The organism is Poseidonocella sedimentorum (genome assembly GCF_900116005.1).
Lineage (GTDB): Bacteria > Pseudomonadota > Alphaproteobacteria > Rhodobacterales > Rhodobacteraceae > Poseidonocella > Poseidonocella sedimentorum.
This window is the reverse complement of the sequence record NZ_FOYI01000002.1, coordinates 444,849-500,573: the sequence shown is the minus strand read 5'-3', so window position 1 is coordinate 500,573 and position 55,725 is coordinate 444,849. Positions and strand designations below refer to the sequence as shown.

At 67.2% G+C, this 55,725-nt stretch carries 53 protein-coding genes and 2 riboswitches (2 of these 55 running past the window's edge); of the genes, 20 read left to right on the top strand and 33 right to left on the bottom strand.

Going from position 1 to position 55,725, the window contains the following annotated elements; all coding sequences use genetic code 11:
- Nucleotides 1–246, top strand: partial view of a zinc-ribbon domain-containing protein gene (locus tag BM353_RS05390; protein ID WP_092077448.1) — the end only. The gene continues 681 nt to the left of window position 1, outside the view; 246 of the gene's 927 nt are visible here — the last part of the coding sequence; its start codon lies beyond the left edge, outside the window; it ends in the stop codon at nt 244–246.
- 21 nt (nt 247–267) lie between these two features.
- On the opposite strand, the gene BM353_RS05385 is transcribed toward BM353_RS05390, so the two are convergent.
- From BM353_RS05385 to argH, 6 genes are all read right to left on the bottom strand, one after another.
- Nucleotides 268–2,889, bottom strand: coding sequence for a TIGR02302 family protein (locus tag BM353_RS05385; protein ID WP_092077445.1), 2,622 nt, complete (start codon nt 2,887–2,889; stop codon nt 268–270).
- Between the two features lie 46 nt (nt 2,890–2,935).
- A complete protein-coding gene (gene lysA, locus BM353_RS05380) occupies nt 2,936–4,201 on the bottom strand; it encodes a diaminopimelate decarboxylase (protein ID WP_092077442.1) in 1,266 nt (421 codons plus the stop codon).
- A 140-nt stretch (nt 4,202–4,341) separates the two neighbouring features.
- Complete coding sequence (locus BM353_RS05375; RefSeq protein ID WP_092077439.1) at nt 4,342–4,890, bottom strand: VPLPA-CTERM sorting domain-containing protein; 549 nt, start codon at nt 4,888–4,890, stop codon at nt 4,342–4,344.
- A gap of 134 nt (nt 4,891–5,024) precedes the next feature.
- The gene (locus BM353_RS05370; protein WP_092077436.1) at nt 5,025–5,339 is read right to left on the bottom strand and encodes a DUF2834 domain-containing protein; all 315 of its coding nucleotides are present in this window, start codon (nt 5,337–5,339) and stop codon (nt 5,025–5,027) included.
- Complete coding sequence (locus BM353_RS16860; RefSeq protein WP_177220455.1) at nt 5,339–5,500, bottom strand: hypothetical protein; 162 nt, start codon at nt 5,498–5,500, stop codon at nt 5,339–5,341. Before BM353_RS16860 ends, BM353_RS05370 begins: the two co-directional genes overlap by 1 nt.
- Nucleotides 5,497–6,888 (bottom strand): argininosuccinate lyase, encoded by a 1,392-nt coding sequence (argH, locus tag BM353_RS05365; protein ID WP_092077433.1) that lies wholly within the window; start codon nt 6,886–6,888, stop codon nt 5,497–5,499. The genes BM353_RS16860 and argH overlap by 4 nt, the downstream gene beginning before the upstream one ends.
- Nucleotides 6,889–6,908: 20 nt before the next feature.
- Here argH and BM353_RS05360 point away from each other — a divergent pair, with 20 nt between their 5' ends.
- From BM353_RS05360 to yddG, 5 genes are all read left to right on the top strand, one after another.
- Entirely contained in the window at nt 6,909–7,460 is a 552-nt protein-coding gene (locus tag BM353_RS05360) for a TlpA disulfide reductase family protein (protein WP_092077431.1), read from the top strand.
- A gap of 188 nt (nt 7,461–7,648) precedes the next feature.
- Complete coding sequence (locus tag BM353_RS05355) at nt 7,649–8,485, top strand: EAL domain-containing protein (protein WP_092077428.1); 837 nt, start codon at nt 7,649–7,651, stop codon at nt 8,483–8,485.
- 241 nt (nt 8,486–8,726) lie between these two features.
- Complete coding sequence (locus BM353_RS05350) at nt 8,727–9,902, top strand: acetyl-CoA C-acetyltransferase (RefSeq protein ID WP_092077425.1); 1,176 nt, start codon at nt 8,727–8,729, stop codon at nt 9,900–9,902.
- A gap of 84 nt (nt 9,903–9,986) precedes the next feature.
- Nucleotides 9,987–10,709 (top strand): acetoacetyl-CoA reductase, encoded by a 723-nt coding sequence (gene phbB / locus BM353_RS05345; protein ID WP_092077422.1) that lies wholly within the window; start codon nt 9,987–9,989, stop codon nt 10,707–10,709.
- A gap of 85 nt (nt 10,710–10,794) precedes the next feature.
- Nucleotides 10,795–11,658 (top strand): aromatic amino acid exporter YddG, encoded by an 864-nt coding sequence (gene yddG / locus BM353_RS05340; RefSeq protein WP_092077419.1) that lies wholly within the window; start codon nt 10,795–10,797, stop codon nt 11,656–11,658.
- Nucleotides 11,659–11,716: 58 nt separating this feature from the next.
- Here the strand turns inward: yddG and BM353_RS05335 are convergent, their stop codons facing one another.
- The 3 genes from BM353_RS05335 to BM353_RS05325 form a co-directional block, all read right to left on the bottom strand.
- Nucleotides 11,717–11,881, bottom strand: a complete 165-nt coding sequence (locus BM353_RS05335) for a YdcH family protein (protein ID WP_092077417.1) — start codon at nt 11,879–11,881, stop codon at nt 11,717–11,719.
- Between the two features lie 103 nt (nt 11,882–11,984).
- Complete coding sequence (locus BM353_RS05330; protein WP_092077414.1) at nt 11,985–12,752, bottom strand: tRNA1(Val) (adenine(37)-N6)-methyltransferase; 768 nt, start codon at nt 12,750–12,752, stop codon at nt 11,985–11,987.
- On the bottom strand, nt 12,749–12,964 hold the full coding sequence (locus BM353_RS05325; protein ID WP_092077411.1) for a putative signal transducing protein: 216 nt from the start codon (nt 12,962–12,964) through the stop codon (nt 12,749–12,751). The genes BM353_RS05330 and BM353_RS05325 overlap by 4 nt, the downstream gene beginning before the upstream one ends.
- A gap of 57 nt (nt 12,965–13,021) precedes the next feature.
- On the opposite strand from BM353_RS05325, the gene BM353_RS05320 reads away from it, so the two are divergent.
- Complete coding sequence (locus BM353_RS05320; protein ID WP_092077408.1) at nt 13,022–14,023, top strand: polyprenyl synthetase family protein; 1,002 nt, start codon at nt 13,022–13,024, stop codon at nt 14,021–14,023.
- A gap of 3 nt (nt 14,024–14,026) precedes the next feature.
- Here BM353_RS05320 and BM353_RS05315 read toward each other — a convergent pair whose 3' ends face one another.
- From BM353_RS05315 to BM353_RS05290, 6 genes are all read right to left on the bottom strand, one after another.
- Nucleotides 14,027–14,902 carry an NAD(P)-dependent oxidoreductase gene (locus BM353_RS05315; RefSeq protein ID WP_092077405.1) on the bottom strand — a complete coding sequence of 292 codons (876 nt, stop codon included), beginning with the start codon at nt 14,900–14,902 and terminating at the stop codon, nt 14,027–14,029.
- A 20-nt stretch (nt 14,903–14,922) separates the two neighbouring features.
- Nucleotides 14,923–15,999: a 4-oxalomesaconate tautomerase gene (locus BM353_RS05310; protein ID WP_092077402.1), complete on the bottom strand. Its 1,077-nt coding sequence runs from the start codon at nt 15,997–15,999 to the stop codon at nt 14,923–14,925.
- Complete coding sequence (locus BM353_RS05305; protein ID WP_092077399.1) at nt 15,992–16,666, bottom strand: 4-carboxy-4-hydroxy-2-oxoadipate aldolase/oxaloacetate decarboxylase; 675 nt, start codon at nt 16,664–16,666, stop codon at nt 15,992–15,994. Before BM353_RS05305 ends, BM353_RS05310 begins: the two co-directional genes overlap by 8 nt.
- Nucleotides 16,666–17,400, bottom strand: coding sequence for a PIG-L deacetylase family protein (locus BM353_RS05300; protein WP_092077395.1), 735 nt, complete (start codon nt 17,398–17,400; stop codon nt 16,666–16,668). The genes BM353_RS05305 and BM353_RS05300 overlap by 1 nt, the downstream gene beginning before the upstream one ends.
- Before the next feature lie 116 nt (nt 17,401–17,516).
- The gene (locus BM353_RS05295) at nt 17,517–20,144 is read right to left on the bottom strand and encodes a hybrid sensor histidine kinase/response regulator (RefSeq protein WP_092077391.1); all 2,628 of its coding nucleotides are present in this window, start codon (nt 20,142–20,144) and stop codon (nt 17,517–17,519) included.
- Nucleotides 20,141–20,665, bottom strand: coding sequence for a putative pterin-binding protein (locus tag BM353_RS05290; protein WP_218155459.1), 525 nt, complete (start codon nt 20,663–20,665; stop codon nt 20,141–20,143). Before BM353_RS05290 ends, BM353_RS05295 begins: the two co-directional genes overlap by 4 nt.
- A gap of 260 nt (nt 20,666–20,925) precedes the next feature.
- Here BM353_RS05290 and BM353_RS05285 point away from each other — a divergent pair, with 260 nt between their 5' ends.
- Entirely contained in the window at nt 20,926–21,528 is a 603-nt protein-coding gene (locus BM353_RS05285; protein WP_092077386.1) for a response regulator transcription factor, read from the top strand.
- A gap of 41 nt (nt 21,529–21,569) precedes the next feature.
- On the opposite strand, the gene irrA is transcribed toward BM353_RS05285, so the two are convergent.
- Nucleotides 21,570–22,013: an iron response transcriptional regulator IrrA gene (gene irrA, locus BM353_RS05280; protein WP_092077384.1), complete on the bottom strand. Its 444-nt coding sequence runs from the start codon at nt 22,011–22,013 to the stop codon at nt 21,570–21,572.
- Nucleotides 22,014–22,215: 202 nt separating this feature from the next.
- Here irrA and fabA point away from each other — a divergent pair, with 202 nt between their 5' ends.
- On the top strand, nt 22,216–22,725 hold the full coding sequence (gene fabA / locus BM353_RS05275) for a bifunctional 3-hydroxydecanoyl-ACP dehydratase/trans-2-decenoyl-ACP isomerase (protein ID WP_092077382.1): 510 nt from the start codon (nt 22,216–22,218) through the stop codon (nt 22,723–22,725).
- Nucleotides 22,726–22,836: 111 nt separating this feature from the next.
- Here fabA and BM353_RS05270 read toward each other — a convergent pair whose 3' ends face one another.
- Nucleotides 22,837–23,547 carry a VPLPA-CTERM sorting domain-containing protein gene (locus BM353_RS05270; RefSeq protein ID WP_245759571.1) on the bottom strand — a complete coding sequence of 237 codons (711 nt, stop codon included), beginning with the start codon at nt 23,545–23,547 and terminating at the stop codon, nt 22,837–22,839.
- Between the two features lie 263 nt (nt 23,548–23,810).
- Between BM353_RS05270 and fabB the strand changes: the two genes are divergently transcribed.
- From fabB to BM353_RS05220, 10 genes are all read left to right on the top strand, one after another.
- On the top strand, nt 23,811–25,037 hold the full coding sequence (gene fabB, locus BM353_RS05265) for a beta-ketoacyl-ACP synthase I (protein ID WP_092077376.1): 1,227 nt from the start codon (nt 23,811–23,813) through the stop codon (nt 25,035–25,037).
- Nucleotides 25,038–25,044: 7 nt separating this feature from the next.
- Nucleotides 25,045–25,836 carry an enoyl-ACP reductase FabI gene (locus tag BM353_RS05260; protein ID WP_092077374.1) on the top strand — a complete coding sequence of 264 codons (792 nt, stop codon included), beginning with the start codon at nt 25,045–25,047 and terminating at the stop codon, nt 25,834–25,836.
- Between the two features lie 225 nt (nt 25,837–26,061).
- A complete protein-coding gene (gene ftsW, locus BM353_RS05255; RefSeq protein ID WP_092077371.1) occupies nt 26,062–27,228 on the top strand; it encodes a putative lipid II flippase FtsW in 1,167 nt (388 codons plus the stop codon).
- Nucleotides 27,229–27,291: 63 nt separating this feature from the next.
- Complete coding sequence (locus BM353_RS05250) at nt 27,292–28,422, top strand: UDP-N-acetylglucosamine--N-acetylmuramyl-(pentapeptide) pyrophosphoryl-undecaprenol N-acetylglucosamine transferase (RefSeq protein ID WP_092077368.1); 1,131 nt, start codon at nt 27,292–27,294, stop codon at nt 28,420–28,422.
- Nucleotides 28,423–28,441: 19 nt separating this feature from the next.
- Nucleotides 28,442–29,848, top strand: a complete 1,407-nt coding sequence (gene murC, locus BM353_RS05245; RefSeq protein ID WP_092077364.1) for a UDP-N-acetylmuramate--L-alanine ligase — start codon at nt 28,442–28,444, stop codon at nt 29,846–29,848.
- A 115-nt stretch (nt 29,849–29,963) separates the two neighbouring features.
- Nucleotides 29,964–31,352: an adenosylhomocysteinase gene (ahcY, locus tag BM353_RS05240; RefSeq protein ID WP_092077361.1), complete on the top strand. Its 1,389-nt coding sequence runs from the start codon at nt 29,964–29,966 to the stop codon at nt 31,350–31,352.
- Between the two features lie 338 nt (nt 31,353–31,690).
- A complete protein-coding gene (locus BM353_RS05235; protein WP_092077358.1) occupies nt 31,691–33,109 on the top strand; it encodes a VPLPA-CTERM sorting domain-containing protein in 1,419 nt (472 codons plus the stop codon).
- Nucleotides 33,110–33,114: 5 nt separating this feature from the next.
- On the top strand, nt 33,115–33,690 hold the full coding sequence (locus BM353_RS05230) for a peptidoglycan-binding domain-containing protein (RefSeq protein WP_092077355.1): 576 nt from the start codon (nt 33,115–33,117) through the stop codon (nt 33,688–33,690).
- Between the two features lie 89 nt (nt 33,691–33,779).
- Nucleotides 33,780–34,748, top strand: a complete 969-nt coding sequence (locus BM353_RS05225) for a diacylglycerol/lipid kinase family protein (protein WP_092077351.1) — start codon at nt 33,780–33,782, stop codon at nt 34,746–34,748.
- On the top strand, nt 34,745–35,554 hold the full coding sequence (locus tag BM353_RS05220) for a metallophosphoesterase family protein (RefSeq protein WP_177220453.1): 810 nt from the start codon (nt 34,745–34,747) through the stop codon (nt 35,552–35,554). Before BM353_RS05225 ends, BM353_RS05220 begins: the two co-directional genes overlap by 4 nt.
- 15 nt (nt 35,555–35,569) lie before the next feature.
- Here BM353_RS05220 and BM353_RS05215 read toward each other — a convergent pair whose 3' ends face one another.
- From BM353_RS05215 to BM353_RS05140, 16 genes are all read right to left on the bottom strand, one after another.
- Nucleotides 35,570–36,211 carry a YjbF family lipoprotein gene (locus BM353_RS05215; protein WP_092077345.1) on the bottom strand — a complete coding sequence of 214 codons (642 nt, stop codon included), beginning with the start codon at nt 36,209–36,211 and terminating at the stop codon, nt 35,570–35,572.
- On the bottom strand, nt 36,208–38,307 hold the full coding sequence (locus tag BM353_RS05210) for a YjbH domain-containing protein (RefSeq protein ID WP_092077342.1): 2,100 nt from the start codon (nt 38,305–38,307) through the stop codon (nt 36,208–36,210). Before BM353_RS05210 ends, BM353_RS05215 begins: the two co-directional genes overlap by 4 nt.
- Before the next feature lie 104 nt (nt 38,308–38,411).
- Nucleotides 38,412–39,281 carry a glucose-1-phosphate thymidylyltransferase RfbA gene (gene rfbA / locus BM353_RS05205; protein ID WP_092077339.1) on the bottom strand — a complete coding sequence of 290 codons (870 nt, stop codon included), beginning with the start codon at nt 39,279–39,281 and terminating at the stop codon, nt 38,412–38,414.
- On the bottom strand, nt 39,278–40,135 hold the full coding sequence (gene rfbD / locus BM353_RS05200) for a dTDP-4-dehydrorhamnose reductase (RefSeq protein ID WP_092077336.1): 858 nt from the start codon (nt 40,133–40,135) through the stop codon (nt 39,278–39,280). Before rfbD ends, rfbA begins: the two co-directional genes overlap by 4 nt.
- Nucleotides 40,132–41,172, bottom strand: coding sequence for a dTDP-glucose 4,6-dehydratase (rfbB, locus tag BM353_RS05195; protein WP_092077333.1), 1,041 nt, complete (start codon nt 41,170–41,172; stop codon nt 40,132–40,134). Before rfbB ends, rfbD begins: the two co-directional genes overlap by 4 nt.
- Nucleotides 41,169–41,735, bottom strand: a complete 567-nt coding sequence (gene rfbC / locus BM353_RS05190) for a dTDP-4-dehydrorhamnose 3,5-epimerase (RefSeq protein ID WP_245759570.1) — start codon at nt 41,733–41,735, stop codon at nt 41,169–41,171. The genes rfbB and rfbC overlap by 4 nt, the downstream gene beginning before the upstream one ends.
- Nucleotides 41,736–41,939: 204 nt before the next feature.
- Nucleotides 41,940–42,743 carry a DUF2793 domain-containing protein gene (locus tag BM353_RS05185; RefSeq protein ID WP_092077327.1) on the bottom strand — a complete coding sequence of 268 codons (804 nt, stop codon included), beginning with the start codon at nt 42,741–42,743 and terminating at the stop codon, nt 41,940–41,942.
- Between the two features lie 113 nt (nt 42,744–42,856).
- Nucleotides 42,857–45,706 (bottom strand): aminomethyl-transferring glycine dehydrogenase, encoded by a 2,850-nt coding sequence (gcvP, locus tag BM353_RS05180; RefSeq protein WP_092077324.1) that lies wholly within the window; start codon nt 45,704–45,706, stop codon nt 42,857–42,859.
- 81 nt (nt 45,707–45,787) lie between these two features.
- Nucleotides 45,788–46,147: a glycine cleavage system protein GcvH gene (gene gcvH, locus BM353_RS05175; RefSeq protein WP_092077321.1), complete on the bottom strand. Its 360-nt coding sequence runs from the start codon at nt 46,145–46,147 to the stop codon at nt 45,788–45,790.
- An 11-nt stretch (nt 46,148–46,158) separates the two neighbouring features.
- The gene (gene gcvT, locus BM353_RS05170; RefSeq protein ID WP_092077579.1) at nt 46,159–47,274 is read right to left on the bottom strand and encodes a glycine cleavage system aminomethyltransferase GcvT; all 1,116 of its coding nucleotides are present in this window, start codon (nt 47,272–47,274) and stop codon (nt 46,159–46,161) included.
- A gap of 77 nt (nt 47,275–47,351) precedes the next feature.
- A riboswitch (glycine riboswitch) is annotated at nt 47,352–47,418 on the bottom strand.
- A gap of 1 nt (nt 47,419) precedes the next feature.
- A riboswitch (glycine riboswitch) is annotated at nt 47,420–47,505 on the bottom strand.
- Nucleotides 47,506–47,605: 100 nt separating this feature from the next.
- A complete protein-coding gene (locus BM353_RS17195; RefSeq protein WP_092077318.1) occupies nt 47,606–49,237 on the bottom strand; it encodes an NTP transferase domain-containing protein in 1,632 nt (543 codons plus the stop codon).
- Nucleotides 49,234–50,226 (bottom strand): XdhC family protein, encoded by a 993-nt coding sequence (locus BM353_RS05160; RefSeq protein WP_092077315.1) that lies wholly within the window; start codon nt 50,224–50,226, stop codon nt 49,234–49,236. The genes BM353_RS17195 and BM353_RS05160 overlap by 4 nt, the downstream gene beginning before the upstream one ends.
- Nucleotides 50,223–51,179 (bottom strand): KpsF/GutQ family sugar-phosphate isomerase, encoded by a 957-nt coding sequence (locus BM353_RS05155; protein ID WP_092077313.1) that lies wholly within the window; start codon nt 51,177–51,179, stop codon nt 50,223–50,225. The genes BM353_RS05160 and BM353_RS05155 overlap by 4 nt, the downstream gene beginning before the upstream one ends.
- An 81-nt stretch (nt 51,180–51,260) precedes the next feature.
- On the bottom strand, nt 51,261–52,736 hold the full coding sequence (locus BM353_RS05150) for a heme biosynthesis protein HemY (RefSeq protein ID WP_092077310.1): 1,476 nt from the start codon (nt 52,734–52,736) through the stop codon (nt 51,261–51,263).
- An 8-nt stretch (nt 52,737–52,744) separates the two neighbouring features.
- Complete coding sequence (locus tag BM353_RS05145; RefSeq protein WP_092077307.1) at nt 52,745–54,145, bottom strand: COG4223 family protein; 1,401 nt, start codon at nt 54,143–54,145, stop codon at nt 52,745–52,747.
- A gap of 51 nt (nt 54,146–54,196) precedes the next feature.
- The gene (locus BM353_RS05140; protein WP_177220452.1) at nt 54,197–54,913 is read right to left on the bottom strand and encodes a uroporphyrinogen-III synthase; all 717 of its coding nucleotides are present in this window, start codon (nt 54,911–54,913) and stop codon (nt 54,197–54,199) included.
- A gap of 144 nt (nt 54,914–55,057) precedes the next feature.
- Here BM353_RS05140 and tsaD point away from each other — a divergent pair, with 144 nt between their 5' ends.
- Nucleotides 55,058–55,725, top strand: the 5' portion of a protein-coding gene (tsaD, locus tag BM353_RS05135) for a tRNA (adenosine(37)-N6)-threonylcarbamoyltransferase complex transferase subunit TsaD (protein ID WP_092077301.1). The gene runs 424 nt beyond the window's last position; the window shows 668 of its 1,092 coding nt (coding positions 1–668); its start codon is at nt 55,058–55,060; its stop codon lies off the right edge, out of view.

Sequence of the window (55,725 nt, the reverse complement as noted above, 5' to 3'; positions counted from 1 at the left end):
AAGGCCCTGCTTGCTTTGGGCGCAATCGTCTTCATCGCCGGTCTGTTCTATCGCTTCGCGCCGCAGATTTCCGCCGACCTGCCCGGCCTTACCCCGGCGCTTGAGCCTTATGTCAGGGCCGTGGACGCGGCCAAGGCCCAGCTTCCAGAGGAGCTCACCAAAGAGCTTCCCCGCCAGATCGATGCGCTCATTGAGCGGGCGGTCTCGGCGGTGCGGGATGTCATGACGCGGCTGGGAGAGCCCTGAGGCCGCACGCCGGGCCTTGGCTCAGAACCGGTCCAGCAACCGGCGCAGGTACTCCAGCTCTTCCTCGCTACGGCCGATCTCACCCGAGCGGCGACGGATTTCATCGAGCAGCTCGCGCGCGCGGCGGTAGACGTCTTCGCCCTGCAGCATGTCTTCCTCGCTGCCGGTGCGGCCGCCCTGCCCGAGACTGCGGCCCAGCGGGTCGCGCGGCTGGTTGCCGGGCTGGCCCATGGCGTCGCCCTGCTGGCCGCCGCCCTGTTGCTGCTCCTGCGCCATGGCCTCGCCCATGCTGCGGATTCCCTCGCGCAGCGCCTCCATCGCCTCCGACTGCTGGTCGATCGCGCCGGCCAGATCGTCCTCGCGCAGCGCTTCTTCGGCCCCGTCCATCGCCCGGCCCGCGCGGTCGAGCGCCTCGCGCGCTGCCTCGCCCGCCTCGCCGCCGAGCCCGGGAAGGGATTGTTGCTGGCGGTCAAGCTCCTCGCGCAACGCGCGCTGCCGGTCGGCGAGCGAACCCGCGTCGGGCGGGCCCGATTGCCCCGGTTGACCCTGACCTTGCTGGCCCTGCCCTTGTCCTTGGCCCTGTCCTTGTCCTTGGCCTTGTCCTTGGCCTTGTCCCTGCTGACCCTGACCCGGCTGCTGCCCGGGTTGTTGGCCCGGCTGCTGGCCCGGTTGCTGGCCTTGGCCAAACTGCTCCTGCAAATCGCGGAACGCCTCATCGGAAAGACCCTGCTGCTCGCGCAAGGTCTCGGCGAGCCCGTCCATCGCCTGTTGGCCCGGGCTCTGGCCGCCCTGCCCCTGCGCCATGCGCATGTTTTCCATCATCTGCCGGAACTGTTCGAGCAGCGCCTGCGCCTCCTCCATCCGGCCCTCTTCCATGAGCTCCTGGATGCGGTCCATCATGTCCTGCAGGTCCTGCTGCGACAGCTCCATCGAGTCCGGGTCCATCTGCTGGGATTGCTGGCTGTCGGGGTTTTGCTGCATCTCCTGCGCGAGCTGGCGCATGAAATCGCGCATCGCGTCGCGCAGCTCGTTCATCAGCTCGGCGATCTCCTCGTCGGAGGCGCCGTTTTCCATCGCTTCGTTCAGCCGGTCCTGCGCCCGGGCGAGCCGTTCCCGGGCGTCATCGAGGTCCCCCTCTTCGAGCAGAATCGCAAGACCCCAGAGCGCCTCGGCGAACTCCTCCTGCTCGGCGTCCGACATCTCGGGCCCCGCGGCTTCGATCCGCCGCAGGATGGTGCGCAGGCGCAGATAATCGCCCTCGTCGCGGAAGATGTCCTCGGGGCGGTGCGAGATCGCGCGCAGAAGAAGCGCCACGTCGGGCGCGTTGCGGCGTGACCAGAGCAGCGACTGGCGCTGTTCGATCACCGCCGCGGCCATCGGGTCGAAGAAGCGGCGGCCCGGGAGGATCAGCGGCTCGGGCGCGCTGCGGGCGGTCTGGCCGGCGGCGTCGGTCGCGGTGAGCGTGAAGGTCACGGGCAGGTTGGCGAAGGGGTGTTTGGAGAGGTTGTCGATCAGCACCTCTTCAAAGCCGGTGCGGTCGCCGGTGATCGGCATCGGCAGGTCCAGCTCGATCGCAGGGCGCGGTTCGGGATCGGGGACACGGCCATAACGTCGGTCGACGGCGGCGAGATCGAGCGCGATCACGGCCCGGCCGCTGACGACACCAAAATCATCCTCGGCGGCGAATCGTTGTCGCATCTCGCCATCGGCCTCGGCCTCGATCGGCGCGATAAGTTCAACCCGCGGGGCGGCGTCCGGGGTCATCACGATATCCCAGCCGCGCCCGCCCGCGCCGTCGATCTCCAGCCGCCCCGAGCGGGCGATGGCGAAGCTGCGGGCCTGGGTTTCGGCGCTGTCGGGCGTGGCGAGCGGCTGGCCCGAGACGGTCTCGATCACGCGCAGCGCGCCGTCCGCGCCGTAGAGCCGCAGCGTGACCTGACTGTCTTCCAGCACCTCGATCGTCTCCCCGCCCTGATCGGCGAGGTAGAGCGCGGGGCGGCCGGTGTAGGCGGGCGGTTCGATCCAGCCCTCCCAGCTTGGCCCCGTGGCCGCGCGGGCCTGTCCGCCGGGGGCGACCTCGGAGAGCCCCACGATGTGGAGGGCCGAGCCGAAGAGCCCGCCGATGAGCAGAAAAAGCAGCGCGACGTAGCGCAGGGCGAACGGGTCGCGGCGGCGCAGGCGGATGTCGGGGCGCACCGGTTTGGCGCCACGGGTCCGCTCCGCCATGCGCGCCTGATGCGCGCGCCAGAGCGCCATGGCCTCCGGATCGTCCGGGCCGATGGCCGCCTCGTCAAGGAGCGCCGCGATGGGCCGGCCGCCGAGCGTCGCGTCGAGCCGGTGGAGCGCGGCGGACCGGGTCGGCCAGCGCAGGCGGCGCAGCCCGAGGACCAGCGCGGCGAGGGCGGCAAGACCAAGCCCCGCGCCAAGCGCCCAGACCGCCGCGAGCGGCAGATGTTGGTAGAGGCCGAGGAGCACGGCGCCGAGCGTCGCGGCGAGAAGGGCGGCCAACGGCCAGAAGGCCAGCGACAGCGCCTCGCAGATCATCCCCAGCCGGGTGAGCGCCAGCGGCCAGCGCAACCGGCGCAGGGGATCGGATCGTGTGGTCTTGCGGCCCGGGGGGCGGGCCGTCGGTTGCTGTGCCATGCATCATCCTGCGCCGTAGTCGCGCCGATCATGCATCGGCATCACGCTACAGCCATTGAGGTATGGTATCGCGGTTTATGATTTCGTCAAAGCTCGGCCGCGGGCGGATAACCGCGAATTGATCGCCATGCACCATGACTTCGGGGATGAGGGGCCGGGTGTTGTATTCACTGGCCATGACCGCGCCATAGGCGCCCGCGCTGCGGAAGGCGACAAGATCGCCCGGCCCCAGCGGCGGCATGGGGCGCGCGCGGGCGAAGGTATCGCCGCTCTCGCAGACGGGGCCGACGATGTCGAAGGGCTGCGGCTCGATGCCCGGGGCGGGTTCGATCACCGGGACGATATCGTGATGCGCCTCGTACATGGCCGGGCGGATGAGATCGTTCATCGCCGCATCGAGGATGAGGAAATCACGCCCCTCACCGGATTTGAGGTAGATCACACGGGTCACGAGGATCCCCGCGTTGCCGGCGATGAGGCGGCCCGGTTCGATCTCCACCTCGCAGCCCAGATGCCCCACCGTGCGCTTGATGAGCGCGCCGTAATCCATCGGTAGGGGGGGCGCTTCGTTGGAGCGTGTGTAGGGGATGCCGAGGCCGCCGCCGAGGTCGAGCCGGGTGATCTCATGGCCGTCGGCGCGCAGGGCCTCGGTCAGATCGGCGACTTTGCGGTAAGCCGCCTCGAACGGGGCGAGATCGGTGAGCTGGGAGCCAATATGGACATCGATCCCGACGACCTTGAGCCCCGGCAGAGCGGCCGCATGGGCATAGACGGCGCGGGCGCGGGCGATGGGAATGCCGAACTTGTTCTCGGACTTGCCGGTCGCGATCTTGGCATGGGTCTTGGCATCGACGTCCGGATTGACGCGAATGGCAACCGGGGCCGCAACGCCCATCCCGGCGGCAATGCGCGAGATCGCCTCAAGCTCGGGCTCGGATTCCACGTTGAACTGGCGGATTCCGCCCTCAAGCGCGGCGCGAATCTCGGCATTGGTCTTGCCAACACCGGAAAACACGATCCGCGACCCGGGCACACCGGCGGCGCGCGCACGGGCATATTCGCCGCCGGAAACCACATCCATCCCGGCGCCCTGAGCCGCGAGCGTCTTGAGAATCGCCTGGTTGGAGGCGGCCTTCATGGCGTAGCAAACCAGATGCGGAAGCCCCTCAAGCGCCTCGTCAAAGAGCTTGAAATGTCGGGTCAGGGTGGCAGTGGAATAGAGGTAGAACGGCGTCTCGACAGCGGCGGCGATCTCGGCCACGGAGACGTCTTCGGCATGCAGCAGGCCGTCGCGATAGAGAAAATGATCCATAGACCGCGCTCTAGTGGGAATCGCCGCCCTGCGCAATTGGCACCGCGCGCGGAACGGTCGCCGTTTTCCGATCAATCGGAAAACGGGCCGGAAAATGATTGATCATTTTCCGGTACCCGCGCGTGGGGATAACGCTGTTTTCAGGAACTCAGCTGAGATCTGCGCTGTTTGCGGCGCAGCAGCCCCAGACCGCCGAGCCCTGCGAGCACGAGCGGGAAGCTCGCCGGGAGGGGGACTGCGGACAGCGGCTCGGTTACGAAACGGCCCTGAAAAAAGATACCAGGTGAAAGACTGTCGTCGGTGTAGGTGATCGTCACACTGCTATCGGTGAATGACACAGTCGCGTCACTGAAGCCTTGAACGATCTCGAAATCTGTCAGCGGCTGCCCCCCTACAAAGTCCAGACCGAGCAATGTCCAGACCACCGGAGTCGGGGGAGTTGAACAGTTCAGTCCGCAATAGGCCCCCTTCGAGCGGAGCGTGAAAAGATCGCCATCCGGTCCCGCATTGAGATCATAGGACAGAGAGCTGATGTCACCGTCCTCACCGGGTCCCACGGTCCGAGTATAGGTACCCCAGCTAAATTCCGCGAACAGGTGAATGGTCACGGAATCGCCCTCGAGTGTCGCCGCCGTCGCGGGCAGGGCCATTGCTTGAAGCAGGGCCAGGATCGTCAATAACTTGCGCATCTCTCAAGTCCTCCAATGAGATGTTGAAAATGAAACCAGGTAAAAACTGTGCCTTCCTATCCGGTCGCGACGGTCTTTGTCCACGATCTTGACCCTGGGGAACGGGGTGTGGAGCCGCCATTGACGCGCCCGGCTCAGACAGGGCGAGCCCGAAAGTAGAGGTAGAGCGGCAAGCCGCAGCTCACGCCGATGAGGAAGGTCGCGGGGATGGCGAGGAGGGCGGCCCAATTGCGGCGGACGGAGACTTCCGCGAGGATCCAGAGCGTCAGCGTCACCGCCGCGATCGTCAGATCCCACACCAGCCCGCTGGTGGCGGCATTCACGTGCCAGGCGTCGAGCATCCCCGCGAGATCGACACCGTTCTGACGAAACCAAGTGACGAACCAGACCATCGGATGGATCGCGCCCCATGCGGCGAGCGCGAGCCAGAGCCAGCGCAGGCGCGACATCAGAGGTTGACCTCGATGCCCACGGAGTTGCGCGAGAACACCCCCGATTTCGAGTTCACCCCGACCGTTGTTTGCGCGCTGACCTCGGGGCGGACCGGCGCGCCGTCGGCGCCACAGCCGGCGATCAGGGCCGCAATCCCGAGCGCGAAAACCAGTTTCATCCCAGCTTGTCCTTCCAGATGGCCACCTGCGCGCGGACCTGTTCCGGCGCGGTGCCCCCGTATGATGTACGGCTTGCGACGGAATTTTCCACGCCGAGCACGTCGAATACCGCCTCGGTGATCCCGTCGTGTTCTTCCTGCATCGCGGCCAGCGGCAGGTCGGCGAGATCGCAGCCCATCGCCTCGGCCTTCGCCACCAGTGACCCGGTCACGTGATGCGCCTCGCGGAAGGGCAGGCCGAGCGCGCGCACGAGCCAGTCGGCAAGGTCCGTCGCGGTCGAGAACCCCGCCCCGGCCGCCACCGCGAGCGCCTCGCGGTTCGCGCTCATGTCGCGGACCATGCCCTCCATTGCGGCGAGCGCAAGCATCCAGTTGTCGGCCGCGTCGAAGACCTGTTCCTTGTCCTCCTGCATGTCCTTGGAATAGGCGAGCGGCAGGCCCTTCATCACCATCATCAGCGCCGTCTGCGCGCCGTAGATCCGGCCGATCTTGGCGCGGATGAGCTCGGCCGCGTCGGGGTTCTTCTTTTGCGGCATGATCGACGAGCCGGTGGAGAATCGATCCGAGAGCACCACGAAGCGGAACTGGGCCGAGGACCAAATCACCAGCTCTTCGGAAAGCCGCGACAGGTGCATGGCGCAGATCGAGGCGACCGAGAGAAACTCCAGCGCGAAATCCCGGTCCGAAACCGCGTCGAGCGAGTTGGCGGCGGGCCGGTCGAAGCCGAGCGCCTGCGCCGTCATCTCCCGGTCGATGGGGAAGGACGTCCCGGCAAGAGCCGCGGCCCCGAGGGGGCATTCGTTCATCCGCACCCGCGCATCGCGCACCCGCGCCCGATCCCGCGCGAACATCTCGACATATGCCATCATGTGATGCCCCCATGTGACCGGCTGCGCCGTCTGCAGATGGGTGAAGCCGGGCATGACCCAGTCGGCCCCCGCCTCGGCCTGGGCCACCAGAGCGCGCATGAGTGCGGTGAGCCCCTGCTCGGCCGCATCGAGCTGATCGCGGACCCAGAGGCGGAAATCGGTCGCGACCTGATCGTTGCGCGAGCGCGCGGTGTGCAGCCGCCCCGCCGCCTCGCCGACGATCTCCTTCAGCCGGGCCTCCACGTTCATGTGGATGTCTTCCAGCGCGGTGGAAAATTCGAAACTCCCGCCCTCGATCTCTGACAAGACCGTGAGCAACCCTTCCCGGATGGCCTCGGCGTCGTTATCACTCAGGATGCCCGTGGCAGCCAGCATGGCGGCATGGGCGCGCGAGCCTTCGATGTCCTGCGCGGCGAGGCGGCGGTCATACCCGATCGAGGCGTTGATCGCCTCCATGATCGCGTCCGGCCCCGCGGAAAACCGCCCGCCCCACATCCGGTTTGCACTATCGTTGCTCATGTCCTGCCCTCGGAGGGAAAATGAAAGTCCTTGCTGCCGCCGCCCTTTATACGGCCATGGCCCTCGGTGCAAACGCCGCTGCGCCGACCGACCTTGCGGAGTATCGCACGGGGGACATGAAAAAGCTCGCGGTTCACGCCGAGCCCAAGCCCGTGGATGCGGATATCACCTTCGAGACCCGTGACGGCGCGCCCATCACGCTTGGCGACAGCGCCGGCAAGTACCGGCTGGTGAATTTCTGGGCGACGTGGTGCGCGCCCTGCCGCAAGGAGATGCCGGCGCTCTCGGCGCTTCAGGCGCAGCTCGGCGGCGATCGGTTCGAGGTCGTGACCATCGCGACCGGGCGCAACCTTGTGGACGGGATCGACCGGTTCTTTGCGGAGATCGGCGTCGAGAACCTGCCCAAGCACCGTGATCCGAAACAGGCGCTCGCCCGGACCATGGCCGTTCTGGGCCTGCCCGTGACCGTCCTGCTTGACCCTGAGGGCCGCGAAATTGCCCGCCTGACCGGCGATGCCGACTGGGCCTCCGAGGAAGCTCTGGCGCTGATCGGGGCGCTGATATCCGAGTGAGCCCCGGGCGCGGGCGTGCGTTAACCTCCTGTTAAGCCTGGTTTGGGTTTTTCGGCCGCTAAGGGCTGGAATTCCCACTCTTTTTGCGCGATTCACACTCGCGCATGGGGCGAGGCGCGGATGTTTGTTCACGGTTTGTTAGTTTCCAGCGTCCTAGGGTCAGGCGGCACGTAAAAAGGACGGCTATAATGGGTTTTGTTGGTGTAGAAGATATCCCGACCACGGCGGCAAACGACTCGCCGCTCGACCACGCCATCGCCCTGCGGGACCGAGATACCTACGAGATGGTGCGCCGCGCGATCGAGGCGGGGGACGTGGCGCTCAACTACCAGCCCGTCGTCCGGGCCGACCGCCCCGAGGAAATCGCCTTTCACGAAGGGCTGATCCGCGTTCTCGACGAGACCGGCCGCACCATTCCCGCCAAGAGCTTCATCGACAGCATCGAACGGACCGAGACCGGCCGGCGGATGGACTGCATCGCGCTGCAACACGGGCTCGCCGCGCTGCGCGACGACCCGGGCTTGCGGATATCAATCAACATGTCGGCCCGCTCCATCGGATATGCCGCGTGGCACCGGATCCTCGGCCATGCGCTCGACCAGACGCCAACGCTCGGCGAGCGGCTGATCCTCGAGATCACCGAAAGCTCGGCCATGCTCATGCCCGAACTGGTGGTCAGCTTCATGGATGAGCTGCAATCGCGCGGCGTCGCCTTCGCGCTCGACGATTTCGGCTCGGGCTACACCGCCTTCCGGTATTTCAAGGATTTCTTCTTCGACGCGGTCAAGATCGACGGGCATTTCATCCGCAACATCCACGAGGACAGCGACAACCAGGTTCTGACCAAGGCACTCGTCGGCCTCGCGCGGCATTTCGAGATGATGATCGTGGCCGAAAACGTCGAGTCGCCCGAAGAGGCGGCCTATCTCCTGTCGATCGGAATCGACTGCCTTCAGGGCTATCTCTACGGCGCGCCGTCGGCCACCGCGCTTGCGCCGCTGCTGCCCGAAAGCCGCTCGGCCTGATGCGCTGACGCGCGCGCGCCACCGACTGCGCGCCCGGTAAAATCCGCCCCCCCAAAGCGCGGAAACTCCCCTCTTTCCCAACGAAATGACCTTGCGGCAACCAAGCCCCGCAATCGTACTGCGAAACATTGTTGCGGAGGCGCCGTGGATTGTGCGAGGGTCGGGCAGGGTGGCCCGGACTTGCAGAGCAAGGCGCGTATTTTGCGGCGCGGCCGCCGGAGGGAATCAAGAGGACATCCACATGACCAATGTCGTGATCGCATCTGCCGCCCGTACCGCTGTCGGCAGCTTCACCGGGGCTTTTGCGGGCACCCCCGCCCATGATCTGGGCTCCGCCGTTCTCGAAGCGGTTGTTGAGCGCGCGGGCATTGACAAGTCCGAGGTCTCCGAGACGATCCTCGGCCAGGTCCTGACCGCGGCGCAGGGCCAGAACCCCGCGCGCCAGGCCCATATCAACGCGGGCCTTCCCAAGGAAGCGGCCGCCTGGAGCATCAATCAGGTCTGTGGCTCGGGCCTGCGCGCCGTGGCGCTCGCCGCCCAGCACATCCAGCTCGGCGATGCCGATATCGTCTGCGCCGGCGGGCAGGAGAACATGTCGCTCAGCCCCCACGCCGCACACCTGCGCGCGGGCCACAAGATGGGCGACGTGAGCTACATCGACACGATGATTCGCGACGGGCTGTGGGATGCGTTCAACGGCTATCACATGGGCCAGACGGCCGAGAACGTCGCCGAGCAATGGCAGATCGGCCGCGACACGCAGGACGAGTTTGCGCTGGCCTCCCAGAACAAGGCCGAAGCCGCCCAGAAGGCCGGCAAGTTCGCCGACGAGATCACGCCCTTCACCGTCAAGACCCGCAAGGGCGAGACGGTTGTCGATCAGGATGAATACATCCGCCACGGCGCGACCATCGAGAACATGCAGAAGCTCCGCCCCGCCTTCGCACGCGAAGGCTCGGTCACGGCGGGCAACGCCTCCGGCCTCAACGATGGCGCGGCGGCGACGCTGCTCATGAGCGCGGACAACGCCGAGAAGCGCGGCATCACTCCGCTCGCGCGGATCGTCTCCTACGCCACGGCCGGACTTGACCCGGCGGTCATGGGCGTCGGCCCGGTCTATGCCTCGCGCAAGGCGCTGGAAAAAGCCGGCTGGACGGTGGACGATCTCGACCTCGTGGAGGCCAACGAAGCCTTCGCGGCTCAAGCCTGCGCGGTCAACAAGGAGATGGGCTGGGATCCGGCGATCGTGAACGTGAACGGCGGCGCCATCGCCATCGGTCACCCCATCGGCGCCTCGGGCTGCCGGGTACTCAACACGCTGCTCTTCGAAATGCAACGCCGGGACGCCAAGCGCGGCATCGCCACGCTCTGCATCGGCGGCGGCATGGGCGTTGCAATGTGCATCGAGCGCCCCTGACCGCACGACCTCTGGCGGGCGGCCACTCGGAGGAGCGCGGCCGCCCGAACAGACAAGACCCGAACGAAAAAGTGGGAGGACAGGATGGGAAGAATTGCATTGGTCACCGGCGGGAGCCGGGGCATTGGCGAGGCGATCTCCAAGGCGCTTCAGGCCGAGGGCTACACGGTCGCGGCGACCTATGCCGGCAATGATGAGAAGGCCGCGGCCTTCACCGAGGCCACCGGCATCAAGACCTACAAGTGGAACGTGGCCGATTATGCCGCCAGCAAGGACGGTATTGCCAAGGTCGAAGCCGATCTCGGGCCGATCGAGGTGGTGGTCGCCAATGCCGGCATCACGCGCGACGCGCCCTTCCACAAGATGACGCCCGAGCAATGGAGCGAGGTGGTCGACACCAACCTCACCGGCGTGTTCAACACCGTGCACCCGGTCTGGCCGGGGATGCGCGAGCGCGGTTTCGGGCGGGTCATCGTCATCAGTTCGATCAACGGCCAGAAGGGCCAGTTCGGGCAGGTCAACTACGCGGCGACCAAGGCGGGCGATCTCGGCATCGTCAAGAGCCTCGCGCAGGAGGGCGCGGCCAAGGGTATCACCGCCAACGCCATTTGCCCCGGCTATATCGCGACCGAAATGGTCATGGCCGTGCCCGAAGCGGTGCGCGAGAAGATCATCGGCATGATCCCCACCGGGCGGCTCGGCGAGCCGGAGGAAATCGCGCGCTGCGTGACCTTCCTCGCCTCCGACGATGCGAGCTTCATCAACGGCTCCACGATCTCGGCCAACGGCGCGCAATTCTTCGCCTGACACACGCTTGACCGGGGGGCGGCTTGCGCCGGCCCCCGCCCGCCGCTAGGGCTTCGCTTGGACACTGGCGAGAGGCGGACAAGGCATGACAGGACGGGCGACGCTCATCGGCTTCGGGGCGGTTCTGCTCTGGGCGCTTCTGGCACTTTTCACAGTGGGCTCTGCCCCCGTCCCCCCGCTCCAACTCAACGCGATGTGCTTTGCCATCGGCGGGACGCTCGGGCTCCTCTGGTCGGCGCGGTCAGGTGGACTCGGGGCGCTGCGCGCGGTCGGCTGGCGCGTCTATGTCTTTGGGATCGCCGGGCTTTTCGGGTATCACGCGCTCTACTTCACCGCCCTGCGCCTCGCCCCGCCGGCCGAAGCCGGGCTCATCGCCTATCTCTGGCCGCTCCTGATCGTGCTGTTCTCGGGGCTACTCCCCGGCGAACGGCTGCGCCCGGGCCACTTGGTTGGCGCGCTCGCCGGATTCTCCGGCGCAGCTCTGATCGTCGGTGGCGGCGCGGCGTTTGATGCCGCCGCCCTGCCCGGCTACCTCATCGCCTTTGCCTGCGCGCTCACCTGGGCGGGTTATTCGGTCGGCTCGCGGCGCCTTGGGGCGGTGCCGACCGACGCAGTTGCGATATTTTGCCTCGGGAGCGCGCTGCTCTCGGCCCTGCTGCATCCGCTCTTTGAAGAGACGGTCTGGCCAGACGGCGCGCTTGGCTGGGCGGCGGTGGCGGGCCTCGGCCTCGGCCCGGTGGGGCTGGCGTTTTTCCTGTGGGATTTCGGCGTGAAACGCGGCGACATCCAGCTCCTCGGCGTTGCGTCCTACGCCGCGCCGTTGCTCTCGACGGCCGTGCTGGTTCTGTCGGGGATTGCCGCGCCGAGCTGGACGCTCGGACTGGCGGCGCTGCTCATAACGGCGGGCGCGGGTATCGCCGCGCGCGCCAGTTTTGCCAAGGCGGATTGACCGATCTACCGGCCTCTGCCTTGGGATCGGATCAGAGATGTGCCTAGCCTGCGAGTGATCAGGCGCTCAGTCTCTGGATCTCCTCCTTGAGAAGGAGTTTCTGTTTCTTGAGTTCGGAAATCCTCAGATCATCCATGCCGGGTGATCGTTGGGCCATCTCAACCTGTTCAGAGAGGAATGCGTGTTTCTTCTTCAGTTCAGTCACATGCGAACTCAAGCTCATATCGTACCTCCACTGTTAGCGATACATGCAGTCCAGCATATTTTTACAAAACTGTCACGCTGCGCCTGCACAACGGGGCGAAGCCGCTGAAATCTGCCGAAAATCAGCGCGGCCAAGGGAGCGCTGCGCAATCGCGCAGCAGCGCAGAAACCTCCGGGCGGTAGCTTTCGCCGTCGCGCTGGTGCGACTCACCCTGATGCAGGATGAGCGGTGCGTGCAATCGCGTGGGGGCGCGGCCCCCCGTTTGGCCCTGCACGAGGATGAGCCGCGCATCGCGCCCGGCGCGCGGGGCGATGGGCAAAATACGCAAGCTGCCGATCCTCGACGCCATGGCGCCGAGCAACACCTCCAGCCGGTCGGCGCGGAAAATCAGCGTGACCGTCCCGCGCGGCGCGCAGCGTTTGGCCGCCTGCGTGACCCAGAGCGCAAGCGCGGTCGCTTCGTGCCGCCCGGCCCGGCGCCCCGGCTCCTCCGCCGGGGTGGCCGCGCCCTGCTCGAAATAGGGCGGATTGGCAAAGACATGATCGAAGCGGCGGGCCTTGAGGCCGGGCGGCGGCGCGGCCACGTCGCCGAGGTGAATCTCCGCGGGCAGGTCGTTCTCGGCCCCGTTCCGGCGGGCGAGCGCGGCATAGTCCGGCTGGATCTCCAACCCGTGAAGCTCAAGCCCCGGCGTCCGCGCCCCGAGGCAATAGAGCGCCGCGCCGACGCCGCACCCCAGATCGAGCACCGACTGACCGGGCTTCGCCGGAACGGCGGCGGCGAGCAGCACGGGATCGATACCCGCACGATAACCCACACGCGGCTGATGCAAAGTGATCCGCCCGCCGAGGAAAGCATCCCGCGTGGTCGCCGCGCCCTCGGCTTCGGTCATGCCCGCGTCTCGATCCCGTTGTCCTGAAGCGCGCGAGACGCGAGGAAATGATCGGCATCGCGCACCATCAAGCGGCGGGGAAACAGCCCGATCCCGCCCTCCAGCACGCTCATATTTACGTCCATTTCAAAGCAGTCTATACCCTCGCCTTGAAGGAGCGCTTTGGCGAAGGCCATCTCAGCGGGGTTGGTTGTGCGCAGCAGCTCTTTCATACCGGGGACTTAAACGGCAATGACGCGGTCTTGTCGAGCGGCAGGGACAAAGCAGCTATGGGACTCGATCACATCGTGACCAAACCGCACGAAGCACTGGCGGACCTTTTGGCCGAGGATCTCGGCGCGGTGAACGCGCTGATCCGCACGCGCATGGCCTCGCGGCACGCGCCGCGCATCCCGGAGGTCACGGCGCATCTGGTCGAGGCTGGCGGCAAGCGGCTGCGGCCGATGCTGACGCTGGCGGCGGCGCGGCTCTGCGGGTATGCGGGCGGGTATCACATCCATCTCGCCGCCACGGTCGAATTCATCCACACCGCGACGCTGCTGCACGATGACGTGGTGGATGAGAGCGAACAGCGGCGCGGGCGGCCGACGGCCAACCTTTTGTGGGACAATTCGTCGAGCGTTCTGGTCGGCGATTACCTCTTTGCCCGCTCCTTCCAGCTCATGGTCGAGACCGGGAGCCTGCGCGTTCTCGACATTCTCGCCAATGCCTCCGCCACGATCGCCGAGGGCGAGGTCCTCCAGCTATCCGCCGCGCGCAACCTCGCGACGGACGAGGGGGTTTACCTGCAGGTGATCAAGGGCAAGACGGCGGCGCTTTTCTCCGCGGCGACCGAGGTCGGCGGGGTGATCGCCGGCGCGCCGGAGGACCAGGTCAAGGCGCTCTTCGACTATGGCGACGCGCTCGGAATTGCCTTCCAGATCGTCGATGACCTGCTCGATTACGGCGGCCAGAGCGGCACGATCGGCAAGAACGTGGGCGATGATTTCCGCGAGCGGAAGCTGACCCTGCCGGTGATCAAGGCGGTGGCGGCGGCGGACGATGAGGAACGCGCCTTCTGGTCGCGGGTCATCGAAGCGGGCGATCAGCGCGCGGGCGATCTGGAACAGGCGCTGGCGCTCATGGCCAAACACGGTGCGCTGGAGGCCACGCGCGACGATGCGCTGGCCCATGCGGCGCGGTCCAAGGCCGCGCTCGCGGCGCTGCCCGATCACCCGGTCCGCAAGCTGCTCTCCGATCTGGCCGATTTCGTCGTCGCGCGGGTGAGCTGAGCCTTAGCCCCGCAAGACGGCAAGCAGGCCCTCCGCGATCTCGCGCACCGTCGCCTCCGCGCCCGGCGCTGGCAGGCCGGTTTCGGCGATCTGGCGCTGCCAGTCCACCGTCGCGCTGGCCATCCGGTCGGGCAGGCCGAGGTCGCGTAGCGTCTTGGCCACCTCCTCCATCTCGGCGGCGCGGCGCGCGCCATGGACCAGCGAGCGTTCGAAATTATAGGCCGCCTGCGCGCTCCACTCCTTGCCCGGGTGGCTGCGGTTGAGCGAGGCGAAGACCTCCGTCTCGACCCCGGCGGCCACGGCCGCGAGCGCGCATTCGGCCGTCAGCGCCTCGATCCCCTTGACCATGACCGAGCGGATCATCTTGATCGACGAGGCCCGGCCCACCGGCCCCTCTACGAGCTTCGGCGCCATGGGCAGGCTTTCCAATAGCGGCACGGCCACACCCGCGTGGGGCCCAGAGACCAGCAGCGGCACCATGTTGAGCTTGGGGTGGACCGGCGCCATGACGGCCACATCGACATAGCGCCCGCCCGCGGCCTCGACGATCCCGGCGGCGGCCTGTTTCGACGCGGGCGCGCAGGAATTGAGATCGCACCAGAGCGCATCGGGGGCCAAGTGCGGCGCGGCGGCCTCGGCCACGGCGACGGCCTGATCGGCGGTCACGGTGGAGAAGATGAGCTCGGCGCCCGCGAGCGCCTCCGCGAGACTCGGCCGGGCGGCGATGCCCAGCCGGGCGCAGCGGTCCTCGATCTCCGGCGCTGTGGCCGGATCGTCGAGCTTGATGTCATAGGTGGCGATGTCGCCCGCCCGGTCTGGGCCGAACCCTTGGGTCAGCGCTGAGCCCGCCTCCCCCAGTCCGATGAACGCGATGCGCATGATTAGAGCCTCCTCCTGCCTCAATCGTTGTGGTCGTCGGACGCGGCGGGAAACACCAGCCCGTCCATGAGCTTGCGCGCCGTGCGCAGCACTTCGGCCCGCGCCACGACTCCATCCTCCAGATGCCCCACGACGGTCATCTCGCCGGTCGGGTGCTCGATGCTGAGCGCCTGCGTCGCGCCGCCGGGCAGCGCGGCGAGTTCATGGCCGACCGCGCCTTCGGTCAGGCAAGCCGTCGCGACCGAGACGGCGCCAAGCACGCCGATGGTCTTATGGCAGCGGTGGGGGATGAAGGTCCGGGTCGAGATCGCGCCGCCCGCGCGGGGGGCGCTGAGCATGGTCATCTTGGGCACGGATTTCTGGGCCACGTCGCCGAGGTTCATCATCGGGCCAGCCTTGAGCCGGATCGCTTCGAGCCGCGCCTTGAGGCCCTGATCGGCCTCCAGCTCGGCGGGGATTTCCGCGCCGCTGATCCCGAGATCCGCCGCCCGCAGGATCACGCAAGGCATGCCGTTGTCGATCAGCGTCGCCTCCACCCCGTCGATCACATCGACCACATTGCCGCTCGGCAAAAGCGCGCCGCAGGAGGCGCCCGCCGTGTCGCGAAACTCGATCGGCACCGGCGCGCTCGCGCCCGGCACCCCGTCGATCCGCGCGGCCCCCGCATAAGAGACCGCGCCGCCCGGCGTCTGGACCCGGGCGGTGGCAATCTGGCCGGTGTTCTCCATGAAGATCGTGACCGGGGTCTCACCCTCCCGCGCCGGAACGAGCCCGCGCTCGATGGCAAACGGGCCGACCCCGGCGAGGATGTTGCCGCAATTCTGGGCATCCGAGACCACGGGGCGATCCACGAAGACCTGCAGGAAGAGGTAGTCGACATCGACGCCCGCCCGCGCCGAGGGCCGCACGACGGCGACCTTTGACGTCAGCGGATCGGCGCCGCCCATCCCGTCGATCTGACGCGGATCGGGCGAGCCCATCACCCCGAGCAGAGCGCGATCCCGCGCCACAGGGTCGGCGGGGAGATCGGAGGCGAGGAAGTAGCCGCCCTTCGATGTCCCGCCGCGCATCCACATGGCGCGGATACCGTCACTCATACGTGAGGCCCTTCTCGGCCAGCCGCTCGCGGAAACCATACATGTCGAGCCCGAGCTCGCCCGAGGCCAAGCGCTTCCGCTTGTCTTCCTCGTTGGCCATCCGCGCCCGCGCCTTTTCCAGCACATCCGCCGCCTCGGCCCGTTTCACCACGCAGACCCCGTCATCATCGGCCACGATCACGTCGCCCGCCTCGACCGCAGCCCCGGCGCAGACGATGGGGATGTTGACCGAGCCGACCGTCTCCTTGACTGTGCCTTGGGCGAAGATCGCCTTGGACCAGACGGGAAAGCCCATCTCGGTCAGGTCGCGGATGTCGCGGCAGCCCGCTTCGATCACCATGCCCTTCGCGCCGCGCGCCATGGCGGAGGTGGCGAGCAGATCGCCGAAATAGCCGTCGTCGCAGGGGCTCGTGGGCGCCATGACGAGGATATCGCCCTCGGCGACCTGTTCGATGGCCACGTGGATCATCCAGTTGTCACCCGGCGGCGCGCTGATCGTCACCGCCGATCCCGCGACGGAGACCCCGCCGTAGATCGGCCGCATGTAGCCCGCCATGAGCCCCTTGCGCCCCTGCGCCTCATGCACCGTCGCGACACCGCATTCCGCGAGCCCGGCGATGACATCGGCATCCGCGCGCGCGAGTTTGGTCCTGACCACGCCGCCCATCAGAGCTGATCCACGGTGCGGGGAAAGACGGACTGGAACCCTTCGGCATAGCGGCAATCGCGCCCGCCCGACTGGCCGCCGGAATTGCGGCGGAAATGGTTCCCGCGGTTTTGAGCCACGTTGGTGTAGTAGTCCCAGAGGTGTTCCTGGCCCTGCATGCACTCGATGGCCGCGCGCTTCTTGTCCCAGACGGGGGTGATGTCGAGAAAAGTGTCGGGCTTCCACTGCATCTGCTCGGTCTGATGCGGCTCGAAGAGGTAAAGCTGCGGCGCGCCGAGGACCTTCTCGCCCGGGTTATGGCCCCAGGCCTGGGCGATCATCCGGCAGTCGAGGGCGAAGCGCATCGTGTTCATATGGTCGGTGTTGTAGGGGTCCCACTGGGAATGGGTCAGCATAAACTGAGGCTGTACCTTGCGGATCACATCGACCATGCGATCCTGCGTCTCGCGACCCAGATCGAGCGGGTAGTCGCCCACGTCGAAGAACTGGATGTCGGAGACCCCGAGCGCGGCGGCGGCGTTCTCGGCCTCATCCCGGCGGGCCGCCTTGACGGCAGCGAGCGACATGCCCTCCTGCTTCCAGAGCTTGGCGCTCTCGCCCCGCTCGCCATAGCTGAGACAGACGACCGTCACGTCGATGCCCCGCTCCTGATGCAATGCAATCGCCCCGCCGCAGCGCCAGACGAAATCCGCCGAATGCGCTGAAATCACGAGAGCCGTTGTATTGGCTGACATCGTCACCCTCCTTGTCGCGCCCGGGTCTGTGTCTCATGGGTGGGGTGCCGGGGGCAAATCGAATTGCCGTGTCGGGCCATAGGTTCAGGCTATAGGCGCGGCGTGACCCGCGTCCATCATGAGGCGCTGATGCGGACAGGGACGGCGGGCGCTTCCTGCGTCAGCCCGGCGCGGGTGTCCTTCCAGACCGCCCAGATTTCGAGCCATTGGTCACAAGCCGCGTCCAGCCCGCCATCGAGGACCAGTTGGCGATGCTCGATAAGAAGCTCGCGCAACCGGCGCGCGCCGAATATCGCCGTGGAGCCGGCGATCCGGTGGACTTCGCTGGCGTAATCCTGCGCCGTGGTCCCCTCCGCCGAGCCTTGCACCGCCTCCAGCGCGTCTTCGGTTTCGCGCAGGAACTGAGACTGCATCCGGGTGAAATTGGCCTCGCCCAGCGCGCGGCGCAGATCTTCGAGCACCTCAAGATCGAGCAGCGCGCGCGGATCCTCCCGCGGCCAGTCGCGCTCCCCCGCGCCGCCCTGCGGGATGCGCCCCAGAAGGGCGGAGAGCGCCCCGAGATCGATGGGTTTGGTCACGGTCTCGCTCACACCCGCCTCGCGGAACCGGTCGAAATCTTCGGGCATCGCATGGGCAGTGAGCGCGATGATCGGCTGGTGCGCGTTTGGCCCGCCGCCCTGACGGATGTGGCGCGTCGCCTCCACCCCGTCGATCACCGGCATGCTGATGTCCATCAGGATGAGGTCAAACCGCCGCGCCTTGGTCCAGGCGATGCCCTCGTGGCCGTTCTTGGCCTCGGTGACCCGATGGCCCAGCCGCTTGAGCATCTCGCGCACCACAAAACGGTTGATCTCGTTGTCCTCCACCACCAGCACATCGAGCGGGGTCGGCGCCGCATCGAGCCGGGTGTCGGCGCCCTCGCTCCCCTCGACCTCTTCGTTCGTGACCTGCGCCAGCGCCGGCAGCCGGAACCAGAAGACCGACCCTTCGCCCGGCTCGCTCTCGACCCCGAGCGAGCCGTTCATCGCCTCGACCAGCCGCCGGGCGATGCCGAGCCCGAGCCCGGTGCCTTCGTTGATCCGATTATAGGCAGGATCGAGCGTCACGAAATCGTCGAAAATGCGCGAGATGTTCTCGCTGTCGATCCCTGCGCCGGTGTCGGTCACCGTGACGGTGATTTCCGCGCGGTGCGGGTCGAAATCCGTGCCCAGCGCGATCTCGCCATTGCGGGTGAACTTGATGGCGTTGCTCAGCAGGTTCTGGAGCACCTGGCGGAAGCGCATCTCGTCGCCGACGACGCTGAGCGTGCCCGCATCGGGGAGGTCCTGCCGGATGGTGTTGCCGCGGGCGCGGGCGGTCTCTTCCTGCTCCTCGACCACATCAGCGATCAGGGGGACCGGGTCGAACAGCGCGCTTTCGATTTCGGGCCGTTCACTGTCGATCTTGAGCACATCGAGCACGTCGTTGACATGGTGCAGCAGGCTGCCGCCCGAGCGGGTCATGATCCGGACGTAGTCTTCCTGCAGCGGGTCGAGCGCGGTGCGTTGCAACAGATCGAGCGTCCCCAGAAGCCCGTTGAGCGGGGTGCGCATCTCGTGGCTCATGACGGCGAGGAGGTTCGCCTTGGTCTGCTCCCCGGCGACGGCGCGGTCGCGGGCCTGCATCAGCTCTCGCTCGGCGGCAACGCGTGCCGAAATATCGCGCACATAGGTGATGAGGATCTGGCCGTCTGCCGTTTGCGACGAGGTGAGCGAGACCTCGACCGGGAAATGGCTGCCGTCGCGGCGCATCCCCTCGATGCGGATGCGGCCATTGTCGGTCAGATCTTCGCCCCCCTCGCGGAGGAAGCGTTTGATCCCGGCGGCGTATTCCTCGCGCAGGTGGGGCGGGACCAGCAGCGAAAGCAGGTTTGCGCCCGTGGCCTCGTCGCGCGAATAGCCGAAGGTTTCCTCGGCGCTGTCGTTGAATTCAAGGATCCGGCCGTCGGGGCCCACCACGATGATCGGATCGAGGGAGGTCTTGACGATCGCGGTGATCCGCGCGCTCGCCTGGGTGATTTCGCGCGCCTGGATTTGCGCGACGCGGGAGAGCGCCGTGAGCGCGAGAAGCCCCGCCATAAGCAGCGCCACGAGCGCACCGGTCAGCAGCGCGATCTGCGACAGGTTGCCCGCCATCCGGGCGCGGCCGTTGTCATAGGAGCGCGCATAAAGCGTCATGCTGCGCACCGTCAGCTCGCGCACGCTGGGCCGGATCGCGCGCGCCTCGACCAGCATCTCGGGGAGCGCGGCCCGCAGCGCCGCGTCGGGCCCGTCGATCAGAGGCATGGTCCGCGCGATGAAGCGCTCGATGTTCGCGATGTCGCGGGCGCTGCGGGGATCTTCGTGCAACAGCTCGAAGGTCCGGCCGCTCGCGATGATGGCGATGCGGTTGTAGAAGACGTCGAAGGCGCGGCGCAGGGCGCGCAGGTCAGGCGTCTCGTCACTGATCCCGGTGAGCAGCGCGGTCTGGTAGTTGAGAAACTCCACCTCCGCCTGGGCCATGGACCACTGTCGCGCGCCGGAGTTGGCGGCGGTGAGGTTGTCGATCTGGTTGCGGGCGTGGGTGCTCAGCAGGGTGATCCCGATCACAAGGAGCAGCACGGTCCCGAGCAGCAGCACACCACCGGACCGGGTGGCCGTGAGCGCCTTGAGCCGTCCAGGAACCTCAAGGCCGTTCAGGATCTCGCGAAGGCGGCTGCGCCTCAATCGGGAACAATCTCCATTTTTTCCAGCTGCCAGATACTGCGGGCATAGGCCACAGCGCTCTGATAGGTGGGGTTGTCGTCATAGGGGTATATGACCCAAAGGGGGCCCTTGTCGCGTATATTCATCGCTTCCCCTTCGCGTTCATACGCAACAAGAGCCCCCCCCTCGATCGCATCCGTGAGTGGTATTTCGACCGAGTATGCGTTGATCGCCGTGGCTACGATCTTTCCGTCCTGCACCCCGACGGCCTCCATGATGGCCGCAAGCGGTGTGCCGGTGAATTCCTGCACGCCCTCTGTCCAGAGCGTGCTTGTCTTCACCGTTTCCTGTCCCAGTGACCGGAGCATGGCGGCATCGAACCGGGCGACCCCCTCGCCGTTGGTTCGCGCGATCTGGCCGGAGATGGTGAGGATCACCTCACCTTGCGGCTGATCGAGTGTCGCGTCGTGCTGCTCGGCTCCCGCCGCGAGGCCCGACACCAGAAAGACGCAAATGGAAAGAAACTGCGCTACTCTGGTCATCAAATCGGGCTCCGGTATCGGCGGACTAAAACAAAGAACATGAAAAATTGTTGCATGGTTGGGCGCGGCCGGTCACCGGCGCAATCGGATAGGCACCTAACCTTTCGGATAGGTCCGGCGTGCTATTTGGGCGCGCGCGCGACCTCGGGGCGCGTAAAATTTACCAAACCGGCGGGATTGTGCCCTTTTTTTCTGCGCCCACTTCGCAATCGTCGCGGCAACGGCTACCAACGTGCAACACCACTGTCCAAGGGCTGCCCATGCGACTTCTGATCGCCGACGATCACAACCTTGTCCGAGACGCTATCGCCGCGCTTTTGCTCGCCGAAGGGGCCAAGGAGGTTTTCGCCGCCAAGAACCTCGAGGAGGCGATGCATCTGGTGCGGACGGATGGGCCCTTTGATCTGGTTCTGCTGGACTACAACATGCCCGGGATGAGCGGGCTGGCCGGCTTGCGCCAGATGATCGATCACAACGAGGGCCAGCCGGTGGCGCTGATTTCCGGCACGGCGGCGCCCGCGGTCGCCAAGGATGCGGTCGAGGCCGGGGCGGCGGGGTTCGTCCCCAAGACGCTGCCCTCCAAGTCCATCTATGGCGCGGCACAGATCATGATCGGCGGGGATGTCTTCGTGCCGTTCGAGTTCATGAACCGCGAGGAGGAGGCGCACACCGTCAACCTCAGCAAGCGCGAGCACGAGGTCCTGCGCGGCATCTGCGCGGGGCAGTCGAACAAGGAAATCGCCCGGGAGCTGCTCATTCAGGAGGTGACCGTCAAGCTGCACGTGCGCACGCTGAGCCGCAAACTCGCCGCCCGCAACCGGACCCACGCCGCCGCCATCGCGCGCTCGCTCAACCTCGCCTGAGGGGAAACTTTCGAAAACCGCTCTTCGGAAAAACCGCGGGCCTACTTGCGGCGCAGGCGGATCACCACTTCGACAGAGGCGATCTCGGCCCCCTCGGGGATATCGGGCAGCCGCGCGATCTTGAGCTGGTCGGCGGGCGCATCGCTCAGCCGGCCATTGTCTTCCCAAAAGAAATGCGGGTGATCGTGGGTGTTGGTGTCGAAGTAGCTCTTGGTCCCGTCGACCATGACTTCCTGCACCAGCCCGGCTTCGCAGAAGGCGCGCAGCGTGTTGTAGACCGTGGCGAGCGAGACCGGCTGATCCTTGTCCTGGGCCGCGGCAAAGAGGCTCTCGGCCGTCACGTGCCGGTGCTTGCCGTCCCCGACGAGAAGCTCGGCCAGCACCACGCGCTGCCGCGTCGGGCGCAGGCCCGCCTGCGTCAGCCAATCGGCTCCGCGCCGGGCGGCCTCCGACCGGGCACAGTCTTGTTTGGCGTCCTGTGACATTCCAATGCCTCACTCTGCTACAATGCATCTTATACTGCGCCCCTGCGGCGAAATTCAATTGCAATTGTCGCGGTTTGACGCCGCCGCCATCCCGAGGGGGCGGTCGGCTGCGGCTGTTGCCTTGCGCGCCGCTGCGATGCTAGAGGGCTCACAACGCGCGGTTGCGCTATAAAAGATGCACGATTTGGGAAGGGCAGGACAGATGACGGAGTATCCGACGAGTTTCGACAAGGAAGGCTTGCTGAAATGCGCGCGCGGCGAGCTCTTCGGCCCGGGCAACGCCCAGCTTCCGGCCCCGCCAATGCTGATGATGGATCGGATCACCGAGATCTCCGGCGATGGCGGCAGCCACGGCAAGGGCCATGTCCGCGCCGAGTTCGACATCACGCCGGACCTGTGGTTCTTCGAGTGCCATTTCCCCGGCAATCCGATCATGCCCGGCTGTCTCGGGCTCGACGGGCTGTGGCAGCTCACCGGGTTCAATCTCGGCTGGCGCGGCTGGAAGGGGCGCGGCTATGCGCTCGGCGTGGGCGAGGTGAAGCTCACCGGGATGGTCCGTCCGGACCGCAAGCTGCTTACCTATCACGTCGATTTCACCAAGGCGGTCCAGACCCGGCGGCTGACCATGGGCGTGGCCGATGGCACGGTCGAGGCCGATGGCGAGGTGATCTATCAGGTTAAGGACATGAAGGTCGCGCTCAGCGAGACCTGAGGAACTGGCGCGTCTCGGCGCCCGATCAGCACAGGACGAACAAAAGAACGGGGCGCATCACTGCGCCCCGCTGCAATCTCAGTCATGGCAATTGGGCCACGCCCCCGGCGATCAGCTCTTGCGCCGGCGCCGCGCGAACGCGCCCAGCCCCCCGATGCCCGCGAGCAGAAGCGGCATCGCCGCAGGCAGCGGGATCGGCGCGGGATCGTCGACGATCGCCTGAATCTCGACCGATCCGACCAACACACCGCCGTCAAAGGCCGACAGGCGGACACCGAACTGACCCGAGCCGGTCGGCCCGCCAATCCATTGCGGCTGAACCGAGTTCTGGGCCACGTTGTGGAGCGCGAGGTCGCCGGGCGACAGGATATTGTATTCGTTTCCGTCTTCCTCGCCATTGGTCGTGGCGTTGGTGCCCAGGTAGTAGCCCGAGAAGAAATTCGAGAACGGATCATAGGCGATCGAGTAGTTTTCGTTGACCGTCGCGTCGGTGTCGAACTCGATCAGGTAGGTGAACATGTTGAGGTTGCCGCCAACGCCATCGACATTGGTGTTGACGGACCAGTCAAAGGACCACATCGCCCGGCCTGCGGGTGCGGTCGAGGTCGACGAGTCGAAAAGATAGTTTCCGGCGACATCCTGAACGATCCCGACGCCGATCGCATCGCTTGCCGGAAACCGCTGCTTGGCGCGGATACCGAGCTCGAGGCTGCCGGTGGTTTCGACGGTGAAGCCCCGGTTGACGTTGCCGCTGCCCCAGATGATGTCTGGCGTAATCGTCGAGGCCTCGGCGGCGGCGGCAAAGGTCATCGCAAAAGCCATTGCCCCAATAGCAGAGTTCAAAACTCTCATAACACTCTCCCCTTGTTTTCAATTTGCTTAACAAACAGGCAAATTTACCAATTGTCCAGATTTTCTTAACCAATTCGTCGCGCGCCCCGCGATCGCCCGGGGCCCGAACTCCGGCGCGGCGAGAGCCCGCGGGGCCCGTTGCGGCGCGGCGGCTCCGCCCGCGCAGGCTTCGCGCCTTGAACCCGCCCCCTCATCCAGCCTACATAGCTCCTGACCAAAGTTAGGGAGGCAACATGCGTCGCGTTGTAGTGACAGGGCTGGGGATCGTGTCGTCGATCGGCAACGATGCCCAGGAGGTTCTCGCCTCGCTCAAGGCCGGGCGATCCGGCATCCGGTTCAACGAGGCCATGGCCGAACACGGGTTTCGCAGCCAGGTGGCCGGCGATCTCAAGATCGATGTGGCCGAGCATGTGGACAAGCGTACGCTGCGCTTCATGGGCCCGGGCGCGGCCTATGCCCATATCGCCATGACCCAGGCGATCGCCGATGCGGGGCTCGAAGAGAGCGACGTGGTCAACCCGCGCACCGGCGTGGTGGCCGGCTCCGGCGGGCCCTCGACCTCGGCCATGTTCGCCGCGCACCAGACCGTGCTGAAAACCGGCGCGACCAAGCGGATCGGGCCCTTCGCCGTGCCGAAATGCATGAGCTCGACGATCTCGGCCAACCTCTCGACGGCCTTCAAGATCAAGGGCGTGAACTATTCCATCACCTCCGCCTGCTCCACCTCGCTGCATTGCATCGGCAACGCGGCCGAGCAGATCATGCTGGGCAAGCAGGACGTGATGTTCGCCGGTGGCGGTGAGGAACTGGACTGGACGCTCTCGTGCCTCTTCGACGCGATGGGCGCGATGTCCTCGAAATTCAACGACACGCCCGAGCGCGCCTCCCGCGCCTTTGACGCGGATCGAGACGGGTTCGTGATCGGCGGCGGCGGGGCGATGCTCGTGCTCGAAGAGCTGGAGCACGCCAAGGCGCGCGGCGCGAAGATCTATGCCGAGGTGACGGGCTACGGCGCGACATCGGACGGGCACGACATGGTCGCCCCGTCGGGCGAAGGCGGCGAGCGGGCGATGCGTGTCGCGCTTGAGACTCTGGGCGAGCGCAAGGTCGGCTACATCAACGCGCACGGGACCTCGACCCCGGTGGGCGATGTGGGCGAGGTCGAGGCGGTACGGCGCGTCTTCGGCGAGGGCAGCACCCCGCCGATCAGCTCGACCAAATCCATGACCGGCCACAGCCAGGGCGCGACCGGCGCGCAGGAGGCGGTCTATTGCCTGCTGATGCTGGAACACGATTTCATCGCGCCCTCGATCAATGTCGAGACGCTCGATCCGGCGCTGAACCCGGCGGAAATCGCCACCGAGCTGGTGGAGAACGCAGGGCTTGAGACGGTCATGACCAATTCCTTCGGCTTCGGCGGCACGAATGGCTCGATGCTGTTGAGCAAATATCACGGGTGAGGGTGCCATGAGCTTGTCACTGAACGGCAAACGCGGGCTGATCATGGGCGTTGCCAACGAGCGCTCGATCGCATGGGGCATCGCCCAGGCCTGTCACCAGGCGGGGGCCGAACTGGCCTTCACCTACCAGGGCGAGGCCTTTGGCAAGCGGCTGGAGCCGCTGGCGGCGCGCGTGGGCTCGGATTTCATGGTCGACGTGGATGTCACCGACGACGCGGCGATGGACCGCGCCTTTGACCAGCTCGCCGAGCGCTGGCCGACGATTGATTTCGTGGTCCATGCCATCGCCTATTCCGACAAGTCGGAACTCTCGGGCCGGATCATCGACACCAGCCGCGACAACTTCAAGACATCGCTCGATATCTCGGCCTACAGCTTCATCGACGTGGCGCGCCGGGCGCAGCCGCTGATGACGGACAATGGTGGGACGCTTCTCACGCTGACCTATCAGGGGTCCAATCGGGTCACGCCGTTTTACAACGTGATGGGTGTGGCCAAGGCGGCGCTGGAGTCGGCCACGCGCTATCTTGCCAATGACCTCGGGCCCGAAGGGATCCGCGTCAACGCGATCTCGCCCGGGCCGATGAAGACGCTCGCCGGCGCGGCCATTGGCGGCGCGCGCAAGACCTACAAGCACACCGACCAGAACGCCCCCCTGCGCAGCAATGCGACGCTGGAGGCGGTCGGCGGGACAGCGGTCTATCTCATCTCGGAGGCCGGGGCCTGTACCACGGGCGAGATCATCCGGGTGGATGGCGGGTTCCACGTGCTGGGGATGCCGCAGGTCGATCACCTCTGAGGCAGGTTGGGGGCTCCGCCCCCGGCCGCTGGCGCGTCCTCCCCCGGAGTATTTTGCAAGAGAAGAAGGGGCGCGAGGAGCGCCTGAGCGTCGGGCGCGGGCACGGCGCTGGTTTTTTCTGGTCTTGTGGGGCGAAATTGGGCTAGGATTCCGGCAATACCCCCGATGAGAGGGGACGCGGGCACTGACCCGCATCATGAGGCAGAGCAAAACAGGCGGATTTCCATGACGGAAATGGTCTACGGGACGGCCCCGGCGCGGGTCGTTGATCCGATTCTTCCCAAGTGGTGGCGGACGGTTGACCGGTGGTCGCTGTCCTGCATCCTGATCCTCTTTGGGATCGGCATCCTATTGGGGCTTGCGGCGAGTCCGCCCTTGGCATCGCGCAATGGGTTCGCGCCGTTTCACTATGTCGAGCGGCAGGCGATTTTCGGCGGGATGGCGCTTCTGGTCATGCTGGTGACGTCGATGATGTCTCCCGATCTGGTGCGGCGGCTTGGGGTTATCGGGTTTCTCGGGGCGTTCATCGCGCTGATGTTCTTGCCCGTTTTGGGGACCGATTTCGGCAAGGGAGCCGTACGCTGGTACAGTCTCGGGTTTGCCTCGGTGCAGCCCTCGGAGTTTCTCAAGCCCGGGTTCGTCATTGTCGCTGCCTGGCTCATGGGGGCCAGTCAGGAGATCAACGGGCCGCCGGGGATCAAGATCAGCCTTGCGCTTGCTCTTGTCATCGTGGGCTTCCTGACCATGCAGCCCGATTTCGGGCAGGCCTGTCTCATCCTCTTTGGCTGGGGCGTGATGTATTTCGTGGCCGGTGCGCCGATGATCCTGTTGGTCGGGATGGCGGGGCTCGTGATCCTTGGCGGCATGGTCGCCTATGGCGGGAGCGAGCATTTCGCGCGGCGGATCGACGGGTTTCTCAACCCCGAGGTCGATCCCACGACCCAGCTCGGCTATGCCACCAACGCGATCCAGCAGGGCGGGTTTTTCGGCGTGGGCGTGGGCGAGGGCGAGGTCAAGTGGTCCTTGCCCGATGCGCATACGGATTTCATCATCGCCGTGGCGGCGGAGGAATACGGGCTGGTGCTCGTGCTGGCGATCATCGCGCTTTACGCGGCGGTGGTGGTGCGGTCGTTCCTGCGCCTGATGCGCGAGCGCAACCCGTTCATCCGGCTGGCGGGCACCGGGCTCGCGGCGATGTTCGGGGTTCAGGCGATGATCAACATGGGCGTCGCGGTCCGGCTGCTGCCGGCCAAGGGGATGACCCTGCCCTTCGTGAGCTATGGCGGCTCGTCGCTGATCGCGGGCGGCATCGCGATCGGGATGCTCCTGGCCTTCACGCGGACACGTCCGCAGGGTGAGATCGGCGATATCTTGCGCGGGCGCTACAGGTAAATTGCGGCGCCGCCCAACCCGGGATAGGGAGCGGGCCGACGCCGGACATCAGGAGACAGAGGCATGGTCGCACCGCTTATGGTGATCGCTGCGGGTGGCACGGGCGGGCATATGTTCCCGGCCCAGGCGCTGGCCGAGGCGATGCTGCGCCGTGGCTGGCGGGTGGTGCTGAGCACCGATGAGCGGGGCGCGCGCTATACCGGCGGGTTTCCCCATTCGGTCACGATCGAGGTCGTCCCGAGCGCGACCTTCGCGCGCGGCGGGCTGGCGGCCAAGGCCCGCGTGCCGTTTCGCATCCTCGGCGGCGTCGCCTCGGCGCTACGTCAGTTTCGGCGGGACCGGCCCGCGGTTGTCGTGGGCTTCGGCGGCTATCCGGCGATCCCGGCGATGGCGGCGGCCTGGCTTTTGAAACTGCCGCGGATGATCCATGAGCAGAACGGCGTGCTGGGCCGGGTGAACGAGCTTTTCGCCTCTCGCGTTGATGCGGTCGCCTGCGGGACGTGGCCCACGGCGCTGCCCGAGGGGATCGAGGGGATTCACGTGGGCAACCCGGTGCGCGGGGCGGTGATGGAGCGCGAGGGCGCGCCCTATATTCCGCCCGGCGACTATCCGATGTCCCTTCTGGTGATCGGCGGCAGTCAGGGGGCGAAGATCCTCAGCGATGTGGTCCCCGATGCGGTGGCCCGGTTGCCCGAGGCGCTGCGCCGCAACATCCGCGTGAGCCATCAGGCCCGCGAAGAGGACGGCGCACGCGCCGCCGAGACCTATGCCGGGGCCGGGATCGATGCCGATGTCCAGCCCTTCTTCACCGATTTGCCGAGCCGGATGAGCGAGGCGCAGCTTGTGATCTCCCGCTCCGGGGCTTCCTCGGTTGCCGATATTTCGGTGATCGGCCGGCCATCGATCCTCGTGCCGCTCGCCGCCGCGATCCGCGATGAGCAGACCGCCAACGCCCGCGGGCTGGTCGAGGCCGAGGCCGCCGTGCTGATCCCCGAGAGCCAGTTCACCCCCGAGGCATTGGCCCGGACCATCGCCAGCATCCTCGGCAATCCGGCCGCCGCCGTCCAGATGGCCCATGGCGCGCTCAGCGTGAGCAGCCGCGACGCGACGGAAAAGCTGGTGGCCCTTGTCGAAACGCTCGCGGGGCAGGAAAGAAGCGCGCCCGGCGCGGCGGGCAAAACCGTGGTAAGGTAACAATCGAGGCAGGTACGAGATGAGCCCAGCAACCAAACTCCCCTCCGACGTCGGGCCGATCCATTTCGTCGGGATCGGCGGCATCGGCATGTCGGGCATCGCCGAGGTGCTGATCAATCACGGCTACACGGTTCAGGGCTCGGATCTCAAACGCTCCAAGATCACCGACAGGCTCGGCGAGCTTGGCGCCAGGATTTTCGTGGGCCAGCAATCCGAGAACCTGCGCGATGCCTCTGTCGTCGTCATTTCCTCGGCGATCAAGCCGGGCAACCCCGAGCTTGATGCCGCCCGCGCCCGCGGGCTGCCCGTCGTGCGCCGCGCGGAGATGTTGGCCGAGCTGATGCGCCTGAAATCCAACGTCGCCGTCGCCGGCACCCATGGCAAGACCACCACGACGACGATGGTCGCCACACTGCTCGATGCGGGCGGGATCGACCCCACGGTGATCAACGGCGGCATCATCCATGCCTATGGCTCCAACGCGCGGATGGGCCAGGGCGAGTGGATGGTCGTCGAGGCCGATGAAAGCGACGGGACGTTCAACCGCCTGCCCGCGACCATCGCCATCGTGACCAATATCGACCCCGAGCACATGGAGCATTGGGGCTCGATCGAGAACCTGCGCCAAGGCTTTCTCGATTTCGTCTCCAACATCCCGTTCTACGGCCTCGCCGTCTGCTGCACCGATCACCCCGAGGTGCAATCGCTGGTGGGCAAGATCAGCGACCGGCGCGTGATCACCTACGGCTTCAATGCCCAGGCGGATGTGCGGGCGGTGAACCTGCACTACAAAGGCGGCGTGGCGCATTTCGACGTGGCGCTGCAGGGCGAGGACACGGCCATCGAGGGCTGTAGCCTGCCGATGCCGGGGGATCACAACGTCTCCAACGCGCTTTCGGCCATTGCCGTGGCCCGGCACCTTGGGATGCGCAAGGACGAGATCCGCAGCGCGCTGGCCGCCTTCGGGGGCGTCAACCGGCGCTTCACCCGCGTGGGCGAGGTGAATGGCGTGACCATCATCGACGACTACGGCCACCACCCCGTGGAAATCGCCGCCGTCCTGAAAGCCGCGCGTCAAGCCTGCGAGGGGCGCGTGATCGCCGTGCATCAGCCGCATCGGTTTTCCCGCCTCTCGACACTCTTCGAGGATTTCTGCGCCTGTTTCAACGAGGCCGACGTGGTTGGCATCGCCGAGGTCTTTGCCGCGGGAGAGGACCCGATCCCCGGCGCCAGCCACCGCGATCTGGTGGCCGGGCTCGTCCAGCATGGCCACCGCCACGCCCGCACCGTCGAGAGCGAGGACGAGCTTGAACGGTTGGTGCGCGAACAGGCGCGGCCCGGTGACATGGTCGTCTGCCTCGGCGCGGGCACCATCAGCACATGGGCCAACAACCTGCCGGCGCGGCTCATGCCCAAGGCCTCCTGAACGGCGCAGCGCCCCCGTCAATGAAGCCTCAACCCTGCGCGGCGACAACCGTTGCGGGCGCGGTCGCGGGATGATACCCGTCGCGCCAACCCAACTGGATTTCGGAGTTTGTAACATGTCCGGTGACTATATTGTGAAGGATATCGCCCTCGCCGCCTATGGCCGCAAGGAGCTCGATATCGCCGAAACCGAAATGCCCGGGCTGATGGCGCTGCGCGAGGAATATGGCGAGGCCAAGCCGCTCGCCGGCGCGCGCATCACCGGATCGCTCCACATGACGATCCAGACCGCCGTGCTGATCGAGACCCTCGTGGCGCTCGGGGCCGATGTCCGCTGGGCCTCGTGCAACATCTTCTCGACCCAGGACCACGCGGCGGCGGCCATCGCCGAAAGCGGCGTTCCGGTCTTCGCGATCAAGGGCCAGACGCTCGAAGAGCACTGGGATTACCTCGACAAATCCTTCCTCTTCGAGGACGGCCCCAACCTCATCCTCGACGATGGCGGCGATGCGACGCTCTACGTGCTTCTCGGCGCGCGGGCCGAGGCGGGCGAGGACATCATCCCCGTACCGGAATCCGAGGAAGAAGCCGTCATCAAGGCCCAGATCGCCAAGCGCATGGCGGCGTCCCCGGGCTGGTTCACCAAGACCCGCGACCAGATCAAGGGCGTCTCCGAAGAGACAACCACCGGCGTCAACCGCCTCTACCAACTGGTCCGCGACGGCCAGCTTCCCTTCCCCGCGATCAACGTCAACGACAGCGTGACCAAGTCGAAATTCGACAACAAATACGGCTGCAAGGAAAGCCTCGTCGATGGCATCCGCCGCGCGACCGACACGATGATGGCCGGCAAGGTCGCCGTGGTCTGCGGCTATGGCGACGTGGGCAAGGGTTCGGCCGCGAGCTTGCGCGGCGCGGGCGCGCGCGTGAAGGTCACCGAGGTCGATCCGATCTGCGCCCTGCAGGCGGCGATGGACGGGTTCGAGGTCGTGCTGCTGGAAGACGTGGTCGACACCGCCGACATCTTCATCACCACCACCGGCAACAAGGACGTGATCCGGCTGGAGCACATGCGCGCGATGAAGGACATGGCCATCGTCGGCAACATCGGCCATTTCGACAACGAAATTCAGGTCGCGGCGCTCAAGAACCACAAGTGGACCAACATCAAGGAACAGGTGGACATGATCGAATTGCCCTCGGGCAACCGCATCATCCTGCTCTCCGAGGGGCGCCTGCTGAACCTCGGCAACGCCACCGGCCACCCCAGCTTCGTGATGTCGGCCTCCTTCACCAACCAGGTGCTGGCGCAGATCGAGCTCTGGACCAAGGGCGATGAGTACGACAACAAGGTCTACATCCTGCCCAAGCATCTCGATGAGAAGGTCGCCCGGCTCCACCTTGGCCGCATCGGCGCCCGTCTCACCACGCTCGACAAGGATCAGGCCGCCTATATCGGCGTGACGCCCGAAGGCCCGTTCAAGCCCGAGCACTACCGCTACTGAGCCTATTCCCGGATTCCGGGGGGCCTCAGAGTTCCCCGGAATCCCGAACTTCGATCCCCCCGCGACCGTCGAATCGCCCTCTGTGAGCGATATCGGCGCCTGCGCTTGCGGAAAGTTTGACCACGTCGGTTGAGTTTTGCCGGAGGCTGCCTGCCGCAAACACCGAAATCCTTGAAGCGCTTCGAGCCTGCTGGCATTTGGATTTCAGTAGGGCGCGCCTGCGTGTGATCCAGTCGTGTACAGTCTCATTCCACGCGATTGCGCGCCGGTTACCACTTTTGACCGAAGTTGATTTTTTAGATACCAATTGAACGAGATGGCAAAGTCAGGACGGCGCAATGCATTTTTCCGACACACAAACTTCCCGATCCGTCCTGCTTCGTACCGCCGTGATCGCCCTCGGCCTGACAGCTTCGGCTGCCGGCGCCTCGACCTTTCAGGTCACCGGATCATTTGACGTCACGCAGGACGTCGCGGTCGGCTGGTCCCCCAGCTACTACCACGACAACCAGGGCGTTTTTGATCCGATCCATGAGGGTTACGCCCTCTTCGATGAATACCTCCGAATTCTGGAGGACGAAGCCAGTGTCTGGGACAGCTCCGTGATCCCGACCAGCCCGACCACGGCGGATTCGGTTGTGACCAGCAGCGCCTCCGTCACCGGCACATGGACCTTCGACGCAAGCTTCATCGAGTCGATCGACGTTCTCGAAACCAACCCGAGCACCGACGACGCCCAGTTCCTCGGCGAGAGTGCAGACGTCGCGATCTTCAAAGTCAGCGTCGGCGGCGCGGTCGTCGACACCGGCCTGATGACCAGCTCCAAGGTCTTTGCGCTCAACAACGCCGTGGTTGGCGAGGGTGGTGAGGCGCTCGATATCCTCGCGATCAACGCCAACTCTGAAGATGAACCGGGCATCGAGTCCTCCGGTGTCACGCTCTTCATGGGCTTCGAGGACGACTGGTTCGAGAAATATGACGCGGGCGATTTTGACAGCCATGAAAGCTTCTTCTCGGGCCTGCGCGTCACCATGATGGAATACGAAGAATCGAGCCACTACACAGAAGACGGCACACTCCCGACCGGCGTTTCCTACGCGGCGGGACATCTGAAGTATGAAACCAGCGTCTCCAGCGAGATCGTCGCGGGCGATCTCAGCTTCACCAACTTCGGCGCCGCCGATGGCAGCAGCGAAGAGAGCCCGCTCCTGCCCAGCGCGGCTGGAGACGGCGATGACGCGCCGGTATTTTCCTTCGACGTGGCTGGTGCCGGGGCCGGGGACATCGTCTTCATCGATCCCGAAATCGCCGTGGGTTACCTCTATGCGTTGGAAGGCGATGGCGTAATCACCACGTTCATCGCCCCGTCCGAAGGCGCCGTGGCCGTCCCCGCCGGTTTCGCGGGGTACAAGGTCACAGTTGTGGGCGGCGCGCGGGATGGCGAGGTGTTCAACGTCCTGCCCTCCGATCCGGGCGACCTTGCGGCCAATGCGCTGACCTTCGCGGAAGCGGACGGCGTGCGCGCGCTCAAGCTCGAAGGGATCTGGACTGCCAACGCCATCGACCCGAGCGATTTCGTGACGTTCGTCGCCGGATTCGGCTTCGCCGGCGCGGGAACCAACACGGCCATCACCCAGACCGCACTGGTCGAAACCGTCGGCGCACCGTCCACGGTGCCGCTTCCCGCGGGGATGGGTCTCCTGCTCACGGGCCTTGGCGGGCTCGCAGTCGCGCGCATACGCCGCCGCGCTTCCTGATCACGATGTCCAGCCCGCGCGGCCCCGCGACGCTCATCGCCGCGGCGCTCCTCCTCGCCCAGGCGCAGCAAAGCCCGGCGCAAAGCTACGCCGTCGAAGGCCCGGGCCGGACCAGCTGCGCCGCCTTCAGGGCGATGGACACGGCCGCGCCCGAACTGCGCGAAACCGCCGCCTGGCTCACCGGCTATCTCACCGCACATCACCGGCTGATGCCGGAAATCTTTGATCTCAGCCCTTGGCAAACGCCCGGCATCACGCTGGGGTTGATCCGGCAATTCTGTAGCGCGCAGCCAGATGCGAGCGTCGAACGTGCGGCGCAAGAGCTTGTGCGCTATCTTGCGCCCGGCGCGCTCACCGAGCCGTCGGAATTCGTGGCCATGCGCAATGGTGATCAGATCACCGTGCTTTACGAGGCGGTTCTCGCCCAGGTCCGGGATGCGCTGGCCGATGCTGGCATCCCCCCCGGCACCGAAGACGCCGAGCTCGCCAATGCCCTGACCGCGTTCCAAACGGCGCGCGGATTGCCTGTCACCGGACTTCCAGATCAGCGCACACTTGCCACACTGCTCGGATCGGATTGACGCCAGCGGCTCAAATTCAGTCTATCTCTGACCCATGGGAACGGACCGGCCTCACCCGCGTTTGTCCTGCGTCAGCAGGAGAGACCAACATGGCAAACGCCCAAGACACCACCGGCCCGCGCTGCCTCGTGGTGCTCAACCGCGCCTCGGGCACCGGAACGGATGACACCGAGAGCGCGCGGATCAAGGAGCGGCTTGCCACACACGGCTGGCGCGCCGAGCTGGTCGAGCTCTCGCCGGACAGCGACATCGGCGCGCAGGTCATCGCCGCCGTCGAGCGCGCTGAGCCTGAGTGCGTCATTGCCGCCGGCGGCGACGGGACCATCTGCGCCGTGGCCGCGGCGCTGGCCGGGCGTGGCACCGATCTCGGCGTATTGCCCCGCGGTACGTTCAACTATTTCGCGCGCCGCATCGGCGTCCCGTTGGAGCTCGACGAGGCCATCGACGCGATCTGCACCGGCGAGAGCGCGCCGGTCAGCCTCGGCTCGGTCAACGGCGAGATCTTCATCAACAACGCCAGCATCGGCCTCTACCCGCTCATCCTGCGCATCCGCGAGACGGTCTATGACCGCTGGGGCCGCTCCCGGCTGGCCGCCTATTGGTCGGTGCTGGTGGCGATGGTGACGGTCTATCGTCCGCTCCAGATGCGCATCACCGTCGATGGCACGGAACGCAGCGCCCGCGCGCCGATGATCTTCGCGGCGATGAGCGCCTACCAGCTTGAGCAATTCGGATTCAAAGGCGCCGAAGCGATCCGCGATGGCAAGTTCGCCCTCCTGCTCGCGCCCGATTGCGGGCGGTTCCTGCTGATCTGGAAGGCGCTGCGCATCGCCTTTGGCGGCGTACGACAGGGGCGCGACTACACGCTCCTGACCGGCGAGAGGGTGGTGGTCGAAACGCGCCGCGCCGCGCGCCTCGTGGCGCTCGACGGCGAGCGTTGCCGGATGAAGGCGCCCTTCGAGTTCGAGATCCTGCGCGATGCGCTCCGAGTGCGCATCCCCGCCGAGCGGGCCGCAGGCGCCCAAAGCGACACCCGCCCAGAGGCCGCGACGGCGTGATCCGTCTCGTTCAGATCAGCGATCTGCATTTCGGGCGCGAGGACCCCGAGCTCCTCGGGCCGCTGACGGAGGCGATCGAGGCCGCCGCGCCGGATCTCGTGGTCATGGCCGGGGATTTCGTCCAGCGCGCCCGCGCCAGCCAGTTTCGCGCCGCGCGCGCCTTCATGCGCGGGCTCGGGCGGCCGTGGATCGGCGTGCCCGGCAACCACGACATTCCGCTCTTCAATCTGCCCCTGCGCCTCCTCGCGCCCTACGGGCCCTACCGCCGCTGGATCGCGCATGAGCTCGCCCCGCAGCAGGAACTTGGCGATGTGCTGCTCCTCGGGCTCAACACCGCCGACCCCTTCGCCCATCAGCGCGGCCGCGTCCGGCGCGCGGACCGGGAGCGGATCGCCGAGGCGATCGCGCGCGCGGGCGGGCGGCTGCCCATCATCGTCGCGCATCATCCGTTTCACCATGCGCCCGAGGTCGAAAAGAAACTGATGGTCGGCGCGCCCAAGGCGCTGGAGACCTGGGCCGCGGCGGGGCCGCATATGATCCTCTCGGGCCATCTGCACCAGTGGCTCTTCGAGCCCTTCATCCGCCGCAAGGGCGCGGACATGACGCTGCAACTCCATTGCGGGACCGGCCTCTCAACCCGCCGGCGCGGGACGCCAAACGATTTCGCCATCCTCGATTGCTCGGGCCGGGCCGTCTCGGCCACGCGGATGGTGGGCGAGCGCGGGCGCTTCCGCCCGGCGGGCACGGTGCGCTACGAGGTCAGCGCGGATGGCTGGCAACGCTGCGGCGCGGCCCCGGAGAGATAGCGCGGCGGGCGGCGGTCAGTGCCGCAGGTGCTGGATGTCGACCGAGCCGAGATTGGGGCTGATCCACTGGCGCGAGCGGAGCAGATGGCCGTCGGGTCCGACGCTGAAGCTGTTGGTGAAGCGCGCTTCCGGCCCCGCGCAGCGCTCGGTCACGACCCCGTCTTCGACGCGCGCGTAGGTGCAATCGAAGACAAAACGCTCGCTCCCCCCGGCGCCACCGAGAAGCAGAACCTCGCGCCGCGCCGTGAACTCTGGCCCCGCGGTCACTGCTCCTGTGGCCCCGCGCAACGCGGCCAGCGCCGCCGTCACATCGGTCGACATCAGATCGTCCCCAAGCCCGCGCGTCGCCACCAGCAGACCGCCATTGAAACTCATGCTCCGCCGGTCGGAGGTGCCGAAGGTGTGCACCGGCCCGTTGGTTTCGATTTCCACCAGATACCCCGCCAGCCCGGTGCTCTCGCTCGTTACGAGGATCACCGGCGCTTCGGTCGCCGCAAGTACCGCTTCGGGAGGGGGCAGCTGTTGCGCCTCGCGCATCAGCGTGAGCTGCGTGCGAAGCTGCTGGACGACCGTGACCATGGGCGAGCGATAGTTCGGATCGCTCGAACAGCCCGCGAGCAAGACCAGCGCGAGCGCCGCGGTGAAGAGCCGTGTCATCGCCAGAACCTCCCCCAGCTTTCGCTGATCTCCTGCGTGTGGTAGTCGCGCACCTTGTCGTGCAGCCGGTTGCGCAGATTGAGGCGCGCGCCGCCGTCGCGGGTCAACGAGCGGATGTCGATGGTGTTGTCCTGCCGCGATGCTGTCCCGAGGGTCCAGTTCGTCGGGATGGTGATGCGGATGCCCTTGTCGAAGGATCCCTCGCCGAAATCCTCCGGCTCCGCGTCGGTCAGCGTGGCATAGGCCCCCACGCGCCAGCCGTTGGCGAATTCCCGGTCGAGCGAAACGGTCGCGCCATAGTCACCGGCGAGGTAGCGGCCCACGTCGAGCTGCCCGAGGTAGCCGTTGCCGAAATCGTAGTAGGCCGAAGCGTGGCCGGTCACGGTGTCATAGTCTCGCAGCCCGAACCTCTGGTCGAAATCGCGCTGGCGGGCCCAGGCCAGCTCGACGCCGAAGCCCAGCCGGCTGTCCACCGGTTTCCACAGCAGCTCGCTCGCCACCCCGGCGAACATCGGCTCCAGATACCCGGCCTCGAACTTGGCATAGAGATGCTCGGCGGGGCGGGTGAATTGGGTCAGCGTCAGGTAGGAGAGCGCCGGATTGCCCTCCTTGGAGTAGAGCGCGGCATCGGTGCGCACCCGGGGCAATCCGCTTTCGTCGCGCCGCGAGATATCGTCAAGATTGCCCGCCAGTTTGGCATTGATCGCCCCGGACGCCACCAGCCCCGGCGCAAGGCGGTAGGCCGCCGAGAAGCGCAGACCCCGGTCCGAGCGGAGCGGCGATTCGGGATCGAAAACGCTGAGCTGGAGATAGGGCGCGATTGACCAGGAGAGGCGCGGCGCGATCTCTTGGTCGGCGTTGGCTCCGGCGAGGTCGGCTTCGGCGATCTCGGCCCGGGCGCGGATCGCCTCTGCGGGGGCGAATTCGAGCGCCTCGATATCGCTGCGCCGGACGGTCACCGCCGAGAGCGCCATCCCATCCACGATGGGGACGATGCGGAACTCTTCGACCGACGCGGGCAAGGTGCGGCTCATCGCCCGGGCGGCGCGGCCGATGGCCTGGGCCTCGGCGCTGTAACGCCCGTTGGCGAGGCGAAGGGTTGCGCGCGTGTCTGCGAGTTCGAGCCCCACAAGGCGCATGCCCTCCCCGTCGAGGAGCTGCGCGAGCGCGTCGCGGCTGCGCGCGGCGGTGGCGCCATCGCTCACCCAGCCGAGATCGCCCGCGCTCTGGCGGGGCGCAACCGGGAGCGGCGCGGGCTCAAGCCCCGAGGGGACCGGATGCACATGCGGGTTGAGATGGATGCTCAGCTGCGCGCCGATCTCGGCGCCGTGCAGCGAGTAGAGCGAGAGCTGCGCCCCGTTGCGGAAACGGTAGTCGAGCCCGAAATTCCAGGGGGTCTCGTGCTCGATGATCCCGTCGGCAAGTTCGGCCTCGAAAGGATCGGGGGAGTAGTCCAGCACCGCGCTCCAGCGCGCGTCCGGCGGGGCATAGCGCAGCCCGCCGAAGCCGCTGACCGGGCCGCGGAACCAGCGATCGACATTGGGAATGCCGCCTTCGCCGCGCAGCGCCGTGGGCCGGGAGCCGATCCGGCCAAGCGCCCCGTCGCCCCCGAGCCGCCCCCAGCCGATGCCGCCGCTCAGCGTGAGGCCCGGCGCAACGGTCTTGCTCGCCACGAGGTATTCGCTCTCCAGAAGGCCCGTCCCGAGGAAATCCGTGAGCCCGACGGCGAGGGCCGGGCGGCGCGCCGTTTCCTCGAGGATCTGGAACTTGAGATCGAAGCTGCGGTCGTAATAGGCGTCTTCCTCTCGGCCCTCGGGAAAGAGCCCTTCGAAACGGCTGTAGCGGAATGTCCCGCTCAGGCGCGGGGCAAATTGGTAGTTGATCGCGGTATGGCGGATCGACCCGAAGGCGCTCAGCGTGGCCGAGAGCGTGCCATCGGGCATCACCGCGGCATCGGGCGTCTCGACGAGGCCGGGCACACCGTAAAAGGAGAGCCGCGGCGCGCCCTCAAGGCTCTGCCGCGCATGGGCCCAGACCGGCGCGAACGCGGCACCGGCGCACAGCGCACCCGCGCAAATCCAAGCCAACCGCCGCATGATGTCCCCCAGAATGTTCCTGTCCCGTCACAGGTTTAGGCAAGCGCACCGGTCCTGTCCATCGCATTGCCGCGACGGCCCCGGTTTCGGCCCGGACCCGCGCGTTATTTCAAAAGCGACGTGAGGTAGCGGCCATAGGCATTCTTGCGGTAGCGCTCGGCCTGTTGCTCAAGCTCCTCGCGGCTGGTCCAGCCGTTTTCGTAGGCGATCTCGTCGAGGCAACCGGTCTGGAGCCCCTGCCGGTTTTCCAGTGTCCGCACGAAATTCCCCGCATCCAGCAGGCTCGCATGGGTTCCGGTGTCGAGCCAGGCAAAGCCGCGGCCCATGGTCTGGACGTTCAGCTTGCCGGCCGCGAGGTACATCTCAAGGAGCGTCGTGATCTCCAGCTCGCCGCGCGACGAGGGCTTGACCTCGCGCGCGAGTCTGGGCGCATCGCCATCGAGGAAATAGAGCCCGGTGACCGCATAGTTCGAGGGCGGCACCTCGGGCTTTTCGATGATCTGGCGGACCTGCCCGGCCTCGTCGAAGGCGACCACGCCGTAGCGCTCGGGATCGGAGACGTGATAGCCGAAGACCGTCCCGCCCGGTTGCCGATCGGCCTCGGCCAGCAGGTCAGGCAGCCCGTGGCCGAAGAAGATGTTGTCCCCCAGCACCATGGCGGAGGGCGCCCCGTCGAGGAACTCCTCGGCGAGGATGAACGCCTGCGCCAGCCCGTCAGGCGAGGGCTGGACGATGTAGGTCAGGCTCAGGCCCCATTGGCTGCCGTCGCCCAGCGTGCGCTGGAATTGGGCTTGGTCTTCGGGCGTGGTGATCATGGCGATGTCGCGGATGCCGGCGAGCATCAGCACCGAGATCGGGTAATAGATCATCGGCTTGTCGTAGATCGGCAGGAGCTGCTTGGAGATGCCGACCGTGATCGGATAAAGCCGCGTGCCGGAGCCGCCGGCCAGAATGATGCCCTTGCGCTTTGTCATGAGGAGCCCTCGTTGAGTTGGGTGAGCACGCGCGCGAGGCCTTTGCGCCAGTCGGGGCGCGGGATGCCGAAGGCGGCGGTGGTGGCGGAGCAGTCCATCCGGGAGTTACCCGGACGGGCGGCGGGCGTCGGGTAGGACGAGCTGGGGATGTCTTCGGCGGCGCAGGAGAGGCCCGACTGCGCGAAGATCTCCCGCGCGAAATCGGCCCAGGAGACATCCGGCGCGCCGGCGAAATGATAGGTCCCGCTCTTGCCCGGGTCGGCGGCGAGCGCGGCGGCGATGGTGAGGCAGGCTTCGGCGATATCGCCCGCTTCCGTCGGCCCGCCGATCTGATCGGCGACGATGGTCAGCTTGTCGCGCTCGGCCCCAAGCCGGAGCATCGTCTTGACGAAATTGCCGCCATGCGCGGAGAAGACCCAGGATGTCCGCAGGATGGCGAAGACCCCGCCCACCGCGCGGATGCGCTCTTCGCCCGCGAGCTTGGTCCGCCCATAAGCGCCGAGCGGGCCGGTGGGGTCTGTCGGGGTCCAGGGCGCGTCGCCCGAGCCGTCAAAGACGTAATCGGTGGAGATATGCACGAAAGGCAGCCCGCGCGCGGCGCAGGCTTCGGCCATCGCGCCGGGGGCCGCGCCGTTGATCGCCAGCGCCAGCGCCTCTTCGCTCTCGGCCTTGTCCACGGCGGTGTAGGCCGCGGCGTTGATCACCGCCTCCGCATCGCTCGTCGCAATCGCGGCGGCACAAGCGGCGGGATCGGTGAGATCCACGTCCTGGCGGGCGAGGAACCGCGCCTCGGGTGCGCGCGCGCGCAATTCCCGGGCCACCTGCCCCGTCGCGCCGAAGACCAGAAGCCTCATGCGCCGAGCCTCTTGCCGACGCCATCGCGGTTTAGCAAGGGGCGCCACCAGTCCTCGTTGTCGAGATACCATTGCACCGTCCGGGCGAGCCCCTCCTCGACCGTGACCGAGGGCCGCCAGCCGAGCTCCGTCCGGATGCGCTCGGGGTCGATGGCGTAGCGCGCATCATGGCCGGGGCGATCCCTCACGAAAGTGATCTGCGCGGCATAGGCCTTGCCGTCCTCGCGCGGGCGTTTTTCGTCGAGGATGTCGCAGAGCGTCTGGACAAGCTCCAGATTGCTGCGCTCATTCTCGCCGCCGATGTTGTAGGATCGCCCCAGAGCGCCCTTCTCCAGCACCAGCAGGAGCGCGTCGGCGTGGTCCTCCACGTAGAGCCAATCGCGCACGTTGGAGCCATCGCCGTAGATCGGCAGCGGCTTGCCCGCGAGCGCGTTGAGGATGACCACGGGGATGAGCTTCTCGGGGAAGTGATAGGGCCCGTAATTGTTGGAGCAATTGGTCAGGACGACGGGCAGGCCATAGGTCTCATGCCAGGCGCGGACGAGGTGATCAGAGGCGGCCTTGGAGGCGGAATAGGGGCTGTTGGGCGCGTAGGGCGTCTCTTCGGTGAACTGCCCCGTCGCGCCCAATGTGCCAAAGACCTCGTCGGTCGAGATGTGGTGGAAGCGGAACGTCTCGGGCCGGCCCGCGCTTTCCCAATAGCTCCGGGCCGCCTCCAACATGTTGAACGTCCCCGTGACGTTGGTCTCGATAAAGGCGGCGGGCCCGTCGATCGAGCGGTCCACGTGGCTCTCGGCGGCAAGGTGCATCACCGCGTCGGGCTTGTGCGCGGCGAAAATCCGGTCGAGCGCGGGGCGATCGCGGATGTCGGCTTTCTCGAAGCTGTAGAGCGAGCTGTCCGCCACAGGCGCGACGTTCTCAAGACAGGCCGCATAGGTCAGGGCGTCGAGGTTGACGACCTCGTGCCCACGCGTGACCGCCAGACGCACGACGGCGGATCCGATGAACCCGGCGCCGCCGGTGACGAGGAGTTTCATGCGGTCTCTCCGAAGGTGAAGGGCGAGGTCCAGTCCGCGAGGGTCGGCGCGGCGGCATCCTTGGCCGAGAGCAATGGCGCGCCCTCAAGGCCCCAGTCGATGCCGATCTCGGGGCAGTCAAAGCGCACCGCCCCGTCACACTCCGGCGCGTAGTAATCGGAGCATTTGTAGATGATTTCGCTCTCCGGCGCGCGGGTGGAAAAGCCGTGCAGGAAGCCGGCGGGGATCAGCAGTTGCTTGCCATTCTCGAAGCTGAGCTCCTCGCCGATCCATTGCCCGTAGGTCGGGGAGCCGCGGCGCACGTCGACGGCCACATCGAAGATCCGGCCCCGTCCGCAGCGGACGAGCTTGGCCTGGGCGTGGGGCGGGGATTGGTAGTGCAGCCCGCGCACCGTGCCGACCGCGCTGGAGAGCGAGTGATTGTCCTGAACGAATTCGGTGGTCACGCCGGCCTCGGCCATCCGCGCCTTGTTCCAGCTTTCACTGAAGAATCCGCGCTCGTCACCGAACCGCGCCGGGATGATGATGAGGACACCGGGCAACGCCGTTTCAATGACTTGCAAAGGAAATCTCCGTCCGCGTGAAATGTCTCTGACCGTGTAGCAACGCCCCGCTTGAATGTCACGCGGCAGGGGCGGAGGAGGTAAATATTGGGGCCGGCGCCGCGGCGGGCTGCCTGCATCTTTCGCGGCGCGGCCCTCAGAGACGGCGCGCAAAAGAAAACACCCGCCGAAGCGGGTGTTGGTCATCGCGGGGTGCGGCCGGGGTCAGACGAGCGCGCCGGTGCCCACGCCGCGCCAATCGCTGCCGTCGGAAAACAGCAGCTGCGCGCCCGCGCCGGTGTCGGGGCAAAACGCGAGCGAGCCGGCGGGAGCGGCGGCGGGCAGGTCGGCCAGCGCGATCGGCAGCAGCCGCGCGATCCCGGCGACGGTCAGGTCCGCGCCGGTTGTCACCGCCCCATCGCTCGCGCCGATCGACAGGCCCTCGTTCCAGGTCGCGCCATCGGCGCTCACCTTGATCGCGAAATCATCGGTGCCCGAGGTGCCCATTTCGGCGCGGCCCGACCAGTTGGTCTGGAACAGCAGGCTCGCCGTGTCGCCGCCCGAGGCCTTGTTGATCTTGAGCTGATGGTCGGTGCCGCTGTGGGTCAGAAGCGTCGCCGATGCCGAGACGGCAAGGCGGTTGGTCTCATCGGCGGCGGTGTTGACGCCGAGCTTGTCGGTGCTCTCGGTCGCAACGCGCGCCCAGGTCGCGCCGTCGAAGCGATAGACCTCGCCGCTCGATTGCACATCCGCACGCCAGCCGGGTTGCGCTGCGTGAAATTCCCAGCCCGAGGGGCCGAAGAGCGCGATGGCGCCATCCTGCCCGTCCCACACGCCGGTCGCCCCCGGCGCCACGATGTAGCGCGCGCCCTGGTCGGGGTTGGCGGGCGGCTCGGCGAGCGGCTCCTCGATCACGCTGAGCTGGACCAACGCGTCAAGCACGCGCAGCGCGTCGTTGTGGGTCACGTGTTTTTGCGCCTGTGCCGGCTGGATATAGGGCAGGCTCAACGCGGGGGTGATCTGGGTCATCTGCAGGATCCTTCAACGGCCATGGCTCTGAACGCGGATGCCCGCGTCTCAATGGCCATTCATCCGTTCGATCCCTTAACAGTCTCGAAAACCACCGTGCGCTGCGCCGCCCCTTACTCCGCCGCGTCGGCGTAATCCTCCATCGGCGGGCAGGTGCAGATGAGATTGCGGTCGCCATAGGCGTTGTCGACCCGGTTGACCGGCGGCCAGTACTTGTCGACCCGGAAGGCGCCCGGTGGGAAGCACCCCTGCTCGCGGGAATACGGCCGATCCCACTCGCGCACGAGATCCTCCATCGTATGCGGCGCGTTCTTGAGCGGGTTGTTCTCGCGGTCGATCTTGCCTTCCTCAATCGCGCGGATCTCCTCGCGGATCGCCAGCATCGCATCGCAGAACCGGTCAAGCTCGGCCTTGGTTTCGCTCTCCGTGGGCTCGACCATCAGCGTCCCGGCCACCGGCCAGCTCATGGTCGGCGCATGAAAACCGCAATCGACCAGACGTTTGGCGATATCTTCCACGGTCACGCCCGCGCTCTTCTCGAAGGGACGCGTGTCGAGGATGCACTCATGCGCAACCCGGCCCTTGCCGCCCTTGTAGAGCACGTCATAAGCCCCTTCGAGCCGCTTGGCGATGTAGTTGGCGTTGAGGATCGCGACCTTGGTCGCCTGCGCCAGACCCTTGCCGCCCATCAGCAGGATGTAGGCCCAGGAGATCGGCAGCAGCGAGGGCGATCCGAAGGGCGCGGCCGAGACCGGCCCCTCTTCGCCGCCGGTGACCGGGTGGCCGGGGAGATGCGGCGCGAGATGCGCCTTGACCCCGATGGGCCCCATTCCGGGCCCGCCCCCGCCATGGGGGATGCAGAAGGTCTTGTGCAGGTTGAGGTGGCTCACATCGCCGCCCAGATCGCCGGGCCGCGAGAGGCCGACCATCGCGTTCATGTTGGCCCCGTCGATATAGACCTGGCCGCCATGCTCATGGGTGATGGCGCAGACATCGCGCACGGTTTCCTCGAAAACCCCGTGGGTCGAGGGGTAGGTGATCATGCAACCGGCGAGATTTTCGCCATGCTTTTCCGCCTTGGCGCGGAAATCGTCGAGGTCGATATCCCCGTTCGCCGCCGATTTCACCGGGACCACTTTCCAGCCCACCATCTGCGCCGATGCCGGGTTTGTCCCATGCGCGCTGGTGGGAATGAGGCAGACGTTGCGGTGCCCCTCGCCCCGCGCGCGGTGATACGCGGCGATGGTCAGGAGCCCGGCGTATTCCCCCTGCGCGCCGGAGTTGGGCTGCATCGACAGATCGTCATAGCCGGTGATGGCGCAGAGCTTGGCCGACAGATCGTCGATCAACTCGCGATAGCCCTCGGCCTGGTCGGCTGGCGCGAAGGGGTGCAGCAGCGAAAACTCCCGCCACGAGACGGGCATCATCTCCACCGCCGCGTTGAGCTTCATGGTGCAGGACCCAAGCGGGATCATCGCCCGATCGAGCGCGAGGTCGCGGTCCGCGAGGCGGCGCATATAGCGCATCATCTCGGTCTCGGCCCGGTTCATGTGAAACACCTCGTGCTGAAGATACGGCGTCTGCCGGTGCAGCGCCTCGGGCACGCGGTATTCCGCGGTGAGATCATCATCGGCCCGCTCGATCCCGAAGGCCCGCCAGACCTTCTCGATCACGCCCGAGCGCGTCGCCTCATCGAGCGTGATCCCGACCTTGCTCTCGCCCACCTTGCGCAGGTTGACCCCCTCCGCGACCGCGGCCTGCATCACGCCCTTCTGGAAGCGCCCGACATCCACCGTGATGGTGTCGAAAAACGCCTCCGGCTCGATGGTGAACCCCGCCTCCTCAAGCCCGCGGGCGAGCCGGACGGTCTTGCGGTGAATGCGCTGCGCGATGGCCTTGAGCCCTTCGGGGCCGTGAAACACCCCGTAAAACGACGCCATGACCGCCAGAAGCGCCTGCGCGGTGCAGACGTTGGATGTCGCCTTCTCGCGCCGGATGTGCTGCTCGCGGGTCTGGAGCGCGAGGCGATAGGCCTTGTTGCCATGGCTGTCGATGGAAATCCCGACCAGCCGCCCGGGCATCGCGCGTTTATAGGCGTCTTTCGTGGCCATGTAAGCCGCGTGCGGCCCGCCATAGCCCATGGGCACGCCAAACCGCTGGGCCGAACCCACGACGATATCCGCCCCCATCGCGCCCGGCTCCTTCAGGAGCGTGAGCGAGAGCGGGTCGGCCGAGATCACCCCGATCGCGTCGGCGCCATGCAACGCGGCGATCTGGTCGGTGAAGTCGCGGACGTGGCCATAGGTGCCAGGATACTGGAAGATCGCGCCGAAAACCGCCGCCGGATCGAGCGCCTCGGGGGCGCCCACGATGACCTCGATCCCCAGAGGCGCGGCGCGCGTCTTCATCACGGCGATGTTCTGCGGGTGGCAATTCTCATCGACGAAGAACGCCCCGGCCTTCGATTTCGCCACCCGCTGCGCCATCGTCATCGCCTCGGCGCAGGCGGTGGATTCATCGAGCAGCGAGGCGTTGGCGATCTCAAGGCCCGTGAGATCGGAAATCATCGTCTGGAAGTTCAGAAGCGCCTCAAGCCGCCCCTGGCTGATCTCCGGCTGATAGGGCGTGTAGGCGGTGTACCAGGCCGGGTTTTCAAGGATGTTGCGCTGGATCGCGGGCGGGGTGACTGTCCCGTGATAGCCTTGCCCGATGAGCGAGGTCAGCACCCGGTTCTTGGAGGACACCACGCGCATATGGTAGAGCAGCTGCCGCTCCGACAGGGGCTTGCCGAAGTCGAGCCCCCCCTCCATCCGGATCGAAGCCGGGATCGTCTCGTCGATCAACCCGTCGAGACTGTCGATGCCCAGCACCTCAAGCATCTCCGCCATCTCCTTGGGCGACGGCCCGATATGGCGGCGGTTGGCGAAATCGTAGGGAAGGTAATCTGTCGGTGTGAAGGGCATGCCCGTCTCCTGCAACGCGCCGTGTAAGGGCTTGATGACTCGGGTGCCGCGCCGGGGCCGGCGCGGCGAAAGGCAAGCGGCTTAGCCGATCATCTTCTTGTAAGCCGCTTCGTCCATGTAATCGTCCAGCTGGCTGGGATCGGCTGGCTTGATCTTGAAGAACCAGCCATCGCCCTGCGGGTCGTCGTTGACCTGCCCCGGATTCTCGACCAGCGCGGAGTTGACCTCCACGATCTCGCCGTCGATCGGCGCGAGGATCTCACTCGCGGCCTTGACGCTTTCGATGACCACCGCCTCGTCATCTTTGGCGATCTCGTCGCCCTCTTCGGGCAGCTCAATAAAGACAATGTCGCCCAGCTGTTCGGCGGCGTGTTCGGTGATGCCGACGACGATCAGATCATCCTCGGGGCGAAGCCATTCATGTTCTTCGGTGTATTTCATCTGATCCCTCATCAGCGTTTGAAATTGGATGGGACGAAAGGCATCGGCGCGATGCGCACCGGATGCCGCCGCCCCCTGACCTCACCATAGAGCAGCGCGTCGCCGCCTGCATAGTCGGCCGAGACATAGCCCATCGCGACAGGCCCGCCGACGCTTGGGCCGAACCCGCCCGAGGTGATGGTGCCAACCGGATCGCCGCCCTCGGATGCGGCGAAAAGCGCCACGCCTTCCCGCATCGGCGCGCGCCCTTCGGGCATGAGGCCAACGCGGCGCAAGGCCGGGCCGTCGGCCAGTTCTTCGAGGATCACACCGGCGCCGGGAAAGCCGCCTTCCCGCGCCCCGCCCGCGCGCCGCGCCTTCTGGATCGCCCAGGTCAGCCCGGCTTCAACAGGCGTGGTTTCCGTCGTAATATCATGGCCATAGAGGCAAAGACCGGCCTCCAGACGGAGCGAATCCCGCGCCCCGAGTCCGATCGGCTCGACCGCCTCGTGATCGAGCAGCGCCCGCGCCAGAGCCTCTGCCGCGCCCACCGGCACGGAAATCTCATAACCGTCTTCGCCGGTGTAACCCGAGCGCGAGACCCAGCAGGCCGCGCCCGCGAGCGTCACGTCCGCCACATCCATGAAGCGCATCCCGGCCACCTCGGCCGCGAGACTGGCAAGCGCCGCCTCCGCCGCCGGTCCCTGCACCGCCAGAAGCGCGCGGTCTGTCACCACCTCGACCGACACCTCCGGCTCCAGCGCCGCCCGCAGATGCGCGATATCGGCGTCCTTGCACGCCGCGTTGACCACGAGGAACAGATGATCGCCCCGGTTGGCGAACATCAGATCGTCGAGAATACCGCCCGTCTCATTGGTGAAAAACCCGTAGCGCTGACGCCCCACGCCAAGCCCGGCCACGTCCATCGGGATGAGCCGCTCCAGAGCGCGCGCCGCATCCGCCCCCCGCAGCAGGACCTGCCCCATGTGGCTCACGTCGAACAGCCCCGCCTTCCCCCGCGTGTGCAGATGCTCCTTGAGCACGCCCAAGGGATATTGCACGGGCATTTCATAGCCGGCGAACGGGACCATCTTGGCCCCCAGTTCAACGTGCAGATCGTGCAGCGGCACGCGTTTCAGATCGGTCATCCCCATCTCCCTGCCTGCGCCGATGTTCTGTGGAACCACGGCATCAATTGCGGTCCGAAACCGGCCCGCCCGATGCCCCCTCTGTCCCTTTGCCTGAGATCGCTATCCCGTCGGCGCCCCGGTCTGCGGGGTCTCTCCAGAGTGTCAAATGGCGTCGGTCCCATGGCCTGAGAGTTTCCGGGGCGGTTGCTCCTTCGGCACCGGCTGAACCGGTTCTCCCGACGTCACGTCTAATTCCCTGTTAGCGAACCGACAGCCACCGGGCAAGAGGCAAGACGCGAGGGGCCGGGCAGCCGCCGCGCGGCTGGCGCGGATTTGGGCACCCCGCCGATCAGCCCGGCTGGTTCGGTTGCGCCGCTTCCCACGCGGCCCAGGCGGCCGGCGTGTCGAGGTCCACGACCGCCCCCTGCCCCGGCGCGGGGACGAGGGTCACAAACTCGCGATTGTCCTCCAGCACACGGCGCGCGCCCTCGTCGGCCCGAAGCCCCTTGAGCGATTCGAAGAACCGCGCGCCGAAGAGGACCGGGTGGCCGGGCACGCCGTCGGCCGAGGTCGCGCGGCAGATCTCGCGCGCTTCGCGCGGATCGAAGGCAGCGATGACGCGATTGAAATGTTCGGCGGTGATCTCCGGCATATCGGCCAGCGCGATGATGATCGCCGCGGTGTCCGGCGCGGTGGCGAGGAGCCCGGCGTGCAGCGATGCCGCCATGCCGCGCGCGGCCTGCGGCGCGTCGGTCAACGCAACGTCGAGCCCCGACAGAGCGGCGCGGCGCGCCTCGGCCGCAGGCGGAAGGATCACGCGCACCGCCGAGGCCTTCGACCCCGCCGCCGCCTTGGCCGCGCGGCGCAGGAGCGGCTCACCGTCGACCGGGCGCAGAAGCTTGTCCTCGCCGCCCATCCGGCGCGAGGCCCCCGCCGCGAGCAACAGGACCTCGATCCGCTGTGCCGCCGGTCGCGGGGCCGGCCGTGGGGCCGCGCGCGGCTGGCTCCGCTGCGGGATTTCCTTGAGCAACCCGCCGACGCCCATCGCCGCGATTTGCGCGCTCCCCACCGGCAGATCCGCCGCCAGCCGTTCCAGAACCCAGTCGGCCCCGTTGAGCGCGGGCGAGCGCGCGCAGCCTGGCAGCCCGACGATCCGCTGTGCCCCGCGCCGCCCCAGCAACAGCAGGTTGCCCGGATCGACCGGCATCCCGAACTGTTCCACCTCGCCGCCCGCCCGTTCCAATGCAGCAGGGATCACATCGCGCCGGTCCGATGTGGCCGAAGCGCCGAGCAGCAGAACAAGCGCCTCATCCGCCTCAGCCAGCGCGGCGGCAACGGCGTCTTCAGTATGCGCCACGCGGGCGACACGCCTGAGCCGGGCCCCGAGATCGCCAAGCCGCGCCGCTGTCACCGCTTCGGCCTTGGCGAAAAGCCCCGGTTTCATGCCCGGTGTTTCGGTCAGGATGAGCGCGGCATCGCGCGGGCGAAACGGGTGGAACCGCAAGGGCGCCGCGCCTGATCCAAGCGCCGCCTCCACCTGCGCCAGCCGTGCTGCGCGCACCGCGTAGGGGATGATCTTGATCGTCGCGACCAGCGCGCCTTGCGAGAGCCGCGCCGCATCGGGCAGGGTGGCGATGGTGATCGCCTCGTCGATGCTGTTGGCGGCGGTCAGCGCCGCGGCGTCCAGCGTGACCAGCCCCGCCGCCGGTGCGGTCAGGTTGACCCGCCCGGTGAACGGCGCCGTCACGTCAAACCCATGGTCCCCAAGCGCGGTGGCGAGCCGGGCCGCGGCGGCGTTTTCGTCAAGATCCTCCGGATCGGGCCGCGCGACGACGACGCTTTCAACCCCTTCTGCCGCAAGGGCGGCGATGGCCTCCGGTGTCAGCCGCGTCCCTTTGCGCAACCGAAGCGCCCCGGCCTGCAACGAATGGGCGAGGATCGCCCCTTCGGCCTCGGCGGTCGCTAGCGGGCCGAACTTCATCCGGTCCGGCGCGTCTCGGGGCGCCGTAGCCGTTCGGTCAGCTCGGCCATGATCGCGATGGCGATCTCGGCCGGTGAAGCCGCGCCGATGTCGAGCCCGACCGGCGCATGGATCCGCGCGATGTCCTCGGCGCCGAACCCGGCGGCCTCCAGATGGGCGACCCGTTTGGCATGGGTCCGCGTGCTGCCGAGACAGCCCAGGTAGAAGACGTCCGAGCGCAGCGCGGTCTCAATGGCCGGGTTGTCGAGCTTGGGATCGTGGGTCAGCGTGACCACCGCGGTGCGCGCGTCGAGCCCGAGCGCGGAGAGCGCCGCATCCGGCCAGTCACCGATCAGCACCTCACCGGGAAAGCGAGCCTCGGAGGCGAAACTGTCGCGCGGATCGATGAGCGAGACGTCATGTCCCGCGAGCCGCGCCATGGTGCAAAGCGGCTGAGCGATATGGACCGCGCCGACGATGGCGAGGCGCAGCGGCGGGTTGTGCACGGCGAGGAAAACATCACCGGAGAGCGCCGACCGGTCGGTGGAAAATCCGCGCGCGGCGCTCTCGTCTTCCGCCCCGACGAGACGGCGCTCCCATGTGGAAAGCCGCGTCCGCAGCGCGACAGGGCGGCGCGCGGCGCGGCGGGCGACCAGCTCTTCGAGCAGCGTCACGGGCAGGCCCTCGCCCATCCCCACCGGCTCGACAAGGATGCGGATGCGCCCGCCACAGGCGAGCCCGACCGCGAAGGCGTCTTCGTCGGCGACGCCGAACTCCAGCACCCGGCAATCGCCGCGCCCGAGCCCGTCGAGCGCTTCGGCCACCACGGCCCCCTCGACGCAGCCGCCCGACACCGAGCCGGTCATTGCGCCGTCCCCGGCGATCATGAGTTGGCTGCCCACCGGGCGCGGCGCGCTGCCCCAGGTCTCGATCACGGTCGCGAGCGCGACCTGGCCGCCGGCGCGGATTTCGGCCAGCGCCGCCTCGGGGATGCCGCCCCGCCCGCTCACGCCACGCCCGCGCGGAGCGCATCGTGGATATGGACAAGCCCGACCAGCCGGCCGTCGTCTTCGGTCACGAACAGCGACGAAATTTTGCGCGCGTTCATTTCGCCAAGCGCTTCGGAAAGCAGCGCGTCCGGCGCGATGGTGCGCGGGTCCGCCGTCGCCACATCGCCGGCGCGCCGCTCCATCAACCCGCTGAGATTGCGCCGCAAATCACCATCGGTGATGATCCCGGCAACCCGTCCCTCGCGCAGCACGGCAACAACGCCAAAGCTCTTGGCCGTCATCTCCAGCAGGGTCTCGCCCATCGGCGTTTCGGGAAGGACGACCGGCAGCTCATCGCCCCGGTGCATCACCGCCGAGACGCGCAGAAGCTGGGCGCCGAGCGTGCCGCCGGGGTGGAAGGCGAGGAAGTTCTCCCGCTCGAACCCGCGTTGTTTCATGAGTGCGACGGCGAGCGCATCGCCCAGAGCCATGGTGCAGGTGGTCGAGGTAGTGGGCGCCATTCCAACCGCGCAGGCTTCCGGCGCATCGGGCAGGGTCAGGACGAAATCGGCCTGCTGCGCCAGCGCGCTGGCGGGCCGTTTGGTCACGGCGACAAGCGGAATGCGGAAGCGGCGCGTGTGGGCGATGATATCGGCCAACTCGCGCGTCTCGCCAGAATTGGAGATCAGGATCACCGCATCTTGCCCGGTGATCATGCCGAGATCGCCATGGCTCGCCTCGCCGGGGTGGACGGCTTGCGCGGGCGTGCCCGTGCTGGCGAAGGTGGCGGCGATCTTGTTGGCCACGTGGCCCGATTTGCCCATACCCGAGACGATCACGCGCCCCGGCACATCCAGCAGCCGCGCCACCGCCGCATCGAAATCAGCCGGCATATCCTCGGAAAACCGGGCCAGCGCCGCCGCTTCGATCCGCAGAACCTCGCGGGCGATCTCTGTTGGTGTGGCGGCATTCATGCTGGCATCCTTTGCATCCGGCGCCAGAGATAGCGCGGCGACGGGGCAAGGTGAAGGGCGCGCGGGCCGCGCCGTCCGCCTCTAGCCGGCTGGTTTCGGCGCGGCGGCCTCCTCCGTCTCGACCCGCTCCGCTTCGGCCTCGACCACATCGGCGTCATCTTCCGGCGCCGCGGGCTTGGCGCTTTGCCCCACGATCAGCGGGAGCATCCCGACACCGGTCGCGGAGCTGACGTCCGGCGACGGCGGGGTGGTCCAGCTCATGGTGTCGAACCCTTCGCAAACCGAACAGACGGGCGCCCATTCCGCATGGGCGGTCTTGCAGTTCTCGCAGACCCACTGCGGCCCGCGCGGCGCGCTCAGCGCCCGGGCAAGCCAACCCTTGACCATCGCGTCATCGGCGCCCTCGCCGCGGGCAATCGCCGCCATGATCGTCAAGACGCGCGCATCCGGCGCGGTCTCGACCAGATCACCAAGCGCGCGGCGCGCTTCGGGAAAATTCTCGGCGGCGATGTTGAGCTCGGCCATGAGCATCCGCGATTCGGGATGATCGGGCTGGGGCTTGATCAAGGCGCGGAACCGCTTGATCCGGGCCTCCGGCGTCTCCCCCGGTTCGATCTCGGCAAAGGCGGCGGCGAGGTCAGGGTGCGGCCGCACGGACCACGCCTTCTTGAGCACGCGCGCGGCATGCCTATGACTGCCCTGTTCGATATAGCCGCGCGCGGCGAGCACGGCGGCGGGCACCAGATCGGGCGAGAGCCGGTTGGCCTCGATCGCCTTCTCGCGCGCCTCGATATCGGCCCCCTCGGCAAGGACGCCCTTGGCCTGCCCCAAGGCGAGCACCGCGTCGCGCCGCTTGTGGACATCGCGCGGGATCTGCCCCTGCCGCGCCTTGGCCTTGAGCGTGTCGCGCGCGCCGGACCAATCCTGTTTGCGGGCCTGAAGCTGCAACAGCGTGTCCTGAATCTCGCCGTGCTTCGGCTTGAGTGCGAAAGCCCGTTCGGCAAGCTTCAGGGCCGTGTCCGTATCCCCCGCTTCGAGCCTCTGGCGCATGATCCCGCGAATGCCGACGAAGCGGGTCTTTTCATCGACGAGCAGTGCCTTGTAGGCCGACTCGGCGGTCTTGCGATCGCCCGCGATCTCGGCGGCCTGGGCGGTGATGAGCCGGCCGAGGTTGGGCTGGTTGAGCATCTTGTCGGCGCGGGCCGCCTTGGCCATCGCTTCCTTGCCATCGCCGCTGGCGAGCGCGACGAGCCCCTCGGTCAGCGCCAGAAGCCCCTTGCGTTCGCGGTTACGGTCGAAATAGCGGGTTATCGCCGTCTCGTCGCCGTTGATGAACTTCAGCACCGCAACCAACAGCCCCGCGAGTTTGAGCAGCACGAAGACCACCAGCAGCAGCAGTACCAGCGCGATGACCGATTGCAGTGGCCCGAGCGTGAATTCCGTGCCGGCGACGGTGACCTGCACGCCGCCCTCGCTTTCCAGCAGGAAGACCGATCCGAGCGTCAGGGCAACGACAAGCGCGAGGAAAACGACGATTTTAACGAGTGACCACAGCATGAGCGCCCCTAGTCCTGAGTGAAATCTGCGGCCAGGGTCTCGGCGGCGGCGATGGCCTCCTGCCGGGCCCGGGCCGCGTTTGTCCAATCGGCCATCGCCGATGACGCGACGTCCGGAAGGGCCGCAAGCTCGGCCAGCGCGTCTTCCAGCGCGCCGGCACTGAGCGACGCGCCCGCCCGCGACAGGATCGCGTCCGGGTCATCGCCCTCGCGCGGGGTGATCGAGCGGGCGCCCAACTGGCGGGCAAAGAAGGCGCCGACGCCGCCGCCCTCCGCCGCGTCGGCCCGCGTGGCGGCGAGCGCCGCGCGCGCCGCATCGGGGAAATCGCGCTGCAGGACCGGCAAGGTCGGAACGCCGTTTTCCGCCGGATCGACCAGCGCCTCGGGCACCTCCGCCCCGGTCAGATCTTCCAGCGTGGCGAGGTCCGAGGCATAGGGGGCGCCGGTGTCAACGGCCGCGCGGATCTTGCCAAGCGCGGCGCGGATCTCAGCCATGCGCTCGGTCTCCTCAGCGCCGGCCTCGACCGTGCGCGCCTCTTCGAGCAATGCTTCGAATTCCGCGCGCTGAGCCGCGACCGTCTCCTGCATCGCATTGATTTCGCGCTCATATGCGGCAATTGCCTCGCGCGAGACATTGTCGGCGATCGGGCGTTTTTCCATCGCGGTCAACCGCTCTTCCACGGCGCCGAGCGTTTGCCCGAGCTCGCTGACCCGCTCCTCCAGAGCGGCGACCCCGGCGCGACTCGCCTCAGCGGCTGAGCCCGCAAGCTCGGCCATCTCATCGCGCAGAGGCCCGGTTCCGGCGGCAACAGCATCGGTAATTTTCGCATCGAGCGCAGCGGCAAGCGCCTCCTGCTCGGCGGCGAGCCCATCGATGCGCGCGGCAAGCGGATCATCGCCACCCGCTCCGGTAAAAAACGGCAACTCCGTCATCGTCGCGGCCCCGAATCCCAACGCGGCCGCCACGGCGCCGCCCAGAACCAGCGGCACAAACCCGCCCCGCTTCGCGGTGGCGGCCGGCGCGGCGTCTGGCGCAGAGCCCGTCTGTTCCGCCGAAACCGCCTCGGGCCGCTCGGTCCGGGTGGCCTCGGCATCCAGCGGATCGCCGCCCACAAGCACCTCGCGCGGCGGCGGCGAGACGGGGTTGCCGTCTGGCGCATCGCTCGCTCCCGCGCCCTCAGGATCGGCGCTCGCGCGCTCGCTCTCCGGGCCGGACACCCCAGATATCTCTTTGTTTTCAGAAGGTTGGTCGCCTGACCCGGCCTCGTCCGGGGATGTTTTCACCCCGTCCAGCGCCTCGAGATCCGCGGCATCTTCCGCGGAAATCTCCGCATCGTCCCGGGGCCAGATCGCGGGGGCGTCTTCCGTGTCCGAACCCGCGTCCGTCTTGTCCTTGCCGTCCGATGCCACACTCTTACTCCCACGATTCCCGCCGGGTGCCACACCGACCTCCGGCGCAGCTTAGCGCGGGCGTTGGGGGCGCTCAACCCGGACTAGAGCGTCGATTTGTCTCTGGACCGCCTCGGACATCGCGCTGCCGTTTTTCGCGGCGGCCACAACGGTTTGCTCGCGAAACGGCGTCGGCAGGACGGCGGCGGTCCCGGCGCTGATGGCGATCGGCCGAACCGGGGCGCGGGCCGACAGATGCGGCAGCAGCAACGCCGCGCTACGCGCGGAAAAAAGCGGCGCGATGACCGGCTGCGTGCCCTCCAACGCGGCCTTTGCCTCGGCGCTGATCGGCACTTCGATCTGGCGATAGACGACCTTCTCGCGCACCGAGATGCCCGCCCCGAGCAGCGGCGTCGCCAGATCGCGGGCAACCTCCGCGCCGCGCAGGTAGAGCAGCCGGAGATCCCGCGCGCGCAGCAGCAAGAGCGCCAGAAGATTGCGCGCATCGCCTTCCGCACAAACCGCCGTCAGCCCCGCCTCCTCCGCCGCCTCCGCGGTGCGCGGTCCGGGGACAAAGGCCGTCCGCCCCGCAAGCCCGGGCAAATCCCGCACCACGTGCACCGCGTTTTCGGACGTGAAGATCAGCGCATCGAAGGGCTCGGCCAGCAGGGCCGAAACCTCCTCGGGCGGCGCCGGCGCCAGCCGCATCAGAGGCGAGACAATCACCCGCGCGCGCTTGAGCGTCAGCGCGAACCGGCGGGCAGCGGCTTCGGGTCTTGTGATCAGCACGATGGGTGGTTGCACCATTGGGGTGACCCGGGATTGTGAAACCTACCGACCAGTGCTACGCCTCTTCGACGGCCTGCGCAACGTTCCCGGCGCGCGCCCCACGCCAGCCCCTGCTCCGATTTACCACCAGTTCGAGCAATCTTGATGACCCGCCCGCTCACCCTTCTCGGCATCGAAAGCAGCTGTGACGACACCGCCGCAGCGGTGGTCCGCGGGGTGCCCGGGTGCGCCGAAATCTGCGCTTCGGTGGTCCGGGGACAGGCGCAACTCCATGCGCCCTTTGGCGGAGTGGTGCCTGAAATCGCCGCTCGGGCCCATGCGGAAAAGCTCGATCTTTGCGTCGCCGAAGCGCTCGCCGGCGCGGGGCTTTCGCTCAACGACATGGACGCGGTGGCCGTCACCGCCGGGCCCGGCTTGATCGGCGGCGTGCTCTCGGGTGTGATGTGCGCCAAGGGGATCGCGGCAGGGGCGGGGTTGCCGCTCGTCGGCGTGAACCATCTCGCGGGCCATGCCCTCACCCCGCGACTGACCGATGGCACGGCGTTCCCCTATCTCGTCCTGCTGGTCTCCGGCGGGCATTGCCAGTTTCTCATCGCGCATGATCACGCGACCTTCACCCGCCTCGGCGGCACGATCGACGACGCGCCGGGGGAGGCCTTCGACAAGGCCGCCCGTATCCTCGCCCTGCCGCAACCGGGCGGGCCCGCGGTGGAGGCCGCCGCACGGCGCGGCGATCCCGCGCGTTTTTCCCTGCCGCGCCCGTTGCTGGACCGGCCCGGCTGCGACATGTCCTTTTCCGGGCTCAAGACCGC

What these genes read in the sequence shown, in the direction of transcription:
- BM353_RS05215 (WP_092077345.1), bottom strand. Translation starts at nt 36,211, where the DNA reads ATGACACGGCTCTTCACCGCGGCGCTCGCGCTGGTCTTGCTCGCGGGC.
- BM353_RS17195 (WP_092077318.1), bottom strand. Translation starts at nt 49,237, where the DNA reads ATGAAGTTCGGCCCGCTAGCGACCGCCGAGGCCGAAGGGGCGATCCTC.
- BM353_RS05335 (WP_092077417.1), bottom strand. Translation starts at nt 11,881, where the DNA reads ATGAGCTTGAGTTCGCATGTGACTGAACTGAAGAAGAAACACGCATTC.
- BM353_RS05185 (WP_092077327.1), bottom strand. Translation starts at nt 42,743, where the DNA reads ATGACCCAGATCACCCCCGCGTTGAGCCTGCCCTATATCCAGCCGGCA.
- BM353_RS16860 (WP_177220455.1), bottom strand. Translation starts at nt 5,500, where the DNA reads ATGAAACTGGTTTTCGCGCTCGGGATTGCGGCCCTGATCGCCGGCTGT.
- BM353_RS05385 (WP_092077445.1), bottom strand. Translation starts at nt 2,889, where the DNA reads ATGGCACAGCAACCGACGGCCCGCCCCCCGGGCCGCAAGACCACACGA.
- murC (WP_092077364.1), top strand. Translation starts at nt 28,442, where the DNA reads ATGAGCCCAGCAACCAAACTCCCCTCCGACGTCGGGCCGATCCATTTC.
- BM353_RS05155 (WP_092077313.1), bottom strand. Translation starts at nt 51,179, where the DNA reads ATGAATGCCGCCACACCAACAGAGATCGCCCGCGAGGTTCTGCGGATC.
- ahcY (WP_092077361.1), top strand. Translation starts at nt 29,964, where the DNA reads ATGTCCGGTGACTATATTGTGAAGGATATCGCCCTCGCCGCCTATGGC.
- BM353_RS05325 (WP_092077411.1), bottom strand. Translation starts at nt 12,964, where the DNA reads ATGAAAGAGCTGCTGCGCACAACCAACCCCGCTGAGATGGCCTTCGCC.
- fabA (WP_092077382.1), top strand. Translation starts at nt 22,216, where the DNA reads ATGACGGAGTATCCGACGAGTTTCGACAAGGAAGGCTTGCTGAAATGC.
- argH (WP_092077433.1), bottom strand. Translation starts at nt 6,888, where the DNA reads ATGAGCAACGATAGTGCAAACCGGATGTGGGGCGGGCGGTTTTCCGCG.
- BM353_RS05270 (WP_245759571.1), bottom strand. Translation starts at nt 23,547, where the DNA reads ATGGCTTTTGCGATGACCTTTGCCGCCGCCGCCGAGGCCTCGACGATT.
- BM353_RS05355 (WP_092077428.1), top strand. Translation starts at nt 7,649, where the DNA reads ATGGGTTTTGTTGGTGTAGAAGATATCCCGACCACGGCGGCAAACGAC.
- gcvH (WP_092077321.1), bottom strand. Translation starts at nt 46,147, where the DNA reads ATGAAATACACCGAAGAACATGAATGGCTTCGCCCCGAGGATGATCTG.
- BM353_RS05225 (WP_092077351.1), top strand. Translation starts at nt 33,780, where the DNA reads ATGGCAAACGCCCAAGACACCACCGGCCCGCGCTGCCTCGTGGTGCTC.
- irrA (WP_092077384.1), bottom strand. Translation starts at nt 22,013, where the DNA reads ATGTCACAGGACGCCAAACAAGACTGTGCCCGGTCGGAGGCCGCCCGG.
- BM353_RS05360 (WP_092077431.1), top strand. Translation starts at nt 6,909, where the DNA reads ATGAAAGTCCTTGCTGCCGCCGCCCTTTATACGGCCATGGCCCTCGGT.
- fabB (WP_092077376.1), top strand. Translation starts at nt 23,811, where the DNA reads ATGCGTCGCGTTGTAGTGACAGGGCTGGGGATCGTGTCGTCGATCGGC.
- lysA (WP_092077442.1), bottom strand. Translation starts at nt 4,201, where the DNA reads ATGGATCATTTTCTCTATCGCGACGGCCTGCTGCATGCCGAAGACGTC.
- BM353_RS05315 (WP_092077405.1), bottom strand. Translation starts at nt 14,902, where the DNA reads ATGCGCATCGCGTTCATCGGACTGGGGGAGGCGGGCTCAGCGCTGACC.
- BM353_RS05210 (WP_092077342.1), bottom strand. Translation starts at nt 38,307, where the DNA reads ATGCGGCGGTTGGCTTGGATTTGCGCGGGTGCGCTGTGCGCCGGTGCC.
- BM353_RS05375 (WP_092077439.1), bottom strand. Translation starts at nt 4,890, where the DNA reads ATGCGCAAGTTATTGACGATCCTGGCCCTGCTTCAAGCAATGGCCCTG.
- BM353_RS05310 (WP_092077402.1), bottom strand. Translation starts at nt 15,999, where the DNA reads ATGAGTGACGGTATCCGCGCCATGTGGATGCGCGGCGGGACATCGAAG.
- BM353_RS05370 (WP_092077436.1), bottom strand. Translation starts at nt 5,339, where the DNA reads ATGTCGCGCCTGCGCTGGCTCTGGCTCGCGCTCGCCGCATGGGGCGCG.
- gcvT (WP_092077579.1), bottom strand. Translation starts at nt 47,274, where the DNA reads ATGACCGATCTGAAACGCGTGCCGCTGCACGATCTGCACGTTGAACTG.
- rfbB (WP_092077333.1), bottom strand. Translation starts at nt 41,172, where the DNA reads ATGAAACTCCTCGTCACCGGCGGCGCCGGGTTCATCGGATCCGCCGTC.
- yddG (WP_092077419.1), top strand. Translation starts at nt 10,795, where the DNA reads ATGACAGGACGGGCGACGCTCATCGGCTTCGGGGCGGTTCTGCTCTGG.
- ftsW (WP_092077371.1), top strand. Translation starts at nt 26,062, where the DNA reads ATGACGGAAATGGTCTACGGGACGGCCCCGGCGCGGGTCGTTGATCCG.
- BM353_RS05230 (WP_092077355.1), top strand. Translation starts at nt 33,115, where the DNA reads ATGTCCAGCCCGCGCGGCCCCGCGACGCTCATCGCCGCGGCGCTCCTC.
- BM353_RS05320 (WP_092077408.1), top strand. Translation starts at nt 13,022, where the DNA reads ATGGGACTCGATCACATCGTGACCAAACCGCACGAAGCACTGGCGGAC.
- rfbD (WP_092077336.1), bottom strand. Translation starts at nt 40,135, where the DNA reads ATGAGGCTTCTGGTCTTCGGCGCGACGGGGCAGGTGGCCCGGGAATTG.
- BM353_RS05250 (WP_092077368.1), top strand. Translation starts at nt 27,292, where the DNA reads ATGGTCGCACCGCTTATGGTGATCGCTGCGGGTGGCACGGGCGGGCAT.
- BM353_RS05330 (WP_092077414.1), bottom strand. Translation starts at nt 12,752, where the DNA reads ATGACCGAAGCCGAGGGCGCGGCGACCACGCGGGATGCTTTCCTCGGC.
- BM353_RS05350 (WP_092077425.1), top strand. Translation starts at nt 8,727, where the DNA reads ATGACCAATGTCGTGATCGCATCTGCCGCCCGTACCGCTGTCGGCAGC.
- BM353_RS05305 (WP_092077399.1), bottom strand. Translation starts at nt 16,666, where the DNA reads ATGGGCGGCGTGGTCAGGACCAAACTCGCGCGCGCGGATGCCGATGTC.
- gcvP (WP_092077324.1), bottom strand. Translation starts at nt 45,706, where the DNA reads ATGCCCTTCACACCGACAGATTACCTTCCCTACGATTTCGCCAACCGC.
- BM353_RS05300 (WP_092077395.1), bottom strand. Translation starts at nt 17,400, where the DNA reads ATGTCAGCCAATACAACGGCTCTCGTGATTTCAGCGCATTCGGCGGAT.
- rfbA (WP_092077339.1), bottom strand. Translation starts at nt 39,281, where the DNA reads ATGACAAAGCGCAAGGGCATCATTCTGGCCGGCGGCTCCGGCACGCGG.
- phbB (WP_092077422.1), top strand. Translation starts at nt 9,987, where the DNA reads ATGGGAAGAATTGCATTGGTCACCGGCGGGAGCCGGGGCATTGGCGAG.
- BM353_RS05285 (WP_092077386.1), top strand. Translation starts at nt 20,926, where the DNA reads ATGCGACTTCTGATCGCCGACGATCACAACCTTGTCCGAGACGCTATC.
- BM353_RS05235 (WP_092077358.1), top strand. Translation starts at nt 31,691, where the DNA reads ATGCATTTTTCCGACACACAAACTTCCCGATCCGTCCTGCTTCGTACC.
- BM353_RS05290 (WP_218155459.1), bottom strand. Translation starts at nt 20,665, where the DNA reads ATGACCAGAGTAGCGCAGTTTCTTTCCATTTGCGTCTTTCTGGTGTCG.
- BM353_RS05150 (WP_092077310.1), bottom strand. Translation starts at nt 52,736, where the DNA reads ATGCTGTGGTCACTCGTTAAAATCGTCGTTTTCCTCGCGCTTGTCGTT.
- BM353_RS05260 (WP_092077374.1), top strand. Translation starts at nt 25,045, where the DNA reads ATGAGCTTGTCACTGAACGGCAAACGCGGGCTGATCATGGGCGTTGCC.